This is a genomic window from Nostoc sp. KVJ20, assembly GCF_001712795.1.
Lineage (GTDB): Bacteria > Cyanobacteriota > Cyanobacteriia > Cyanobacteriales > Nostocaceae > Nostoc.
Genome location: NZ_KV757723.1, coordinates 1 through 46,227, shown reverse-complemented (window position 1 = coordinate 46,227; position 46,227 = coordinate 1). Strand labels below are relative to the sequence as shown.

At 40.8% G+C, this 46,227-nt stretch carries 43 protein-coding genes and 1 pseudogene; 15 read left to right on the top strand and 29 right to left on the bottom strand.

Translation table 11 applies throughout. The annotated features are described in order from the left end of the window. Nucleotides 1-38 precede the first annotated feature (38 nt). On the top strand, nt 39-365 hold the full coding sequence (locus tag A4S05_RS32135; protein ID WP_069073828.1) for a hypothetical protein: 327 nt from the start codon (nt 39-41) through the stop codon (nt 363-365). Between the two features lie 239 nt (nt 366-604). On the opposite strand, the gene A4S05_RS32130 is transcribed toward A4S05_RS32135, so the two are convergent. The 3 genes from A4S05_RS32130 to A4S05_RS32120 all read right to left on the bottom strand — a co-directional run bounded on the left by A4S05_RS32130 (nt 605) and on the right by A4S05_RS32120 (nt 2,479). Beyond that, nucleotides 605-1,168, bottom strand: coding sequence for a hypothetical protein (locus A4S05_RS32130; protein WP_069073827.1), 564 nt, complete (start codon nt 1,166-1,168; stop codon nt 605-607). Between the two features lie 290 nt (nt 1,169-1,458). Next, entirely contained in the window at nt 1,459-2,034 is a 576-nt protein-coding gene (locus A4S05_RS42255) for a hypothetical protein (protein WP_069073826.1), read from the bottom strand. Nucleotides 2,035-2,119: 85 nt separating this feature from the next. Continuing rightward, the gene (locus A4S05_RS32120) at nt 2,120-2,479 is read right to left on the bottom strand and encodes a hypothetical protein (RefSeq protein ID WP_069073825.1); all 360 of its coding nucleotides are present in this window, start codon (nt 2,477-2,479) and stop codon (nt 2,120-2,122) included. A 360-nt stretch (nt 2,480-2,839) separates the two neighbouring features. Between A4S05_RS32120 and A4S05_RS32115 the strand changes: the two genes are divergently transcribed. Further along, the gene (locus A4S05_RS32115; RefSeq protein WP_141699867.1) at nt 2,840-3,037 is read left to right on the top strand and encodes a hypothetical protein; all 198 of its coding nucleotides are present in this window, start codon (nt 2,840-2,842) and stop codon (nt 3,035-3,037) included. A gap of 256 nt (nt 3,038-3,293) precedes the next feature. Here A4S05_RS32115 and A4S05_RS32110 read toward each other — a convergent pair whose 3' ends face one another. Next, nucleotides 3,294-6,842, bottom strand: coding sequence for a WD40 domain-containing protein (locus A4S05_RS32110; protein WP_069073823.1), 3,549 nt, complete (start codon nt 6,840-6,842; stop codon nt 3,294-3,296). After that, nucleotides 6,839-8,080 (bottom strand): AAA-like domain-containing protein, encoded by a 1,242-nt coding sequence (locus A4S05_RS32105; RefSeq protein WP_176727173.1) that lies wholly within the window; start codon nt 8,078-8,080, stop codon nt 6,839-6,841. Before A4S05_RS32105 ends, A4S05_RS32110 begins: the two co-directional genes overlap by 4 nt. Nucleotides 8,081-8,635: 555 nt before the next feature. On the opposite strand from A4S05_RS32105, the gene A4S05_RS32100 reads away from it, so the two are divergent. From A4S05_RS32100 to A4S05_RS32090, 3 genes are all read left to right on the top strand, one after another. After that, nucleotides 8,636-9,751, top strand: coding sequence for a HesA/MoeB/ThiF family protein (locus tag A4S05_RS32100; protein ID WP_069073821.1), 1,116 nt, complete (start codon nt 8,636-8,638; stop codon nt 9,749-9,751). A gap of 26 nt (nt 9,752-9,777) precedes the next feature. Next, nucleotides 9,778-11,091, top strand: coding sequence for a hypothetical protein (locus tag A4S05_RS32095; protein ID WP_069073820.1), 1,314 nt, complete (start codon nt 9,778-9,780; stop codon nt 11,089-11,091). Nucleotides 11,092-11,471: 380 nt separating this feature from the next. Beyond that, complete coding sequence (locus A4S05_RS32090) at nt 11,472-12,059, top strand: hypothetical protein (protein ID WP_069073819.1); 588 nt, start codon at nt 11,472-11,474, stop codon at nt 12,057-12,059. Between the two features lie 150 nt (nt 12,060-12,209). On the opposite strand, the pseudogene A4S05_RS39620 reads toward A4S05_RS32090, so the two are convergent. The 8 genes and pseudogenes from A4S05_RS39620 to A4S05_RS32060 all read right to left on the bottom strand — a co-directional run. After that, a pseudogene (locus A4S05_RS39620) lies at nt 12,210-12,335 on the bottom strand (RNA-binding protein); the annotation flags it as partial. 85 nt (nt 12,336-12,420) lie between these two features. After that, nucleotides 12,421-12,798 (bottom strand): hypothetical protein, encoded by a 378-nt coding sequence (locus tag A4S05_RS32085; protein ID WP_069073818.1) that lies wholly within the window; start codon nt 12,796-12,798, stop codon nt 12,421-12,423. Between the two features lie 92 nt (nt 12,799-12,890). After that, nucleotides 12,891-13,547: a hypothetical protein gene (locus tag A4S05_RS32080; protein ID WP_069073817.1), complete on the bottom strand. Its 657-nt coding sequence runs from the start codon at nt 13,545-13,547 to the stop codon at nt 12,891-12,893. Then, nucleotides 13,544-14,146 carry a ParA family protein gene (locus tag A4S05_RS32075; protein WP_069073816.1) on the bottom strand — a complete coding sequence of 201 codons (603 nt, stop codon included), beginning with the start codon at nt 14,144-14,146 and terminating at the stop codon, nt 13,544-13,546. Before A4S05_RS32075 ends, A4S05_RS32080 begins: the two co-directional genes overlap by 4 nt. Before the next feature lie 169 nt (nt 14,147-14,315). Then, on the bottom strand, nt 14,316-14,462 hold the full coding sequence (locus A4S05_RS40875) for a PIN domain-containing protein (RefSeq protein ID WP_176727172.1): 147 nt from the start codon (nt 14,460-14,462) through the stop codon (nt 14,316-14,318). A gap of 37 nt (nt 14,463-14,499) precedes the next feature. Beyond that, entirely contained in the window at nt 14,500-14,790 is a 291-nt protein-coding gene (locus A4S05_RS32070; protein ID WP_069073815.1) for a hypothetical protein, read from the bottom strand. A 205-nt stretch (nt 14,791-14,995) separates the two neighbouring features. After that, nucleotides 14,996-15,307 (bottom strand): helix-turn-helix domain-containing protein, encoded by a 312-nt coding sequence (locus A4S05_RS32065; protein ID WP_069073814.1) that lies wholly within the window; start codon nt 15,305-15,307, stop codon nt 14,996-14,998. Next, entirely contained in the window at nt 15,294-15,692 is a 399-nt protein-coding gene (locus A4S05_RS32060; protein WP_069073813.1) for a type II toxin-antitoxin system RelE/ParE family toxin, read from the bottom strand. Before A4S05_RS32060 ends, A4S05_RS32065 begins: the two co-directional genes overlap by 14 nt. Before the next feature lie 229 nt (nt 15,693-15,921). Between A4S05_RS32060 and A4S05_RS32055 the strand changes: the two genes are divergently transcribed. Further along, a complete protein-coding gene (locus A4S05_RS32055; RefSeq protein WP_069073812.1) occupies nt 15,922-16,902 on the top strand; it encodes a GIY-YIG nuclease family protein in 981 nt (326 codons plus the stop codon). Beyond that, nucleotides 16,903-17,031 carry a type I restriction enzyme endonuclease domain-containing protein gene (locus tag A4S05_RS44380; RefSeq protein WP_370684508.1) on the top strand — a complete coding sequence of 43 codons (129 nt, stop codon included), beginning with the start codon at nt 16,903-16,905 and terminating at the stop codon, nt 17,029-17,031. Here the strand turns inward: A4S05_RS44380 and A4S05_RS32050 are convergent. The 4 genes from A4S05_RS32050 to A4S05_RS32035 form a co-directional block, all read right to left on the bottom strand. Beyond that, nucleotides 17,028-18,830, bottom strand: coding sequence for a hypothetical protein (locus A4S05_RS32050; protein ID WP_069073811.1), 1,803 nt, complete (start codon nt 18,828-18,830; stop codon nt 17,028-17,030). The genes A4S05_RS44380 and A4S05_RS32050 overlap by 4 nt on opposite strands. Nucleotides 18,831-18,833: 3 nt before the next feature. Then, nucleotides 18,834-19,412: a hypothetical protein gene (locus A4S05_RS32045; RefSeq protein WP_069073810.1), complete on the bottom strand. Its 579-nt coding sequence runs from the start codon at nt 19,410-19,412 to the stop codon at nt 18,834-18,836. A 326-nt stretch (nt 19,413-19,738) separates the two neighbouring features. Beyond that, a complete protein-coding gene (locus A4S05_RS32040; RefSeq protein WP_069073809.1) occupies nt 19,739-20,077 on the bottom strand; it encodes a hypothetical protein in 339 nt (112 codons plus the stop codon). A gap of 100 nt (nt 20,078-20,177) precedes the next feature. Further along, nucleotides 20,178-21,170: a tyrosine-type recombinase/integrase gene (locus A4S05_RS32035; protein ID WP_069073808.1), complete on the bottom strand. Its 993-nt coding sequence runs from the start codon at nt 21,168-21,170 to the stop codon at nt 20,178-20,180. A 557-nt stretch (nt 21,171-21,727) separates the two neighbouring features. Between A4S05_RS32035 and A4S05_RS32030 the strand changes: the two genes are divergently transcribed. Continuing rightward, entirely contained in the window at nt 21,728-23,449 is a 1,722-nt protein-coding gene (locus A4S05_RS32030) for a pentapeptide repeat-containing protein (protein ID WP_141699866.1), read from the top strand. A 41-nt stretch (nt 23,450-23,490) separates the two neighbouring features. Here the strand turns inward: A4S05_RS32030 and A4S05_RS32025 are convergent, their stop codons facing one another. From A4S05_RS32025 to A4S05_RS31980, 11 genes are all read right to left on the bottom strand, one after another. Next, the gene (locus A4S05_RS32025) at nt 23,491-29,613 is read right to left on the bottom strand and encodes a P-loop domain-containing protein (protein ID WP_069073807.1); all 6,123 of its coding nucleotides are present in this window, start codon (nt 29,611-29,613) and stop codon (nt 23,491-23,493) included. Nucleotides 29,614-29,817: 204 nt separating this feature from the next. Further along, nucleotides 29,818-30,000, bottom strand: coding sequence for a hypothetical protein (locus A4S05_RS40870; protein WP_141699865.1), 183 nt, complete (start codon nt 29,998-30,000; stop codon nt 29,818-29,820). An 18-nt stretch (nt 30,001-30,018) separates the two neighbouring features. Then, the gene (locus A4S05_RS39615) at nt 30,019-31,842 is read right to left on the bottom strand and encodes a P-loop NTPase family protein (RefSeq protein WP_084227341.1); all 1,824 of its coding nucleotides are present in this window, start codon (nt 31,840-31,842) and stop codon (nt 30,019-30,021) included. After that, nucleotides 31,839-32,417, bottom strand: a complete 579-nt coding sequence (locus A4S05_RS32015) for a hypothetical protein (RefSeq protein ID WP_256091316.1) — start codon at nt 32,415-32,417, stop codon at nt 31,839-31,841. Before A4S05_RS32015 ends, A4S05_RS39615 begins: the two co-directional genes overlap by 4 nt. 72 nt (nt 32,418-32,489) lie before the next feature. After that, nucleotides 32,490-33,161: a hypothetical protein gene (locus tag A4S05_RS32010; protein WP_069073805.1), complete on the bottom strand. Its 672-nt coding sequence runs from the start codon at nt 33,159-33,161 to the stop codon at nt 32,490-32,492. Between the two features lie 8 nt (nt 33,162-33,169). After that, nucleotides 33,170-33,586, bottom strand: coding sequence for a hypothetical protein (locus A4S05_RS32005; protein WP_069073804.1), 417 nt, complete (start codon nt 33,584-33,586; stop codon nt 33,170-33,172). A gap of 96 nt (nt 33,587-33,682) precedes the next feature. Further along, nucleotides 33,683-33,877, bottom strand: coding sequence for a hypothetical protein (locus tag A4S05_RS32000; protein WP_141699864.1), 195 nt, complete (start codon nt 33,875-33,877; stop codon nt 33,683-33,685). Further along, entirely contained in the window at nt 33,849-34,124 is a 276-nt protein-coding gene (locus tag A4S05_RS31995; RefSeq protein ID WP_069073802.1) for a hypothetical protein, read from the bottom strand. Before A4S05_RS31995 ends, A4S05_RS32000 begins: the two co-directional genes overlap by 29 nt. Next, the gene (locus A4S05_RS31990) at nt 34,121-34,336 is read right to left on the bottom strand and encodes a hypothetical protein (RefSeq protein WP_069073801.1); all 216 of its coding nucleotides are present in this window, start codon (nt 34,334-34,336) and stop codon (nt 34,121-34,123) included. Before A4S05_RS31990 ends, A4S05_RS31995 begins: the two co-directional genes overlap by 4 nt. 2 nt (nt 34,337-34,338) lie before the next feature. After that, nucleotides 34,339-34,566, bottom strand: coding sequence for a hypothetical protein (locus A4S05_RS31985; protein ID WP_069073800.1), 228 nt, complete (start codon nt 34,564-34,566; stop codon nt 34,339-34,341). Continuing rightward, the gene (locus A4S05_RS31980) at nt 34,553-35,737 is read right to left on the bottom strand and encodes a ParM/StbA family protein (RefSeq protein ID WP_069073799.1); all 1,185 of its coding nucleotides are present in this window, start codon (nt 35,735-35,737) and stop codon (nt 34,553-34,555) included. The genes A4S05_RS31985 and A4S05_RS31980 overlap by 14 nt, the downstream gene beginning before the upstream one ends. 130 nt (nt 35,738-35,867) lie before the next feature. On the opposite strand from A4S05_RS31980, the gene A4S05_RS39610 reads away from it, so the two are divergent. The 6 genes from A4S05_RS39610 (at nt 35,868) to A4S05_RS40860 (ending at nt 42,641) form a co-directional block, all read left to right on the top strand. Continuing rightward, complete coding sequence (locus tag A4S05_RS39610) at nt 35,868-36,038, top strand: plasmid partition protein ParG (protein WP_084227340.1); 171 nt, start codon at nt 35,868-35,870, stop codon at nt 36,036-36,038. A 153-nt stretch (nt 36,039-36,191) separates the two neighbouring features. After that, nucleotides 36,192-36,419 carry a hypothetical protein gene (locus tag A4S05_RS40865; RefSeq protein WP_141699863.1) on the top strand — a complete coding sequence of 76 codons (228 nt, stop codon included), beginning with the start codon at nt 36,192-36,194 and terminating at the stop codon, nt 36,417-36,419. Beyond that, nucleotides 36,419-39,649, top strand: coding sequence for a DNA primase family protein (locus A4S05_RS31975; RefSeq protein ID WP_069073798.1), 3,231 nt, complete (start codon nt 36,419-36,421; stop codon nt 39,647-39,649). Before A4S05_RS40865 ends, A4S05_RS31975 begins: the two co-directional genes overlap by 1 nt. Beyond that, complete coding sequence (locus A4S05_RS31970) at nt 39,642-39,896, top strand: hypothetical protein (RefSeq protein WP_069073797.1); 255 nt, start codon at nt 39,642-39,644, stop codon at nt 39,894-39,896. The genes A4S05_RS31975 and A4S05_RS31970 overlap by 8 nt, the downstream gene beginning before the upstream one ends. A gap of 243 nt (nt 39,897-40,139) precedes the next feature. Further along, nucleotides 40,140-42,035 (top strand): DEAD/DEAH box helicase, encoded by a 1,896-nt coding sequence (locus A4S05_RS31965; RefSeq protein ID WP_069073796.1) that lies wholly within the window; start codon nt 40,140-40,142, stop codon nt 42,033-42,035. A 261-nt stretch (nt 42,036-42,296) separates the two neighbouring features. Continuing rightward, nucleotides 42,297-42,641: a hypothetical protein gene (locus tag A4S05_RS40860; protein ID WP_141699862.1), complete on the top strand. Its 345-nt coding sequence runs from the start codon at nt 42,297-42,299 to the stop codon at nt 42,639-42,641. Here A4S05_RS40860 and mobV read toward each other — a convergent pair. Beyond that, nucleotides 42,562-44,370: a MobV family relaxase gene (gene mobV / locus A4S05_RS31960; protein ID WP_069073795.1), complete on the bottom strand. Its 1,809-nt coding sequence runs from the start codon at nt 44,368-44,370 to the stop codon at nt 42,562-42,564. The two genes, A4S05_RS40860 and mobV, sit on opposite strands and share 80 nt — an antisense overlap. A 408-nt stretch (nt 44,371-44,778) precedes the next feature. Between mobV and A4S05_RS31955 the strand changes: the two genes are divergently transcribed. After that, nucleotides 44,779-45,045, top strand: coding sequence for a hypothetical protein (locus A4S05_RS31955; protein ID WP_256091312.1), 267 nt, complete (start codon nt 44,779-44,781; stop codon nt 45,043-45,045). The last annotated feature ends 1,182 nt before the right edge of the window (nt 45,046-46,227 follow it).

Here is a 46,227-nt window from a genome sequence, read left to right as displayed (position 1 = left end):
AGCGGGAAAATGAAATTGATGATGAGCCAGGGTAAGCGATGGAAGCCAAAAGCGAAGTGACAATAAAATTTAGTGGCTCACTGCCAACAGCTACACCAGCCGAGAACAAGAAAGTTGCAATCGAGTTGACTGACCAGAACGGCATAGTCTTCACCGCTCAAGTTAATGCAAAAAGTTGGCGTAAGGCTGAAACTAGCGCCTCAGAATTTGCAGACTGGGCTGGGGCTGTATCGGGAAAGCTGGGTCAACGAACTCTTAACGGCTTTGAGATCATTGACGCAGGAATCCAACTTTTTGAAAAGAAAGCGAAGGAGGTAAAACCAGACGTGGGCGCTGCTGTAGCTGAGGCTGGTGCAGGTTCATAGATGTGTCTCAAGCATTCAACAGCAAATTTCTACCTCTGCAATGATAACTAAGCAGAGGTAGAAGCATTCTTAACTGCCGATTACACTTTTTTCTAGATTTGTGGAATCTTTATAACTTAAGAAAACTGAAGAGTCACAATCACAGTAACAAGCGTATGCTGAGATAAACCAACATCTTATGGCTTGCTTTTATTTCGTCAATAGTTCTACAGTTACCTACTGTAAACTTAGCCAGAGCCTTATCTTAATGATGAAAATTTACTTGGCTTAGTATAGTCAATTGACTTAGAATCACCAAAACTAGTAGTCAATCGAATGATAGAAGGTTGGAGGCTCTGAATGTCAAAGACTAAAGTTTCTGTAATTAATCGTTCGCAAGTATCTTTTTTCGCATCATGTACCAGTTTCATTCTGACCTGTGGTGGAAATGATTCTTGATAAGCTCCATTCCAATACAGATTGAAATCATGCTGCCTGCATCCACCACTATACGACACGTCAATTTCCAACTGTTTTCCTACAATTCTGCTGTTAGATAAAGAGAAACTATCACCCTTGGGAATCGAACCAGTTGTAATAATAATAATATTTTGCGTGGGTCGTTTTGATATATCTGGTTGGTGAGAACTATTTTGATAAGGGAAGGTAATTCCTCTAGCAGCTTGTAAATTTTCCCGAATAGTGTGTTCCTGTATAGATTGAGCATTACCAATTCTAGTAATTGCCCCTGCGTTTTGGCAAACAGTTAATACTGAAACTATAGTTGATATAGACAAAAGTCTAGCTAAAGAAAAGGACAACATATTTGTTTAATTGTGTAAGAGTAAAAGAGGCTTTAATACTACAAGTGAAAAAGTTGCTAGATAGAGTATTAAAGCTTAAGTTTGGTAAAGTTTTTAGCTGTTAAAGCCCGAAGAAAAAATGGTGGGATGAACACAACTTCCCTAGTCGCAACTATCCAGTAATACTTTTTAGGTATCATCCCACCAATCTATTGTCAATTGATACCGATAAGCTGAATGCTTTTTAGAGTAAATTCAACTAAAAGCCTACTTTTTAAAGGCTTCAGCGCAGTTTTAGTCCTCTTGACAAATTATGGCCATTCCTTATGACAACTTTTGCAATAGTTATAACCTGACTGAACAGCGCCATGAATACCCGCCGCCGCACCACCAGTCGCCGCGCCACCTACGACACCAGCACCTCCTAGTATACGTCCTCCAATGGCTGCACCTGCTGCCATTCCCCCTAGCATATTTCCAGTATCAATACCCTTGCTAACAGCATCCAGAACTTCTTTCGGAGAATGACCATGAGCCGCTTCCTTCTCAATGCTTGCCGCTTCTTTTGCATCAGGATCGTAGGCAAGTATTGAACTTTTTGGATTAGTTGTAGAACCTTGGAATGTTCTATAAAAGTCAGGACAGGTGCGTTTTATTGTTCTTGCAAACGGTGAGCTATCAGGGCAGTAAATTGGGGGACGATAAGTAGATTTAATGCTTTCTTCCCACGCTGGTGGTTGTGGGCAACCGCAGACTATTTGGTTTAATGGCTTATATGACAGCGATTGAGAGGTTGCAGCAATTCCAGCCTGACTCATTAAGCTAGTAGAAGCTGCACTGACAACCAGTAAACATAATGAGCCAAAACCAAACTTTTTAACAGACATGGCTATTCTCCTGTAATATTCTTGGTTAATCCCGTACACTGTTTGCAAAACTCTCGTCGTTACGAGATTGAGCGAACGCAAATCGCTATACGGCATCGGCACCTCTGCTAATATCGGCACCTCTGCCAATACCAGCACCGGGGCCACGGGTTTGATAGCGTCCTGCAACAAGATTGTTTTTATCGGTAGAAATTGGTGATAATTGATAGTTACCCAATGGTCGATTCAGACCCCCTTGATCGCTGTTGGTAATGGAATTTAACTCTTGTGGACAGCGAATTACCTGGCATATCTTTGGTGGAAAATATCGGCCCCCACACCAGCAGCCCTTAATTGGTGGAGTAGGTTGAGATATTGCCACTGCTGATGCAGAGCCTACAGCAGAGAGCAAGGACACTAATGTCATTGCAATCATGGGAACCGTCTTTCGCTCTAAAGTGTTCATAATCTTTTCTGTCAAAAACCAATCGCTTGTAGACGCGCTTGTAACAAGTGCTATCAGAAGCGATATTTCCATGAAATAGGATGGCTGACCGAGTTCAAGCTTGAGAACGACTGACTAAAGCTGACTTTTTAGCTATTGTGTAAAGCTGACTTTTCAGCTATTGTATCGATGTAGAATCTAACTAATTCAGATGTATCGAGATGCTGCGATCGCTCAAGCTTGAATATATGAATTTTCAATTCTGAGAAGGTAACTGCTGTAAAAAAATCAAAAAATCGCAAAAATTCCGTAAAGCTGCCAAATGAGTTTGAATACTTAATTTATGGACAAATCTCAGTTGATATGAAAAAGATGCTTGTCATGACAACGAAAACATTTGCCACATTGATGCTAGTTACAGGTCTAAGCTTTGCTACACAGGTATTGCCATCTGCACAGATGACTGGAGGTAGTGTACTGAGTAATTCCCAACAAGATGGTGATTTATACATGGCTAAGAATCATAAACCTGAAGACATGTGCCATCCCGTTCCTTGTGAGAAACCACCGACTGAGTGAGGTTGTCTCAGCTATAAATTTTCTGGAATGGCGTAGTTACGGCTGAGTTTACCAGATTTGTTACTCTCTAGTCTTCATTCCAATAGCTTAAATAACTTTAGGGGCTTCCAAATAAAAATGTAGCCACTTTTCTTGTAGGATGGGCCGGACAGCTCGTCTCCTATTCCGTGCAGGCTTTCCTACCCACCCCACAAAATGGATAATTTATAGTAATTTCAAAAAGATAACTGTTAGCTGTTACTCATAACTGAAAAGGTCAAAATCGAGATGTGTTCGTCTTCATGCCATCACAAAGATGATATTCACTTGTTTCTTTAAAACGAGTGTTAGTCTTCAAATAATTGTGTAGCAAACTACAACCTTTCACCAAAAGTCGATCCAAATTTAAAGGTCGCAACTCTAAACCATCAAGGTTCCAAACTTTGATAGTCTGATCAAAACTGGCACTAGCAATGGTCTTATTATCGGGGCTAAAACTCACACTGCTGACACCACGGCTGTGTCCCTTTAAGGTTTTAATTTCCTTGCCATCTAAGTTCCAAAGTTTGATAGTTTTATCATCGCTGGCAGTGGCAATAATCTTACCATTAGGGCTGAAACTAACGCTAAAGACTCTACCAGTATGCCCCTTTAAAGTTTTCAGTTCTCTACCATAAACAAGATTCCAGAGTTTGATTGTTGTGCCATTACTAGCACTAGCAAGAGTTTTACCGTCAGGACTAAAACTTACACTCTGAACTCCATCGCTATGACCATTGAGAGTTTTCAGTTCCTTGCCATCCAAACTCCAAAGTTTGATAGTTTTATCATTACTGCCACTAGCAAGGGTTTTACCATCAGGGCTAAAACTTACACTGTTGACTGTGGCGTTATGTCCCTTTAAAATATGAAGCTCTCTGCCATCCAGACTCCAAAGCTTGATAGTTTTATCATTACTGGCACTAGCAAGGATTTTGCTATTGAGGCTAAAACTTACGCTTTGAACTGCATCAGTATGACCCTTAAAGGTTTTAAGTTCCTTGCTATCCAAACTCCAAAGTTTAATTGTTTTGTCCTCGCCAGCACTAGCAATAAACTTGCCATCAGGGCTAAAATTTACCGTATAAACCTTATCAAAATGCTGACCTAGAGTTTTTAGCACACGTCCATTACTACCCCAAAGCTTGACAGTTTTATCAACACTGGCACTAGCAATAAACTTGCCATCGGGGCTGAAACTGACACTATAAACCCTACCATCATGACTTTTGATAGTGGTGAGCAAAGTATGATGAGTACCCCATAATTTAATAGTATTATCAGCACTAGCACTGGCAAGAGTTTTGCCATCGGGGCTGAAACTTACGCTGACAACCCCTCTACTATGTCCCTTAAAGATCGTAAGTTCGCTACCATTGTTACTCCACAGTTTGATGGTACTGTCACCGCTACCTGAAGCTAGGGTCTTGCCATCGGGGCTGAATTTGAGGCTATATACTCCAGAGCTAAGTTCTGGTAGGGTTGTGCTAGAGTAGTCATTGCTATTCCACAGCTTGATTGTTTTGTCTAAACTGCCACTAGCAATAGTCTTACCATCAGGACTAAAACTCACGCTTAAGACCCCATCGCCATGACCTGTGAGGGTTTTGATGAAATTGCCGTCTTTACTCCACAGATTGATTGTTTTGTCTAAACTGCCACTGGCAATAGTTTGCCCATCAGGACTAAAACTCACACTTGTAACCCTCTTTTGATGCCCTTTGAGGGTTTTGAGTACATGACGCTTTTCTACAGTCCAAAGTTTGATGGTATTGTCGTCACTAGCACTAGCAAGTAGTTGTCCATTGGGACTAAAACTGACGCTGTAAACTGGTTTGCTATGGCCCCTAAAAGTTGTGATTAAACTGCCGTCAATACTCCAAAGTTTGATTGTATTGTCGTCACTAGCACTAGCAAGTAGTTGTCCATTGGGACTAAAACTGACGCTGTAAACTGGTTTGCTATGACCCCTAAAAGTTGTGATTAAACTGCCGTCAATACTCCAAAGTTTGATTGTATTGTCGTCACTAGCACTAGCAAGTAGTTGTCCATTGGGGCTAAAATCTACACTGTAGACTACAGAGTTATCACTCTCTAAGCGATTGCGTTCTTGCACTTCGTCTATCACTTGCTTGAGTTGTTTTTCCACCTGATTTTTGACACTAATCGGTGCTTCTATTTCCAGTGTTTGACGACCTGCCTTTACACTATTTACTAATGCTCCAAGCTGATTGTTTGAGTTAAGATTAACTATTGATAAAGCATTTATTTCAGCAATTCCCGCTAATTTTCTTTGATACTCTGCTTTGCTTACGCGGATGTCTGCCCATCTCACTAACATGACCGATACAATAAATATAATTAACAATACGCCAAGTCCAGAGCGAATAATTTTTTTAGCTTTTTTTTGTGCTTTATTCAATGTATGATTGGCTTGATTTAATGTGAAATTCGCTTCAGTTAATATCTGACTTGCCTCTTTTTCTGCATCTAAAGCAATTTGAATATTTTGCTTATCTAACTCCAAACTTGCTGCTAAAAACTGATAATCTAAGTCACTTAAACTTTTCCCAACTGCCCATGCTTGAGCATTGCGTAATTGCTGCCCACGTAAAAGCTGTGAATTGTCTTGACATGAAGATTCTTCCCAAAGTGATATCGCTTCTCCATAAGGTCGCACAGAAGTTAGTTCTTTATCCACCCAATTTTTATTAAAAACAGATTCATAAATCCGGTTATAAACTCTTAAAAATCCGTTGTGTTTAACTACTAAACCAGATAGCCGCAATTCGATTTGTTCAGAGCTATCATCACTCTTAATTTTCTCTAAACGCAGAATTTTTTGATACAGTCCCAATAATCGAGAGACGCGCTTTTCATTACTAAGGATGCGATCGCGTATAGTCTGTAGATGCTGTTGTTTATCCTGCGCCCACCAATTCTCTATTATCCGTTCTTGTACAATTGCAGCTACCCATTGTGCCTCATTTTGAGAATGACGAGGCAAAGGATATATAGTAATTAGTTGACACAACCATTGCGTAAGAAACGGGTGCCCACCTGTCCATTTTAATACCTCTTGCAAGACTACCTTGGGATTACTAACTACCCCAACCAATCCTGACTCTAAGGGCTTAATTTGCTCTAGGTGAAATCCTGTTAATTCAACTGCACGAATATCAATATTAAAAGGTGTGTAATTATGATTAGCAATTAAATCACTAGGTGTTGCTACTCCCAGGAGCGCGAAAGTGAGACGCTTATATTTTAAATTGTCAGCCCGTTTGTTATAACAACTACGAATAAAAGCGAACAAATCGTCTTTGAATTTTAAATTTAAAACATTATCAATTTCATCAACGAAGATAACAATATTTTGATGAATATTTTCTAGCAAGTCTTCAGCAATAAACTTGCTCAATCGCATTGATGGAGGAACATACTGATATTTATACCACCAGTCTGCTATATCAACTTCCAAATTAAAACCGCTTACTAAAAGACTAGTAAAACCACCAAAAAATTCATCTGGCGTGACTTCATAACTACAAATATCTCTCATCTCAATTGCACAACAAGCGAATCCTTCTTCTTGCAAGGTTCGCATTGTTCTGACCCGCAAACTGGACTTCCCCATCTGCCTAGAGTTCAAAACGTAACAAAAAAAACCGCTTTTTAACCCTTCATACAGTTCGCAGTCTGCCTGGCGTACTACATAAGTAGAGGCGGACTCTGGCAAACTGCCCCCTACTTGATAAGAATTACTGTGGTTATGCGTGGCGCTCATAGGTTATTTTGAAAGTGATCGCGAAAATACTGGCGATATAACTCATAACGTGGCATGACACTATTACTTGATACCTTCACCAGCCCCAAATTATTTAATTTTATGGCAATACTTTGATTCAACTCGGAATTAAATTCTACCGGAGAGTTTGCTAAGACTATCTTTTTAAAAGCACAAGCCAATTCAGAATTAGATTGCAAATTTCTCCAATGTCGTTCTAAGTGGCGGCTATAAATTCCCCATGCAGTGTGAGATGTTTGTAGCACTTCCTCAACGGTTATGTCTTGTTGTCTCATCTGTTTGAGGGCTTCTGCTACCAAATAAGGATGTCCTCCTACTATAGCCATTAACTGTGTGACTTTGGCTATATCAAAACTCAATCCGTACCTCTGTGCTAAGGAAAGCACTTGCTCTTGGTTAAAGTCGGTTAATACTACCTCATATCCAGCATTAAATGGAGATTGATTAATATCAACTTCAGTATAGATTTCTGAATGTAACACAACCAACCGGAGTTGTTGCCAAACTGGACGAGTTTTAGCATCTTCATGCCATGTTCGCAGCATCCCTAAAAACTCACTAGCAATTTCTCGGTTTGGGAAAATTCTGTCAACTTCATCTAAAGCTAAAGCTAAAGGACTTTCACTTGGTAATAAATACTTTTCAAAGTAGCTACGACATTTTATTTTGCTATTTCCAATACTCTTACGCCAGTGTTCTTCAACGCTGGTAGTCAACGCAAATCTATCAGCAAGAATAGTACAAAACCATTGCAAAAATTTATCCAAATTAGTGAAATCTTCTTGAGTTGCATCCCGCAGGTTTAAAGCTGCTGTTCGGTATCCCTTTTTTTCGATGTAATGTATGAGTCTTGACATTAACTCTGTTTTTCCTGTCTGCCAAGGGGCTTTAATTCGCAGTAGACATCCAGGCTTCAAAATTTCCCAGTAACAGCGTTCTTCAATGGGAGGGCGTTCTACATAAAAGGTATCTATAACTTGGGCTTCCTTGGGTTTGTTTTGGCTGTCCTCAAAGGTTGATACGTCTTCCGCCTCCTCCCAGTCTGCATAATTATTGCTGGTTTCTCTTTGAGTCTCCTGAGTGGAAACTAATGCAGTTTCCCTGTCAAACTCAGCAATTTCCTGCCAGTTTAAAGATAATTTTTCACAGATATCGACAAATACTGCTCGATCTACTCGTTTCCCAGTCAAAAAATTGACCACTGTAGAACGAGCCATAAGTAGCTCCTCAGCTAGAGCTTGTTGACTTAGAAAGCCATTCCGTCTTACTGCTTGCTTAACTTTTTCTATACAGTCTTGTCGAACCTTGAGTGATCGCGGCATATCGATACATTTGAGCTAGTTCGATTCTACATGGATGCTACTGCTCACGGATGTGATGGATCAAAAGTCAGCTTTACTCAGTCATTCTCAGTCTTTAACTCGGTCAAAGGGGAGGTTTGATAGAAGTATGAAACTCACAAAAGTTTCATGAAAGATAAACCCATTTACAACAAGGAGATTAGAGCTATGAGTAACAACACAAAAGTCATGGACGACACCACAAAGGAAGCTAAAAAGCAGTTCCAGATTCAAATTCGTAAACTAGAAAAACTAGAGACAACTGCTCACCGTTCCAACGACAGGTAACTAAGCATGGCAGTTTAGGATAGCTTAACACTAAATGAGTGTGGCTTTTCCAGACAGGGGGAAGCGAAATGCTTTCCCTAAATTATTCAAATAATTTTTCACAACTGCTTCTTTCAAATTAGAAAATCAGGAGATTTAATGCACATGAAACTTCCTAGAATTAAGCAAGTACATAACCCTGAACTTCTCTCTGGAAATCGCATCCGTATCGGTTCAATACATTATGGCGTAGGTTCAGAGATATGTGATGATAAAGATGGTACTATTTGGCAACTTCTTCAACTTATAGATGGTACACGAAGCATTGATGAAATTATTGAAAATTTACAGAAAATCCGACCTGAACTTGATAGACAGAGTATTCATCAGGCAATAAATATAATCATTTCAGCAGGCTTTGCAGAAGATGATAGTTCAGTCCCACCTGATGAACTAACCCCTGTAGAGCTAGAGCGTTATAGCCGTAGCGCCAACTATTTTGCATGGATAGATACACAGCCCCGAAGTTCCCGATATGAGATTCAGAGCCGGCTAAAAAATACCCGTGTTACTATCTTAGGTTTAGGTGGTATTGGCTCAACAATAGCCATGAGTTTAGCAGCAGTTGGTGTTGGCTCAATCCACTGCGTAGACTTTGACAAAATCGAGATGTCCAATTTGAATAGGCAATTGCTCTATACAGAAGACGATATTGGTGTGTCCAAAGTGAAGCAAGCTATTGAACGTCTTCGGCGGATAAATCCTCACATTGAAATTACTGGAGAGGAATTGGAAGTTCAGTCAAGCTATGCTGTTGCCGCGTTAATGAAGAAGTGCGATTTATTTATTCTCTGTGCAGATAAACCTGCCGAGCTTATTGACTTTTGGACAAATGAAGCAGCACTAAGCACAGGTACACCTTGGCTCTCAAGCCACTATGCAGGACCCATGAGTGTTGTTGGTATATATGTACCTTATCAAACTCCTTGCTATCAATGCGTTAAACAGGATGAGAAGCAAAGACGGCATCAAATAGATAGAGGAGAAGGAAAAACTTTATTAATGAACGCAGAAGTAAATGCAGTGATAGCGCCTACCGCTAATCTAGCAGGACATTTAGCCGCATTAGAAGCTATTTATTTCCTTGCTGATTTAGAGCCGCAAACAGTAGGACGAATTTTTCACCAAAACCTAATTCGTTACGACCATTGTTATTATATCCAGCCATCGTTTTGGTCTGAGTGTCCTGCTTGCAGAATTAATAAAGTGCATCACCAATAAATTAGTTATTTTTATAAAGGAATTTTATGAAAAAATCAATCAAACCGCAGATAGAAACTACCGAAGTAGTAAGTAAACTAAAGCCGACATCAAGAATAACATTTTACCCATTGATTAGACGTTGTGAAGATGGCATCTATATTGTTGGGCGTGTAGAAACTGGTGAATTTATTTCGCTTCCCGAAGTAGGCATTCAGGTAATTGATAATCTACAGGATAAGTATAATTTACAAGAATCTACATCGCTAGTGATGGATAATTTTGGAATTGAGATTGATATTAGCACTTTTATTGAGGAGTTAGCCAACTTAGGATTTATCAAGGAAATTGATGGTTTTAGTATCTACGTATCTCAACCAAAATTATTTAACTTTAACTGGCTAAAACCTCAATATATCTACTTTCTATTTGGTCGAACAGCTACAATATGTTACATGATTCTGGTGACTATAGCCTTTATCACCTTAATTAAAAATCCACAATTAGTGCCAAGCTATCAGGATTTTTTTTGGGCATCAAGTACAAGCTTAGTTCTTGCGGGCAATACGGCTATCACAATTGGGAATATAGCTCTACATGAGTTAGCGCATTTAGCAGCAGCACGCTCACTAGATTTACCGGTACGAATTAGTTTATCTACTCGACTACATAACTTAGTAGTACAAACTGATGTTAGCAGCCTTTGGTCAGTACCACGTAGATATCGCTATCGAGTTTATTTAGCTGGCATTGTATGGGAACTAATATTTTGCTCTACTGCATTAATTGTGCTGGCTTATATACCTTTAATATCCTTAGTTAAAGGACTTATAAAAGCTCTAATTTTGACTCAATTTTTTGGAATAACTTGGCAGTTTTATTTTTATATGCGTACTGATATCTATTTTGTGATACAAGACCTACTACGGTGCCATAATCTTTTTACAGATTCACTTAATTACCTGAAATTTTGTGTTCAAAAAACAAATCGTCTGGTCTTTAAAAAAAGGTTTGAAAAATCTATCGTAAATCCGCTAATTAATGTGCCAATTCAAGAAAAAAAGAAGATTATAGCCTATTCATGGTTAGTTTTAATTGGCTCGCTCATATCATTGTGTGTTTTTTTTACATATAACCTTCCAATACTTATCAAACTTTTGATTCAAGCTTGTATCTCAATCTGGAATGGCATAGTCCTCTGGAGACCAAAACAATTTTTAGATGGTTTGATCACACTATTAATTGAAGGTAGTATCCAATTGGTTTTTATAATCACGATTCTCAAAAGGTATAAAAACCATAGACTCAGTAGAGCAAAAAGGGTGTCCGCCGAGATACCTGCAAAAAGAGACACGTTGTAAATAAATATTTCAAACAATCCCTTGTTAATTTACTAACTTGCCCAAAGATGATGAAAGGCGAATCAAACTTTTGCACGGTAAAACCAAGCTTTCATCTCTTTTTGTCCCTTACACTTGCCCATAAATGACCCATTTAGGGAATGTCTTCATCTGAATAGTCAAGTTTCGGTTGAGGCTGAAACGACGGTAAATCAAAGTTTTTGACAATTTACTTTACAAAACTTTACAACGGGTCCCAATTTGCACGTATCTCGGCGGATACCCACGTATGACGAAATTTGTGGAATCCATAGAATCTAAGAAAAATTAAGGTTTACTGGGAAGCGATCGCTTCTGAGCAAGCCTCTATACTTGAAGGGTGAATGTGCTGAAATCGATCGATGCTAAAGGTTAATCCAGAACGAGGCATTGCATATACTTGGGGGTCTACACCACAAGAGCGGCTGATGTCCTTCCCTTGTGATCGCTACATGTCGAATGCTGACGAAGCATATTTTCGAGCTATTGATGTGCTTGCACCAGCGCCGGTATTATTTCGGTGGTTATGCCAATTGAAAGTAGGTTCTTACAGTTATGACTGGCTTGACCACCTCGAACGAATATTTTTTCATGGTGCTGAGTCAATTCCCACTTATCCCAGTCCAAAGCAACTGCTTTCGGGTGTGGAAAATTTAGCTGTCGGTCAAACAATCATGGGCATTTTTAAATTAGTTGAGTTTGAACCAAATCAACATTTGACGATAGTAACTGATGATGAGCAAGCCATTTCTATTTTTGGTGATATCGCTGCAAGCTATATCGTAATCCCAAGAACGGCAAATGCTTGTCGCCTTATTCTCAAGGGGAATATTCGCTATCCCAGAAATCGCTTTTGGTCATGGATACGCTATTTTTTGCCGTGGGCAGACTTATTAATGATGCGTCAGCAATTTTTGAGATTAAAAAATTTAGCTGAGAACCAAGTTTGATAAGTGGCTATTTATATATCAGGTCAAGTCATTGAAGTCGATGGTGGCTGGTCAGCAACCTGACATGAAGTTGGACAATATACAAATTGCTTGACTGCGCCTGTATTTCGTTGTCCGGCGGAGAAGGGATTTAACAAAAGCTTTCAAAGCTTAGTAGCGGTTACGTCCACCGCCCCCATCGTATCCCCCCCGATTACCACCAGACGAACCTCTGTCTTCCTTGGGTTTAGCCTTATTTACTTTCAGATCGCGACCCATCCACTCAGCACCAGAAACTCATCTGTTAGATGTACTAAGGGCGATCGCTGATGCCCTGGTGACTGTTTCCCAACAATATATAACGTTATGTATGAGGAAATAGCTAATCCCACCAAGCATATAACTGTTGAGAATTAATCTCTAATTCATCATAACCCCAGACGAATTTTACAAATTCACCTGCAAAGTCTAAGTCTTTCACCCCTTTAACTGTAATTGCATCAATCACCAAATTCGGGACGTCTGTATCATTGATGACTACACCATCAAAAATCGCTGTCAATTCTAATCTTTTGCAACGTTGCCCAAATTCAATAAATGAACCGACTGATGGAGCGGCATTAAAATTCGCATTTAGTGTAGTGTAGCCGGATTGAAGAACTTGCTCCAATGATTCTAAAGATAATCCCTGAAATTTGATTGCGTTGGGAGTATATTCTGTAATTGAGTTACCTAAAATTTCTTCAATACGTTGAACCATATATTTATATCCAGATTCAATGAATGCTTAATTCAACTAAAATATAATTTTTTTGTTGTGGAAGCGATGGGTTGTCCATGTTCCACCTGCGGCTACTCATCCATCTGGGTACCCAGATTTTTGATTTGTTCTAGTGCTTCAACTACACCAACTTCATCAGCTAGTCGGATAAAAGCATTGGCTAATTCCTCCAGTAAGTCACTGCGATCTACTTCTACCCCCTCATCAGCTAAATCCATCAACACACGGTTAATCTGCCTACTCAGCTTTTTAGGAATGCGAAAGGTGGTTTGTGTATAGTCGGGATTCTCACGCTTGGCTAATTTATCTTTATCCTTATCTTTATCCTTTAACTTGCTAGCTGTCTGGGTAGTTGATTTTTCGGGTTGCTGAATGTCTGGGTATCCAGGTGGCTGAATATCTGGTTTTTTGGATGGCTGGGTTTTTGACTGTTTAGATTTCTGGGTTTTAGTAGAAGCGGATTTTTGGGGTGATAAATCTTTAGATGGTTGAGTATCTGGCTCTGGGGATGGCTGAATGTCTGGGTATCCAGGTGGCTGAGTATCTGAATTTTTGGATGGCTGGCTTTTTAGCTGTTCAGAATCCTGGGTATTTATCGATGCGGATTGTTGGCTTAATGATTCTTCGATTAGTTGAGTATCTAGCTGTTCAGATGGCTGATTTTCTGGGTATCCAGGTAGTTGGGTATTTTCTTGTGCTGCCCCTAAGACCTCACTAAATCGGCTCACCCTTTTATTGCTTGAATTACTTCGTTTTTTATTTCCGTCCAATCCCGCCATGCTACTTTGCCCCCTCGAACCTTATAAACAGGAACTCCACTAGTCACCGCATCCTTATAAGCTTTGTAAAATCGAATCCCACGACTGAAAACAGGATAACCTTGTGTTTTAAGTGCTGACATCGCTTCCTCACCATCCCTTTGAGGTGGCGGCGGAATCATTGTAAGTAAGACTTTCCAGTTTGTATCTGGTGGCAAGGATTTAGCCATGAGTGCCATTGCGTCCATGCCCAAGAGGTCAGGTGGAGTCGGAACGATAAGTAGATCACAACCCCTTGCTAGATCCTCAACTTCCACATCATTAGGGCGGGCGGGAGTGTCAAAAATTATAAATTCAAACTTCTGCGTTCGCATTAGTTTTGCTGCTTCCTTTTCTCCGCAGACCTGAAATGGTAGTCCCCCAGGTCTGGCCCAAGTGGTTGCTGAACGGTTCGGATCGGCATCAATAACTAAGGTTGCCCCATCATCACAAAACAGTGAGGCGAGGCAGATAGCTGAAGTTGTTTTCGACACTCCGCCCTTAAATGAGCTAAGAGAGATGATTGGCATAATCTCCCCTTATAAAAGATGGAAAAATCATATCGCACTTACACATATAAAATGTGGATGTATGAATATTTGGGTATCCAGGTATTTATGCAGCCTCAAATGAGAATCTGTGACTCAAGTACAGTGTTGATGCATTGTGAAACTTATTTTTCGGAAATGACAACCTGACTTATGGAGTCTCCCCAATTGAAGGCGTTTCTTCATCGGCAACGACCAAATCCACGCCACACCTCGTAGCCGCCAGAGCTAACCTTTGATCAATCGTTGCTAAAGGTAATCCCAACCGCAACGCTAATTCGTGGAGGAGCTGCGTCATAAGCTGCTAAACCTTCCTGTCTCCAAAACAAACTGCATTAAAATCTTCGCCCCTCTTCTATCATGGAGCGGATTGACGTTCTATCTAACGCCACTTCTTGCCGCAGCTGTTGCATTCTGGCAATTGCATTACTTATCGATTTTTTTGTCATAGGCTTTCCCCAAGCGTTATATTGCGCTTGGGCTTCTAAGGATGTTGCAACTTCTGGATCGGGTAACGGCTGTATAACCACCACTATCTCAACATTCGTATCTTTTAAATCAGTGGGTGTCTGGATTTGCAGTATACCATCTGCCCCAATATGCGATCGCAACTTCATTGTTTCCATATCGGCATTCCAGAACTCATACTTAATAAATTTGGGAAGTACCTTAATTATGCTGCTACTCCCCTCACAATAAATAGAAGCAGAATATTGCTACTTGAGTACCCAGCTAATTTGGCTGTATGAATATTTGGGTATCCAGGTATTCAAATCACCTAAATACTGAACACGCTTCCATTGCCTACTCATCCATTGCTACTAGAACACCCTATGCGCTTTGCTCGTGTTCTATTGGAGCAAGCTGAATCACTACCCGTTGATTGAGAGCGTGAGCGATTTTTTGGAGCATTGAAAGAGAGTGTCCTTCGTAATCAGCATCTTCAAGCCGTGCAATCACAGGCTGTTTTGTACCAACAAGTTCAGCAAGCTGTTTCTGTGTTAACCCCGATGAAGTTCTGGCAAAGTAAATAAGCTGTGCCACTTCTGCATTTATAGAGGCTGACTCCACTAATGCCTCAAGCTCAGGGTCGCTGCTGGTCATCTTGTTAATGATTTTTATTGCATCGCTAGTCTTCGCCATCCTCTTGTTCCTCTACGTAGGTGTGAACTTCTGGGTTTTCTTCAAATAAAAGCTTTCGCGCTATCGCCCGTTCAATATCAATTGGTGGTACAGCTGCTTCTTCCTTTGTAATGGCGTGTGCGAGAATCGCTACGTTTTGCCCATGAAAGAAGTACAAGATGCGGTATTGCACATGAATATGCTTTGCTCTAAGCTCATATATCCCGTCGCGCAAGTAATCAGCCGCCGGGCGACGGAGTTCGTATCCTGATGCCGCAAGTTGTTTGATTCGAGCAACACAGTTTGCATAACCTTTGCGGTCTTCTTTCAAAAGTCGCGTCAGCCATTCAAGGACAGGAGCTTCCCCTTCTTCTTCCTGGTAGAAAACAACACGGGTTTCAGGCACAGCATACCCTCTAAATATATCAATATTGTTATATTAGGGCAACAAAGGAAACGAGACGCGCGGGCTATATGACGTTTCTCCTTAATTGAAAATCTAACTTCGTTACAAAAATGCCAATTATTAAAGTTACGGATGACGAAGTTTTAGTTGCACTTTACACTAAGTAAGTTCTACTATCTACAAGTTTAAAAAATCAGAAGTAAATATTAAATAATAATTGGCACTATATATGAATGCTGACGAGTCAATTTTAAATTTAGAGAAGGTTGATTTAAAAAATAAACATTTGTTACCCGAATATTCAGGCATTTATTATGTATTAGATGAAAACAATATAGTATGGTACATAGGAAAAGCAAAAAATCTTAAAAAGAGATGGAATGGGAAAGCGCACCATAGGCTTTACCAATTATCATCACAAGGTAGAAAAAAGTTTTATATCCACTACAAGAAGTTAAGCGAAATCAACCTAGATGAAGAAGAAAAAAAATTAATAGCACAGTACAGACCGCATCTTAATAGCAGTCCAGTAAAGAAAAAAAAGGTTTTACCTGCTGAAAATCTATTAAGAGAAACAATACTCAAATTACCAGAATTTTTAGTAATTTTAGGTATAGAGCCACCCAGACAGATAAATAAAAATTCCATCACACCTGACTGGTGGTTAAAAAAGAAATTAGCAGGACTACAAATTATTCATCTTGTGCTTGATTGGGAAAAGCTAAGAGAGTTCGCCGAACAAGATATAGAAATATCTAGTGGTATATTAGGTTATGTATTTGGGACTAGAAAAGCTTATTCTAACCTTTGGGAAGCACCACACAAGGAATATGTAAGAAGATACGGTGTAGTCCAGTGCAGGATTTTGGTAAATGGGTATGTTATTGAAGTCAGTGTTTTAGATAAAGTTAGTCAGCTTTTAACTAAAACTAGAATGGGGACTTTAGCTGGTGAGCCAATAAAAATTGTAGAAGCAGATATATTAGATAAAATCAAAGCAGACCTAAAAATTCCCATTCCAAAAGATTTTGTCAATAAAATACAACCTTACTTGCAAGACCCCATAAATTTAGTTTTTAATGATTATATAGATAGAGAAACTCTAGGAAAGCAAATATACAGAATAAAAGAAGAATATAAGCAAGGTCTTAGAGGAGTTGGTAGTAGAATTGCCAAACGAATTTCTAAAGGTGAATCCAATGGCTCATAAATCGCCAGCAACGTCACCAATGACTGGACTGTGCAAGAGAGTGTCAAGGTTAATCTGCGAAGGTTAGTCAAGCGTCTGCTGCGGAAATATTTAAGGGTGCATTACTACAGTGAATTAGTTGCTTTCTAAAAGCAAATATCTTGTTTATCTAGTTTATCCTGTAATTTTATTATTACGTTAGATGTAAATTTTAAGTCAAATGCCATAGTATCTAAAGTTTTATATGGTTTGATAGCTCGAAGCTTGATGAGTCTATCAATAGTAGCCTGTTTAATACCAGTACCTTTAAAAGCAGCCGTCAATTCATGTTTAGTTGCAGTGTTAATATTGGTAGATTTTTTTAGATTATTTCCATTTATACTAGAATTACTAAAAATCCAGTTGGGTGTTTTAGCGTTATTTAAAACTTGTTCTATTATAGGGGTTGAGCCAATTATAGTATCATTATTAGTAGCGCTAACAACTGTCGATACAATTTTATCTGATTTGAGAAAATGAATATTTCTAAGGTCTAACTTTCTTTGCAAGAGAGGTGGACAAATAGGAGCAATCATAAAAGCTAAATCAGTTGGTGTTCCATCAGAATTAGATGGATTAAATTTGACATCATTTAACCATTGAGTAAATGTATTAAAGTGACTGCTCAACATCTCATAATTTTTAGCTTCGCCAAAGGCTCTAGCAACAGTATTGCCATTATGTAGTAATTCTACATAGCAATCAAAGGCATGACCCGCTATTACAGTAGTAGTTGAAACATTTGACAAAGTGTAAGCTGTTTTACTTAAAAAATTAGCCCACTGTTGTCTACATTCTGCCTCAACTAAATTACGCGCATCTCCTTCAAAAACCTGCTCAGGTGCTTCTTGAAAGTATTTTTCATGGATTTCTAGTATGGCATTACCATAGTTTCGGCAGAATTCCCTTAATGTATTGGTAGAACTTATCGATATATTTTTTATTTCTTGCCAGGCTTGATTAAAGTTTTTATAACCGCTATAAGCTCCTTGAATCCGATTCTCAATCTTTTCTCTAATTACTTCAAATTCATTGCTATACCCCTTGTTTAAATTTATAGCTGAATCACCAATAAGACTTTGAATGACAGAATCTTCTGCTATAAAACTTCCTACGTTATCAGAAGTGCCTACTAAATACATCAATAGACGAATTTTTGAACTAAATACTTGAAAAGCTCCTCTGATTAATTGCTTTAACACTAATCTAGTCTCTTGAATTTCCTTTGGGAATTCTGCTAAAGCATCTAACTCATCTGCAAGGTAGACAAAACTGAATCTAGGGTCTACTTGGGAGACTTCGGAAATGACATAAAAAAAGAATTGTTCAAATCCGTCTACACTTTCAGTAATATACTTTTTAAATTTGCTACGAAATGGCATTAATGCCTTGGCAGTTTTTAATTGAGAAACTTCATTACTTTCCAAGTAATCACCGAGAATATTTTCAGCTATAACTCTAACTGAATTAGATAAATTTTGATTGTGTAACAACTCCCAAAAGGTATCAGCCAGAATATGGCAATAAAATTTGACACCAAAATTAGGGCCAAGTGGTATGTCAGAAAGCTGAAATTGAACAACTATTGAATGATTTAAAAAAGTTGGTTTAGTTCTAGTTAATTCATTTAGATAAGTTAAAAGTGAAGTCTTACCACTACCAACTAAGGCAGCAACAAATCTAAAAGTAAAAAAACCATCATCGAATGTATGTCTGAGATCGTCTTCAAGTAGCTGAGTTATGTTAGCTATTTGCCGTCCAGATAAACTTCGAGCTGTTGAACCTTCTCCGTCACTTCCTGGTTGTCTAATAACACGTTCAATTCTAATATCTTCAATGAATCCAGTTCCTGACTTAACTTGTTGGAGAAAGCTTTTTATATATCTTTTTTTTCCTGCATCTTCTGGCATTGATTATTCAGCCCATTGGATTAATTCTTCATCCTTTTCGGTAACAGTGAAAACTTTACCGTTTGATTTTAGTTTCTCAAAATACTTATCTAACAAGGTTTGAGAGATTGGGTTATTTTCAGAAAATTTCTGACGAATGACTCGACTATAAATAGCTACAACTCCAAGCAATTCTTGACGTTTCCTTTCTTCAAAATAGAGTGCCTTAAATTTTTCTACATAAGTATCAAAGTCCATATCTTCGCTCTGGGAGGAGGAATTATGAGAATCATAAGATACTTGTTGAAGATACTCTAGAAGAATATTTATAACTTTAGGCCCTTTTACAGAGTCAAATCGATACTTAGTATTTTGAAGGTTTAAAGCTAATATTTTCTTACCTAAAGTAGTAAGTGAAAGCCGATTTTTTTTAGGCGATTCAATTAATTTCTGCTCAATTAGAGCTTCATAGCTCTGTTCTGCTTCTTGTTGTAGTTCTTTAGAAAGATAAGACTTAACAACACTTTTAGTTACTGTATCCCCATTTGAATAAGCGTGAGCGTAAAACAAATAAAGTAGTTGTACTGTTGAAAGCTGACTCATAAATACTTTGACCTTCTCAATTTAATTATGAGAAAAGATAATTAATTCTGCTTCAAAAATTGTTTTTTTAAAACAGAGCTATTTAATAACTCCCCGTATAATATATATAATTTTTAGTACTGTCGTCAGTACAATCACGACTAATAACCATAACACGACTCATAGACGAGGCGATCACCCTGTTACGGCTGATCGCCGAGATATGTGTAAATTGAGATACGTGTAAATAAATATTGCAGACTACGCTTGATTGATTTACTAACTTGCCCAAAAATGATATTGGACGAATCAGAATTTTGCAGGATAAAACCAAGTTTTCATCAGTTTTAGTCGGTTGCTAAAAGTTCTTCTTTTCTTTTTTCTAATTCAGATATTTTTCGGTTCAAACTTCGGATTTCTGTATTGATTTTTGATAATTCAGCTTTGCACTTTTGAGTTTTTAAATAATCCGACCCATATTTTTCAATGATAAAATCTTCTACCTCATTCCTTAAGAGTTTGAAGCAGGGATTTCCATATAAAGTATTGTGCCGATATTGCAATTTTCCTGATTTGATAGCCTCAAGAATTTCTGCTAGATCAAGGTTAAATTCTTTTTGGGCTGTTTTATCGCTCAGAGTAGCTCCCTTTTGCCCCCAAGGGGAATTGTCTTCTTCATGATTCATATTTGACTTAGTTTAAAGAACATTGAACGAGATGCTCCCATTCCAACAGGTACTAAATGTATTAAAACATCTCGAACTTACTTTTATCCGGCGAAAGGTTTTAAATCAATTCTGATATTGAGTCGCTCATCTGCTTTTGTAAACGCTGGCGGTTATCGTCGTACTTCAAAACAGTTTGCACTTGAGCGTGTCTGCTGAATCGCTGAGTAGCACGGTAGTTGCCATTGTTCAGATCCAATACTGTAGTAATCGCACTGTGGCGGACACGATGTGGTGACATCTTCTTAGTAATTCCGGCTTGCTTGCATAGCCCATCCACCAGTCGCCTGATTGCCTCCCCGGTTAATCTCGCTCCATTCTTGTGGTAAGCCAGCACAGTGAAAAGCGCTTCATTACTACGTTTCTTCTTACTGGCTTTGATCCAACCGGAGATTGCGTCGGTGGTTCTTTCCGATAGGTCAATAACTTCCTTCTGGCTACCCTTACCTTTACCCAAAATTTCAAGAGTTTTCTCTTTGGCGTTAAAGTCAAGCACATTCAAATTGACTATCTCCTGACGACGCAAGCCATTATCCCAAAGTAACCGCATAATGGCATAATCACGCTTGCCCTTAAGGGTGTTGTTGTCAACTAAGGCTATGACTAGGGCATAGTCCTCGGCTGGAATGCCCATTGTGTCACGGTAGGTTTCGACCTTTTCACCTTTGACATCATCTAAAGAGAAATTGCACACACCCAGCCGTCGCCCCATCTCAACCATTGACTTGATAGCACTCAAGCGACGATTCACCGTAGCTTCAGCCAGTTTTTTCTTAATCAGGTGCGCCTTGTACTTGAGAACCACAGCGACGGCGTGACGCTGTTCCAGGTGAAGAAACTCTAGAACTAAGTCCCGGCTGGGTTCTTTCTTAACAACGAACAGAAAAAAATCTTTCAGGTCTTTTTGGTACTCGCGCTTGGTGTTGAGCGATCGTTTATCGCCAATCAACTGCTGGATAACATCGGGGTCATTTTCTAGAGAAAAATCCTCACCGATCGCCAAGGAGAGTGAGTTTTCTAGAACACTAAGATTTTCGGGGTGGATCGGTGTCATTGGTTAGTCAGCAGCTGATTGGGCAGCGTCAGTTTAACGCTATTTCAACATCTTAGTTGTTAAGAGGGTGTTTATTACTCTAAGTGGTGCGAAAAATCCTATTGTCGCACTATTTGTCAAAGCAGCTGGAGAAGGGGGTTAGGGAGTTATTGTCAGTTGATTGACAATGTTCAGAGGGCGATGAAGAGAAATTAAATGACTTTCAAGTGTAAGCACGGACGATCTCTGTACGTGATTTGACGGTAAATGAACAGAGAGTTAACAAAGCGCGAACACCATCATCCATCTTTCGGGGTTAGGGTGTAAGAACGCGTGTTGATCAGAGGTAGGAATTCAAATTTTTGATATCAATATTGCTATCAAAAGGAAATTCACCGGAATGTCGATAGTCATAAGCAATAGCAGCTTGTATTCCAGTGGGGTCAAAGTTTTGCGGTAGTGAGCATTGACTGCTACTTTGGGCTTGATTCCGGGCAATATTTATATGTAGGGTTGCACAAAAACTACTGAGTGTTAACTCAGTAGTATCGATTACACAACTGTTGACGATAAATTTGATGAATATCTCTAGCTCAGAAATGGATTTAGCATCTTTAGCTGCACGGATAGAACAGTTGGAAGCGGAGCAAAATCTGCGAAGGAAAAATATTGTCTGGCTAAAAAACTATTTTGATGCTTTGAAACAGGAGTTCCAAGACAGACCTGAGTTACAGCAGATTCAATGTATGGAAGAGGCGATCTTGCAGTTAACTGCACAAGTTGCTGAATTGCAACAGCACTTCAATCATTCGCCTACACCTAGTTTGATCAACAGTTTGGATAATTTAAATAATAACGATGTTACGGGAACAACTACTGAGAAAGCAAATATTGATGATGACGAAATAGTAAAAAAGTTTTTTGAAAGGGTTGAGCAGCAAAAAGAAACACCAGTATTGACAGAGACAGCTACTATTATCGAAAATGCTAGCCTTACCGAAACAGAGCAAGATAATCTAATTAATATAGCTGAAGAACAGGCTCAAAATAGCAGAGCTTTTAACGAGCAAGACTTCAAGATTGAGAGAATGATGTGGCTAGCCAATAGAATTTATGCAGCCGAGGAGTCAGTCCAGGAAATACCTATTAACTCTGAAGAATTCTTCAGGTTATATGATGCTAGAGAACGTGATTTTAGTGAGAGGAATCTGAGGAGAATAAATTTGAATGGGAAAAATTTCAGCAGCCTGAATTTTAGTAAAGCAAATCTAGCTGAATCAAATCTTAGTGAGGTAAATTTATCTAGTACAAAGTTGAATGAAACCAACTTAGATGGTGCTAACCTTCAGAAAATAAAACTTAATTCTGTAAACCTAGAAAAAGCAACCCTAAAAAAAGCTAATCTCAGTGGAGCTTATATTTATGATATCAATCTAAGCGGAGCCAACTTAAGTGGAGCCAACTTAAGTGGAGCTAACTTGAGAAAAGCAAAGCTAAATGGTTCTGACTTGAGTAATGCTAATTTGAGTAATGCTAATCTTTTGGAAGCTAACCTTGAAGGTGCAAACCTAACTGGAGCTAATCTAGAACAAGCGATTTACAATGAAAATACTGTCTTTCCTAAAGATTTTGTTTCTGAAAAAAATGCCTATTTGATAGCTCCAGGTTCATCATTGACAAATGCTAATTTAGCTGGTGCTGATTTAAAACAAGTTAACTTAACTGGAGCAAACTTAAAATGGGCAAACATCAACTCAGCAAACCTGGAAAGTGCGGATTTAAGTGAAGCTAACTTAAGTGGTGCGAATCTAACTAGGGCAAATCTTTGCAATACAAAACTAATTCAAACGGATATGAGTGGAGCAAAATTGAGTGAGACAAAGCTAACTGGTGCTAACTTAACTGCTGCCAACCTCAATACAGCCAACCTGATACAAGCAGACTTACAATCCACTAATTTAACTGCTGCGGAATTGGGTGGTGCAAATCTGAAAAACTCAAAATTTAATGGTTCCACAAATCTTAGCGGTGCTAATCTCAGTGGTGTAAATTTAGTTGGTGTCAGCATTTACGGCAACCTGAGTGGAGCAAATTTGAGTAAAGCAAATCTCTGTGGCGCACATCTACATGCACTTAACCTGACTGCTGCTAACCTAATTGGAGCAGACTTGCGAGGGGCAAACTTGAATCATGCAAAGCTAGAAAAAGCCAATCTAAAAGATGCAAACTTAAGTGGAGCTACCTTGGAAAATGCAAAGCTCACTGGTGCGATCATGCCGGATGGAACAACTCATGAGTAGCTTTATCGTATACCTAATAGCATAAAAAAGTATTACAATTACTAAATATTAATATTACATCTATATACAATTATAGATTCCTGCTCTCTAGTAAACTCAATCTCATTTTCATTGGTTATAGATGATCCATAAGCAGAACGCCTCGACCAGCGCGTAACAATAAGGCACAGGTTATACTCCCGCATCAGCATTTCAAGAAAATCCTTGGATAAAAGAAGACGATTTCCATGTCCAACCTGTTTTCTTCTGCTATAACCAACTTCAAAACCATCGCACCAATAAATTAGTTTTTGAGCATAATTTCCCTTGAATACGAGATTTAAGTTATTGGAGTTATCCCATAACAACTCGTATCGTCGAATCCACTCACCCGTGATACTTGCAAGCATGGATCTTGTGAAATGCCACCAATGTCCCCAATGAATAGAAACTAACGGGAGCGTTTCAAATGGATCATGGCTGATACGAGTTCGACTTTGCTCAAGACAAGAGCGTGCTTCGTTAATTGTCAGTGAATAGTACGGTGGTTCTGGAGCGAGTTGTAGAATTGCCTCGCCTGATTCTACTGTCCAATCCCCCCTAAGAATCGTATCAGCAAGCGTATGTGAGGCAAGAAAAGATGTGGAAAGTCGCTTTTCAACTATTCGGCCAGCTTGCTGATAGTATTCATCCACCACAGCAATCCAAGAATCTTCTAGAAATTCCTCTTTCCGTACCTCTTCCTCTTCAAAATTTAGCCAAGCTTGAGTTTCTGCTGTTAGTTCTTGACCTTTGTCAACAAAAGGCACGGATACATCACTTGGTTTTGGATGTATTTCATTAAATGGAAACCAAGGCTCGTAGAGACGTATAAGCGCATCGATTGCCATTTCTGCGAATGGGTTAACTACATTCTCTCGAAGCTCTCGTTCAATAACCCGATTAAATGCGTGCCAAACATAATAGTCATCATAGGTTTCAAAAGGTATACAATCATTATTTATATTGCTGCAATAAGCTTGACCCCGCTCGTTAAACTCTTGTTTAGCTATCTCAGGATCATAGCCCATCACCTCTATTTCTTGCTCAATTTGCCAGTGCAGCTTGTCTAAATCAAAATCTAAACCTCGACAAATTTTGTTAATCGTTTCACGTATTGACCTTGCTGTTCTTGCTAGCGTTTGCGTTTGGAAATAAGGAGATGGTCTCAAGGTGTCAGGAAGCATTACGAGACCTGTACCTGTAATACGAGGACGTAGAGACTCCAATTTTTCAAGAATTATTGTGTTATCTTCAAAATGGTTAGCAATTGCTTCGAGAGTTTTTTTGAGATAGTAAACTCTTTCAGCATGAGGTGTATCTAGGGCAGCTATTAACGTATTAACATGATCAATCAGCATATCTGGTCTATCCAATGCTATAGACGCAATGACTAAAGCTGATTGTGTATTCAATGTATAATCTTCATGTTGGAGCAAACTAATCAGCCAGGTGATAGCTAAAGTAGGCTCAAATAGAGCAAAATCTTTTAACAGATGAACAAAATGTTGACGGCAATGAAGCAATGGTGCTGACCATGCGTGTTCAATAAGTCTTTGTGCAATCTCTTCAAAACTGCTGATTTGATAATTTGGTTCCCGCAACCATTCATAAGGACTGGGAGAAATTGTTGGAAGGTGATCAAATTGATTTTGAATGAATTCATGAAAAGCGTTATAGATATCAATCGCACTATGACGATAGTTTTCTCCAAGGGCTAAAGCTCCCTTCAGAAATAATAAGAAAGTGGTTTCTCCACCCCAAGAATAGTCTCTAAGATGACGCTCAATGAACTCAAATAATGTGTTAAATGCTTGAGCCGGATTAATTTCCGCAAGTTGCTTAAATTCATCCATCTGGGGATTCCATAACTCAAACTTGTTTTTAATCATGAAGGCTTCTTTATAGTATTGAGCAGCTCTATCAGGACGACCAAAGTTTAAGTATCCTCTTGCTAATAAACGATAGCCCTCCTTCGCTATTTCATCATTATTTTGTAGATAATTAGCAAGCCGATCCAGGTCAGAAATTCCTCTGGCTTGGTGAACTAATTGCTCAATCGCCTGTTGAAAGAGAGACCTAAAACGGTAAGCACTATATTTTTCAAAAAGCTGCTCAATACCTTGAGAAAAAGTTTCAAAAGATGCTGATAGTTTCTTAGCTAACGTGTAAATTGGAATTTCCTCTCCGTCCAATTCTACACAGGCAGGTATTTCAAAATCTGCATTAGATGTGTTTTTATCAGTTTTTGGATAAGTTGAGCAGGTTTGTATTGTAAGCAGGTTAGTTTCTAAAGCATATTTATTGAAACTTTCAACAAAAAAAAGACGTTCTGTAGGTGGAATTTCTGTAAGAAGGAATTGTCTAATACGCTTTGCTATCCAATGAACTATATTTTGATTGCCTTGCTCCACTGCGGCTTGCAAGAGGTGAAATCTTGCATAAAATTCGTCTTTATAGCTATCATCGCCAGATCCATCCTCATGAATCAGCTCGGATAAAGTATAGGCTAGTACGAGATTACTGCCATCATAGGAACGGAGAAAACTTGCTAGAACATCTGAAAATTTCCATTCATCTACATGGTTGTAGTATGTCAATAACAATTCTCTAGCAATTTCAGAATTGAAACGTAGAACTGTATTATAAAGATTTATCGGGAACCATCTTATTCCTTTGCCATCTTCTGTAACTTTTGGCATTAAGAGATTCCATTCAGCGATATCTGCAACACGTTGTTGAAGCAGTTCTGGCTGTAAACTGTTCACTTCTTCCAAAGCTTCGATTAATAGACCCACTGTAGAATCTTTTCGATAACCGTACCCCCTCAGTGCCAGAACTGCTTCTTGCAGCCAAGAACGACCAAGGTTGAAGTGACCACACTGACAGGCAAGTTCTGCGAGCGAAAGTAGCTCTTTTGTTCGATGTTCAGTTATGAATTCAGTATTAAAGACATGATTATGAATTTCTATTAGCAGACTTTGTAAATATCCTCGCACCTCGGAGAAAGCTGACAGTACTTGCAAGCCTAAGATTTTGGGAATACAGAAAGTTTTCCCTTCAAAAGCATAGAGGAAACGCTGAAGTAGAAGATTGATTTCACCTCTGCCGATTAAATATCGATTGACTAATTCTTTAAGGAATGAAGGTAAATCTCCTTTAATCACATCTTGAATCTCGAATATACGCTCTCCCTGGCGACGCTCATGTTCAGCAAAATAAGTTAACGCAGAAAGGATGTTTTCTGGCTGGTTCTTGCTTGTAGAAACTGCATAGCAAACTCGATAATAAGCAGCAATTGAAGAGTCGCTAGTTCTGAGAAAATTGTCTAAAACTTGTAACTCGTTGTATCGACCTAGATATTCAAGCCCTGCTACGTAGGCTCGAAATACTTCAAATTCTTGGGATTTTAGTGAAAAACTACTCTCTCGCTCAAGTTGAGGATGTAGAATGATGCTTTCAAGAAGTTCCTCTACAGTATCCGCACCAAGATCATACTGTGCCACATGACCAGCCAATAGTATACGTTCGTCCTGTTTTTGAATATGACGGACAGCTTTACGAATATGATAGGCAACTGTATCCGGTCTGAACTCTGTCTCTAATTTAATGGTTTCGAGCAACCACCTATCCATACGCGCTTCCCATCCTGGTTGTAGTGGAAGAAGCTTTCTTAATGTGCGTAGAACATCCCAACGCTTAAAAGTGTAGAGATTTTTGAGTGCTTTCGGTAAAAAAGCAGTGCCTAAATCTACACGACCATAAGGCAAGCTGGTATCCGGTTCAGGTTCTTCCCCAATCCACTGGGCGAGTGTTACAGCAGCATGGGGAACATAAATTGAAATTAGCTCACCAACAGCAACAGTATAATCTCCTCTTTCAATCTGTCTAGGTAGTTTTTCTAGAAAATCTTGTGCAAGCACACGACCAAATTCATATTCACCCCGTTCAGCAAGATGCACAATGATTCGGGCTGTCTCAGTTGAAAGATCATAAACCTCACGCTCTTGTGCAAATGCAGCTAACGCATCGTTAATCTCCCCCATTGAAAGTAAAGTTCGCCATAATTGTGACCGATCTAGATAATGTTCAAGTCTTTCCTGAGTATGTGATAGGAGAGCAGCAGTACGAGCAGTTACTACTAAGTTACGTTCACTAATAGCAGCACGAGCAGTAGCTTGCAAAGCTTCAATAATTTCAGCACGGGGACGACCACGACGAATAGCGTCTGAAATATAACTTTGTCCATAGTTTTCCATTAAATAACTGTAAACTTTAGCAGCTTCAGCATAACGATGAGCATACATGAACCATAAAAGCTGGTTTCGCTGCTTATCAAGGTAAGAAAAAAGAATGCTTTCATCTAACTGTTGCAACTGCCCAGGTGTTAATTTTGTGCGAATAAAATCGCGAAAACTATTATGAAAAACTCGGCAGCCCGCATCAGAAACTTGCATGAGGTGTTTCATACGATTGAAGAGAGGTTCACCTTCAAAGGCATCATTGACCTCAGCCATACTAAGAAGGTCTGAAATTTGCACACGAAAATGTAACCTTGCTGCTAAACCACATAGTTTTTTCAACTCAGGCTGTCTACTAAATTCACTCCAGAGAGCAATGTAGTAAGAATTAATATCACCTTCGTAAGGGGGCAACTTCTCGACTAGATTGTCGTATTCTTCAACCGGAACCTGCTTAAGTCTCTCAGCGATAAAATATAAATAGAGAGGTAATCCCTCACTACGTTTATGAATTACATCAATAGTATTTTGCCTTGGGCGAGACGATGTATCAAAGTAACGATTCAAAAAATAGCCAGTTTGCTGAATCTCAAATAATGGGATACTAACTAATGCTTCTCGGCATTGCTCCTCAATAACTGAAGGTAAATATTCTGTAGATTGAGTTCCAATTAAACAAATTACTCCTGCTGGCAACCGTACAGGTAAAACATTTAGCAGTTTTTGCGTTTTCTCAATTTCTGCTCGCCCCACATGATCAATTCCGTCAACAATCATCAGCAGTTGCTGTCCCCGGAGCTTGAAGTGACTACCAAGCAATGTCAGTAACTCATTAAAGCGTGATTCACTATAGTCATACTGTCTCTCTTCAGGAATCAGATCGCGAAACTCCTGACAAAGTTGTTCAATCATGGATTTAAGAAAGGCTTGTGCAGTGACACGCTCACGCTCAAAAGGATCATTTACCTTTGCAAAGGCGTAGTACCGTATAATTGGTTGACCTCTGCGTCGCAATTCATCAGTAAATCGTGTAATGAATGTAGATTTACCACTTCCAGGAGTACCTACAATAGCTGTATAAGTGGATTCGTCACGAAATAAAACTTTCAGAACTTCCTGTTCAAAACCTGGTCGTGCGACATACGTTTTAAGATCAATAGGAAATCTTTGTGGAAGGGTGCTGTTATCAATTTGTAGAGCTTCAAGAATCTCGTCTCGGTAAATTGGTCGTGATCTTCTTTCCAAATACCATCGTTCAGCATGAGCTAAAAACCTACCATATACTCCAGAAGAAGTCAGACCAAATCGCCTCTGTAGCCAGTCGAAGCGGATAACTTCATCCAACTCCTCTTCATTAGGTTGGCGCAAATCGTATCTAAGAGAACTGAGAAAAGAAACCAATTCATCATCAGACAGCTGGATTTCTTCCTGTATTTTTTTCTGTAGTTGTTTCCTTTTCTGTTTCTGCCAAGTATTTACAACAAATTCATCTTTGAAGCGGCCACCTTCTAAGAACAAAGCGAGTTCTGCACCAGCCGCTCGATTGGTGAAGATGCGAATAATAATTGTCTTTCCAGCGTTCTGAAGTGAGTGCCAAACTTTGGCTAATTTAGCCAAACTAATATGTAAATCTGCATATTGATCTACAAGTTCCGCAGCAGGAAAATCAATTTCAAGCAAAGCATGTGGATTCATTGCGTGCTTTGCTTGGAAACACTCAATTCTATCCCTGTACTCAATAATAACATCATCAGCAGGAGCAAATGAGCTATCTTCATGTCTTACGTGTTCTATGCTTGAATCTGACAGCATCTTCAAGCAGGAGAGTGCAAATAATCGCAACTCGTAGGCATTACCAATACGGGCAGGCGCACTGATTTTTCGTGGTAATAAATCTTTGGTCATGTTCGGGATCATCAAAAGGCACGTTGACATTGAGCCGAGATAGAAGCAAGTTCAGCAAGATAGGTTAAAAAAACTTGCTATATGATGTATGGACTGTAAAAATGTTTATCCTGTCATAGCCTAAATTGCACTGTGAGCGCACCATCACCTTTTTCTAGAAGTAATGGTTATAACCCAATAGTTACAATTTTCAGCGTTTTTTTTCTAATCTTTTAATGATAACTGGCTATTTATCGGCTGAAAAATTATTGGTGCTTCTGCCGTGGTTGTCCGTGCTGCCGTAGCAGTGCCGTAGGTTACGACCTTTGCAGGGTATGGATTGCCGTGATTGTGCCGTATGCCGTAGACACCCATTACAGCCCGTAAAACAGACCTGATTCTCACCACGGCATTACGGCATTACCTTCACCAATCAGGCAGGGAGTAGCTATCATTCCCATCAGGATTTACCTTCTCAGTCTTAACTAATTCAGCTAAACCATCAATTAATTCTGATTCTGAATAGCCGGATAACCTATCTGCCTTCTTCAAATCACGTAATGTTTTTGGTGTTTTAGACTTCACATTCTGGAAGTATTCATAAATCTTTTTCGCTACTTCAGATAATGGCTTTGAATGTCCATTGTGAGCAGCAGTTAAATTAAATTCCAAGTCAAATACTCTATCTAGATATTCCTGCTCCGAAGCAATCGAGTTGACTTTATTAGATAAGAGAGGCATTAATGCCACAACAAAACCACCAACGGAAGCAATCATAACTGGGCGGAGGTTTTGATAAGAGACTGCTTTAATATCCAAGTATTTAGATTTAATTTGCTCCCGCTCTTGCTTACCTGGAATAATGTCACCTCTATTTAAAATCAACTCCAGTACCCCATAAGATTCTTGTTCCCTTCCGTTCTTGATATACCTGTTACCTAACAACAATAGATTGAGACAAAGACGAGTTTGGGCATCCATCTTTTCAATGCCCAATGCTGCCAGATTAAAAGACTGTAGGGAAGCAATAAACTTAGTATTAAACTCTCTACCAATCAGTAAAACATCAAGTAATTTACCGCCATAATTCCAGTCGGAGTAATGCTTACTTAATTGGTCAGCAATCACTAACCAATCATCCAGAATTAGAATCAATGGCGGTAAGGATTCGCGTTTTGATTCTGGTAGCTGTTTTCTTAGTTTGTAGTTAAGATAAAAGCGGTCAATGACTTCTTTAGCTAGGTCTGGGTTTTCCCCGTCAAAGACAATTACCCTTTCTTTCTCCCGTAACCCGCAGAAACTATCATTCTTAGCACTAATTACCCAAATATCCGCGTTGGGGGAATCTGCAAGGATTTTCTCAATCAAATAATTGAGGGTGACTGATTTACCGCTTCCTGGTGCAGCGACTAAAGCAGTAGAGCTATCGGCTCTGGCTAGGGCTTGCAAAGTATTCAGGGCAAGAGCTTCTGATGGGTGAAGACTTTGGGCAGTATTTTGTTGTAATGTCTGCTGTTGAGAGCCGGTCACTTTATCGTCACCCCTGGCGATATCCTGCATTGACTGCCCCGGTAATGCTGCGGCGGGTTGTCCAGTTGCCTGTTGCAGTTGCACCCGTGCTTCGGCTTCTGCCTTTAACCTGACTTGCTCTTGAAATATGGCTAATTCTTCCGGTGTCATCTTTGATAATTGTGCTGCTCTTAGCCGTCGATTCTCTGACCATTGGTGAAACTCGTAGTCTAGCTGTGCGGTGTAACTTTCCTTGTGGAGTCTTAAACCTTCACGAAGCTTGCTGATTAACCAGTTGGCTTTTAGCTCATTCCTCAGTTCGGGTAACATCTGCATCAATCGCCATTCCCTAGCTTTAGACAATGCGAAAGCACCACCTGTGGCCACTACTGCGGCTAGACCCCAAAGCGGCTTATCTGGGTTACTTGGGGGAATAATTCTTAGACGGGTTGCCTTAGTTGGCAGAAAGCTATCACGTTGAAACTCCGGGTTAGCTGGGGCGTAAACAGGGGCATTAAACTCGTGAAGGGGCATAATGTACCGCAAGTCTTGTGTGCAGTACCGCAAACGGTTCACTGGGTTTTTTAGAGTTTGGGGGATAAAGCAATATTCAACCAAACTAGTTTGAGCGCCAGTAAATGACTTTGCCCCACAAATCAACCCGATGGCCGCCAGCACCCCTACAGTGATATTGTTCGCTCTTCCTGAACGCAAGTATGACTCGAATTGCTTACGTTTCATTGGTTTGTCCCCCTGACGATTGCTGCAATCACCAACAACACAAAAGCACCTACCCCAATCCACAGCCAAGGTATTTCACTCTTGGGAGTTGGCTTAACTTCGTAGGTTTTAACCTCCTGATAAAACCGTGTCTTACCTGTATTAGTTGCTTCTGACACTGCCCTATATTCATCAAAGGCAATCCACAACGAAGCTCCTACACTTGCGGTTTGGGCGGTCGCTACCAAAAAATCTTTGTCAATGTGGATTTGTCCGTCGTAGTGAAGCTTGGTCAGGGTATTGGCGAAGAATAGCCCCAGTACAATGCTGCCCAATGTGCCAGAAGCCATTGCCCCAATTCCAAGAGTTGTGAGTAGGCTGACTCCAGCATTGGCGGTGAACACTCCCAAGAATGTAGCCAGTGCTTTGTTTAGCAGTTGCTTGTTACTGAAGACATCACGGATGGACTGTTCTAGCCGTTCGCCGTCTTCATTCTCTGGGGTCGGTTTTTCTGAAGTAGTTTCACCCCAGAGCATTGGTGTGGACTGTTCACTGGTGTTTTGGAACTGTGATAATAAGGAATCAATTTCATTCATGTTTACCTCGCGTGGGTGAAACAGAAAAAGCCAGAGTTTTGGCTCACTACTGGCTTTCGACTTACCTATGGGTTAAATGCCCATGAAGTTGCGGAACCACTGCCCTACTCGGCTAATCCCAGCAGTGCGCGAGTAATTGGGCTTGGGTATGCGGTCAGTCTTGGCTTCACTACCGTTTGTCCACAGTGCGGTAGTTACGGCGTTTTCGTAAGCGCGATCTGCTGCATCTTGTGTTTCAGGCAGTTTGTTAGAAGCTTTGATTAAATCAACTTCATACTTAGCCAATGCCATAAGGTCTGCTGTGGCCCCAGATATCTGAATCAAGGATGAGCGTTGGGCGTGACGGGTAGCCTCGGCAGTGGTGGCGTTGACGTGTTCCGCCTGCATTTCGGTCATCTCATTTTTGAAACGCTGCTCTCCTGTCTTACTAGTGTTGATAGCTTTCAGGGTTTGCGTTCCGTGCTTCTGGGTCAGTTGCACCAGTTCGGCATAGGCTTGGTTTACATCCCCAGTTGTTTCGATAATCTTTCGGTATGCCTCCAAAGCTTTAGGCAGATTAGCCTTAGCGGTGTCAGACAGTCGCGCCATGTCTGCAATTTTGGTGATTACCGTTTGGTCGCCAAGGAGGGCTTTGTTGAAGTCCGATTCTGAGACATCAAACAGTCTGCCCATTGCTCCTAACGTACCGGGGGCATTGTTGTGAATATGGTTTTTGAGTTTTGCTGCTCCAAAATTACGCGCCATTTTACCTCCTAATAAGGGATGTAGTCATAGTCGATATTGCTGGATGATTGGGGCAACTTATCCCAGTAACCCATCTCTGAAAATCGGCTATAAATTCTCGTTGCTAGTTGCCGTATTGGATCATCAAAATCATCAGAGATTAAATCAAATCGCTTAGAGCCAAACGCTAAGATATTTGCAATATCCGGGTCAATACCGTTGCCCAAGAATTGACCAAATGCAGCAGAGTATGGATGGTCATCAATGGTTTCATGAGTTGCTAAGAATTCGGTTCCGGTGAGGGGTAAGTAAAGGCTGCAAAGAAAAATATTTATTTCGCGCTTCGTAGCTGTTGGGTTAAGAGCCTTAAATTGCTGGAGTTTCAAAGCATTATCAGTGAAAGAACAGCGCCCCCAATCATTGGGATTTCTATAATCTAGTGCCATTTGTTAGAATCCTTTTGTACTTTTCGTTTGCGGCGAGAGATACATACCAGAGTGGGGCGATTGCAATGATTGGTCGTCGGTGCAATCGCACCAGAGTCAGTTCTCACAAAACTCAACAAGTTCAAAAACCTCCCTCTGCACTTGGTTTTGGCTTAATTCTTTGCGTCTGCCTTTGGAGTCATTGAAAACGAAAGGGGCATTGACTCCACAATTAGAACGATGGCTGTAGCGCAGTTGTTGACCACGGAATTGGTACAGATGATTACGCTGTAAGGCTGTCATTGAAAGCATAAGCTTGTCCCTCAACTTGAGAGTAAAACTCGATATTTAGGATTGCTTCGTGAATCTCCATCAAGGCTTGAACGGCATCGCCCAGACGCAGGTCATTCGATGTACTGAACCGCTCGGAGGCTTCGATTTGCTTGTAATTGGGAGATGCTTGCACAAACCTTAGAGTCTGTTCACAACCGAGGATGATGGTCATTATTTCGGTAGTTGTTAGCGATGGTTGTGTGTTTTGGGTGTCTTGGTGGCTCATGACTTCTTCCCTTTCCTTTGAGCTTTTATCGGTGCGGTTGGCGCTTCTGGTTGACTCGGTTTCTGAAGTACATAGCTGATGGCCCCTGCACCTCCCACGGCTGCGGCGATGGTGAACATATTGTTACGACCGAAGTACTGCACTCCGAAATAGCCGAGGGCTAGAAAGCCAAGGGCAGCAACAGAGAATCCAAGTGTTTTGTTGATTTTCATGGCTAGAACATTGCAGCGAGATTGTTAACTAAATTTTTTTCGTCTTGTTGTTGGAGCTTAGAATCAGTCGGTTGTTCAGCTTGGAAGTTGTACCCATTTCGCTGGAATTCTAAAAGTAGGAAGTTAATCACCTCCCCGTAATCGTCTAAGTTCATTTGTTGTGCAAGCTTTTTTAGTAATGGGTGGTAGGGCTTACGAATCACTACCCGAATGCTTTCATTGCTGTTCATTCACACTCCTTAAATGAATCATCTTTGCTAATTGTTCAAGCCCAATCGCGTTTGCCCACACTGGGTTATCTGCTACCACGAACCCTTTAGCCTGAAGTGCTTCACTCACTGATGACAGTCGTGAGCCTCCCCCAGTAATTAAGCAGACATCTGCATTAATCTTCCAAGGGTGGATAAACTTGAATACTGGCGCTAGGGACTTTTGTACCCAAGGCGCTAACTCTTTTTGGTAGACATCTTGAAAACTGAACTGTTTGCCGTACCAAAAGGGCTTGTCAGTGCTTTCTAGTCCCTGGCGGATAAGGTGCGGCATTGCAATCTCGCCTACCAAGCGATTCTTAAAGTCTGGGTTGACCGAAATCATTCGGATCAACTCTTCCACACCGTTATCAAAAGTCTTTCGGTTAGCTAGATGTCCTTTGGAACCTATCAAAGTGGCAATAACTGTCCGATTCCCTATGTCAACAATTACGTTTTGTTTACTGGTGTTCAAGTTCTGGGCAAAGGCGGCGATCGCTGCGTGCCCTTCGTCGTAAACCTTCAAAACATGGATCTTGACCTCGGTGGGGCAAATCTTACCGCCAAACTTGACGACATGGCGGCCAGTGAGTGCTTCAATCAGCTGATCTTCTAAATCGCCTCTTTCGTGCAAAGATGCACAGATTACTAACTCAATCGAAGCTTTGTAAGGGTAGTAGGAAAGCACTGCTAGCAAATGTTTCAGCGATTGACTCACCTTTGCAGTAGCATCATCAGTAACCCGAAGATGGTTTTTCGGATTGGCATCGTAAGCTGCATAACCCGATAACCATTGCTTGTAGTCCAGTTTAGTTAGTGCATCACCCTCTAGGTACTCAACGTAACCTTCTGTGGGAGTCTCTGTAGGACGGTAGTAGCAATTCTCTAAATAACTGGGAAATCTTATCTGGCGGTCTGATGATACAAATTTAATACTGGAATTACCGAGGTCGTAACCAGCAACGATAGTGAGTGTACCTTTTTGCCCAGTGTTGGCATTTTCGGTATGAACTGCCAAATCTGTCATCGGAAAAATCCTCAAAATATTTAATTGACAAAGTTCTGAAATAGGCTTGCTGCTTTGGTTTTGACTATCTATGCAATGATGCGGTGGCACACTGGCACTTATCCCATCTAATGCAGGTTTGGTCATTCCGTGGCGTTTTTACCTTAATAGCACTATAGCACAAAAATTATAGTGCTATTAATTCATTTAATTGGATATGCTAATTATTTTGTGAAAATAGTAAAGTATTGCTAATTTGCTATAAAAATATTTTGCTATGAGTGATTCAAACAAGCAGGTTTTTGTACGATTTCGAGTAGAGGAAGAAAAGCGCGATCGCTTCAAAATAGCCTGTATACAGTTAAAAACAACTATGGATGAAGTGCTAAAAGGTCTTCTTGATAAATGGCTGGAAGAAAACAGTCCTGAGTCAACTAAAAATAAATAGCACTCTGACCATAGTGCTATAATCCTGACAACATTAGCAAAAAGCCCCCGGCTATAACCGAGAGCTTTTAGTTCTTAACAACGCCCTATCTTGGCGGATTCAGCGTTGTTTGTTCACTCATACCGGGAAGACCCGGATTTAATAAAATTTAATATGCTTAGACTACAAGTTTACAACGAACGTTACCGCAATTGCATCGGTAACATCGTCAGGGCGCATTGTATCTATATTACAGCATCAAAACAGTTGCTGTCAGAAATAAGTAATCACACGCTAACTAACTGCCTTCAATTCCTCGAAGACACTTGCTACACAGACAATACAGCGATTTTTGTACTAGCTAATTTTCAACAATTGAATCAAATCGGAGGTATTCGCTAATGTTGACCACACAACAAGCACTCGCCTCCTTTGATATTCGCAATTTTGTAGACCAGCTAGAACCAGCCAAAGAGAAAAATAAATACATCTGCCCAGCTTGCGGTGGGCATAACTTAGGCATCAACCCTAGTAATGGGAAATACCAGTGTTTTAATAACTGCCAATGCCCTGATATTAGAGAAGCAATCAAACCTTGGAGTGAGGTAGTAGAAGAGAACAAACTTGGTTACACGCAACAATTGGGACTCAAACCACTAAAAGCGAAAAAACCAGCAGCATTACCCAAGGTTTTAAACCTAGATCCATCAGAGTTAAGAATATGCAGGTTGAGGAGTGAAATCACCACACCACAACCCATAACACCCGATTTCGTCCCCAAGTCCGTCAGCTTCAAGCTATCAGATGATGGAGCCACACCGAAAGAATTAAAACAAATTACCGTTATTGAATACGACTATGGCAACGGGCGCAAATCGCACAGATTTGAATGCCCCTGTGCAGCCTTAGACAAAGGCAGAGTCAAAACCTTCTCAGTCAGCAGAATTGACCCCACAACCAATAAAGCTACATGGAAGAAAGAAGGTTATTGGCCTGCTTATAAACAGGACGAAGCGATCGAAATTATCAAATCCACAGATGGCATCCCGGTACTACTAGCCCATGAGGGGGAAAAGTGCGTAGAAGCTACCAGATTGTCAGGTTTAGCCAGCATTACTTGGGTAGGTAACTGCTCTGACGGTGACATCGGAAAATCATTGACCCAAATCAAGCATTCTACGGGTAAAGATTTTTTACTAGCTTATTGCGCGGATCATGATGAAACCGGATGGAAGAAGCAAGAGCGAATTAAAGAGGTTTGCGCCCAAGCCGGAGTAGCTTTTGTTGCCATCGACTTGCTTTTAATCAAACCGGATCTGCAAAATAAAGGAGATGTAGCAGATATTTTTGAATCGGGCATGACAGGCGATGAATTAGCGAATTTACTGTTAAAGCAGATAGAAGAAATTACAGCAGATGCTCAATCATCATCAGAAAATGTAGACTCAGTAGATGTTGCTACTTTCGACGACGATGAGCCGGACAGCACATTCCTGCAAAAAGGTTTTAACACCCTTTACCGCGATCGCAAATGGATTTGTGCAGATGGACTGCTGTATTGCTGGGATGGCTTGCACTACAAACACTCGCCTGATTCAGTTGAGCGTCCACGCATTACGAGTTATTGCAATTCGTATCAAGTTATTAAGAAAACTGGCAAGAACTTTGTCATTACCCACCCTTATGCCAAACCTAGCAAAGTTAAAGAGTTGCTGGAGTGGGTGAAGCTGCGAGTAGAAATTGACCCGCAATTACTTAATCCACCAGGGGTTAACTGTACTAATGGCGTGTTAGGTGTTGATTGGGCAGCCCCCAAACCAGAGCCAGTTTTAGAAGAACACGACCCAGATAAACACTTTTTTACATATCCGCCATTAGTCAAGTATGACCCCCAAGCAGACCCCAGACATTGCGATCGCTTACTGTCATGTTTAGACTCCCCTCAACAACAAGTTTTATTAAGAAACCTGGGGGCGAGTCTTGATCTAAAGGAAGTCCGCAAGCGTCGAGGACGGGAAACAAAGCTATTACTGGCCTGTGGATTGGGTTCAAATGGTAAAGATTCCATCCGGGAGGTAGTATCTATCATCTACGGTGAGCAAGGCATGACCAGCTGTTCCTTAGCTGACTTTGCTGCTTATGATGAAGGACGGAAATTTTCACTCTTTCCCCTGGTCAACAGTCGGGTAAATTGGGCTTCAGAGAATCCACAGACAGCACGACTAGATAAAATTCAATCGCTCAAACTCTTTGCCACTGGTAACGTCTTACACTCAGAGCGCAAGGGGAAAGACCATATCGAATTTAGCCCCGAAGGGATCGGTATCTTCAACTTGAATGAAACCCCGGCACTGCACGGCACAATTCAAGCAATTACTGACCGCATCGCAGCCCTAGTTTTTAGCAAAACATTTAAGTCAAATCCTGACCCAAACAACCCAAACGAGTTACTAGCAGATCCCAGATTCTCTTATGACTTGGATTTTGTGCGTGAGTGTGTGGCCCCAGCATTTTTAAATAAGATGATTGCTGGGCTACAGGCATTGATAGAAGAGGGGATTGACTATAGCTGTACTCAGCAAGCATTAGAGGATATTCAAGCCGAAAACTCTCACTTATTCCAATTTTCTAAAGATACAGGGCTGGGTTACAAGTCGGATGCCATCGTCACAGCATTTGACCTGTGGTCACGCCTAGAAAATTGGTACATCGACAACGGTACTTTGTCCTTTGATGAATCCAGCACTGGCAAGGTAAAAGCGATTTGGCAGGAACAGTCAAAGCCTAGTGATAAAACAGTTAAGGCCATCAACCAAGTCATAGCCAGATTTAAAACACTATTCCCCAAAGCCAAGTTAGTAACCGTCCCCCACCCATCCGGGAAACGGAAGTTACAGGCACTGCAAGGAATTAGTTTTAATGATGTGCCAATGTCAATAACTGACACACCCATAGCAATAAGCTCTAATTCCACAGCAGATCCACCCCAACTGCCACACCAAGAAATCCTTATAAATCAAGACTTCCACACCAACCACACCAGTTTAGGAGATTTAGAAAAAAAATCAACTACGGAATTAAACACCTCATCAAACATTGACTTAAACATTGAATTAAACACTGACTCGTCAGACCAAAATCAAATCACTCACACCAATGTTTCACCTGCTAATAAGGAGAATGACTCTAAATTGGTGTGGGTGGTGTGCGATAACGTGGCACCAAGCACTACAGCAGATTTAGGTGGTGTGTCAACTGCTGTGCCAGATGAGCTTATTGCTATGCCAAATAGCTTATTGACAATGGAAGTGGCAGAGGAGCAAGCGATCGATGATTTAGCAGGAGTCTGTCCACAAGGTGATGTGGCGGTGTTACAGCAAGAAACCAATATTCAACAGGAACAAGAGCCGAATGGTGACACCTGTGACACCCCCCTCAATGCAGGTGGAACGGATGAAGTTATCGCTAATGCTGAACTGATTAGGGAGAGCATTGAAGATCAGTCGTGGGAGATGATTGATGAACTGTTAGAAGAGTGGACTGATGAATTTAAATCTGCTGTTTGGAAAGAGTTGACACCAGAAGAACGCAAGACAGTTAAACAACTAAAGCGAGGTAACACCAATGAATGAGCCTGTTAATTCTCCACGAGTCTTAAAAATGCACCCGGAGATGGGATATTTGGCTGATGAACAGATGGATGCGGATCGTGAATGGTTTTTTCATCATCCCTTCGCTACCAAGTATTACCGCAAGCCTTTTGAATCGGAAGTAATAGAGTTTTGTGAACTTGAACCAGGACGAAAACTCAAAAAAATACTGGTAACAAAGGTGAGTGAAGGCGCAAGAGCTAGAACACCGATTTTTGAGAATACTTGATTAGATGGAAAACCATGAATATAGGGCTGCTAACAGCAATACCTGTCTCCATTAAAATCAATTTCGATTTGATGCCATTAAGAGAAATTTTCCTTATGCGTCAATAATCTCAACGTTCAGCTTGAGGATGATGTTAATAGTGCCCCATCATTCAAGGTTGGCTTACGCGTTGCGTCTGAAAATTTCCCTTTTTTGGGAAGTATAAAGTAGATAAGGAGAGCATTAAAGCACTCAGTTGAGCTTATGAAGCTGCGAGACTATCAGGAGATTTGTAAAGCGAAAATTGAAGCCAACTGGCGCAAAGGTAGTCATAAGCAATTAGCTGTGATGCCAACAGGCGCAGGCAAGACAGTTTTATTTGCTGCACTGGCTAGCGAATTCACTCGTAAAAACCAAGGAGTGTTAGTCGTAGCCCACCGAGAAGAACTAATTATCCAAGCTGCTGAGAAGCTGGCAGCAGCAACCGGCATTATTCCAGGAATCATCAAAGCTGGATATAAACCGAATGTTGATGCACCAATTCAAGTTGGCAGTATTCAAACTTTGGCACGTCGGAAAAAATATCCCGAAGCTAATTTAATCATCATAGATGAAGCACACCACGCGGCATCAAACAGCTATCGTCAATTGATTGCTCAGTATCCAGATGCCCAAATTTTAGGAGTGACCGCAACACCCCAAAGAATTGATGGTTATGGCTTTGAAGACTTGTTTGAAAAACTGGTTGTTGGTGCTACAACTGGGCAGTTGATAGCAGAGGGACACTTGTGTAAATTCAAAATGATTGGGGGTTTTGCCAAACTGGGATTGTTCACCCCAAAGGGTAGAGATTTTACAATCAAAGAATTAGAACGGGCTGCAACCAAGATAAAAGCTGAAGATGTAGTGAGGTGCTGGCAAGATTATTGTTTTGGGAAAAAAACCGTTGTCTTTGCAGTTAACGTGTCTCATAGTCAGGCGATAGCCGAACAGTTTCAAAAAAACGGCATAGCTGCGGAGCATCTCGATGGAGAAACACCCACGGGTGAACGTAAAGCGATTTTAGAAAGATTTAGAACAGGTTCAACGCAGATCATAAGCAACTGTGGGATATTAACCGAGGGCTTTGATTGCCCAGACATTGATGTGGTGCAATGTGCTAGACCTACAACTTCAATTAGCTTGTGGCTACAAATGCTTGGGCGTGCGCTGCGACCAGCGCCAGGTAAGGAGTATGCCATCTTAGTTGACCAGACTGACAATTGGTATAGGCTGGGTACACCTGACCAACATCGGCATTGGAGCCTCAAGCCAGAATCAGTAGATAAGAATTCGCCAGGAGTACGCAATTGTGGGTACTGCCATCACGTTTTCAAGCCGATGTCGGCAAGAATCACTAGCAAAATGGTCTGGAATCCTCAAAGCGAAACTTTTGAAACCCTCTTAACTACACCGTGCCCCAATTGCAGTAAACCTGTAACTTGGCAACTAATTTCTAGCAGTGATATTACCCCGAATCAGGAGAAGAAAGAGGAATTTGATCTAGAGGTGGAGTACCGCGAAATTCCTTCAGAATGTCGGTTCGAGATCCTTGAGCAGATAGTGAAAATTCGCAAATTAGGCAGTAGATTCAAGAATCTCCCAAACCGGGAAAAAAAGTTTATCCATTCGTTAACTGAACTGATCCATCAACAATCCGATATTCAGCTAGCAGAAATTAGAGTAGCACTAGATATTCTAGAAATTGGTTTTTCACTAAGAGAAATTTTGGCTCATGCGCTTTTAGTTCCCTTGTGCCAATTAGCGGCATATAACAATTGGTATCAGATAGAGAGGCTGATGAAGGGTAGGACGGAAGATATTAAAAAGCTGATCTGGGATATGTTACCTAAGCACTACCAGAAGAAAATACACCAGCTAAAAAAGGATCTTGCTGAAAAACCAACGCCATCAGCGATCTTATCCCAGGTAACTTTCAAAGTAGGTGATCTGGTAGCCGCCGCCGCGACTGATGATTTGAAATACTTGTGGCACGGTGTAGTCGAGGAGGTTTCGGACGACGGCTCAGAGGTGTTTGTCGAATGGCAGTCAAGCCAAGGAACAGCCACAAGTTCTTATGAGATACATGAGGCATCTTACTTGCGTCGGCTTTTTATCTAGAAGATTGTTGACCACTATCGTATTGAGGTGCGCGGTAGAGAGTTCGTCGAAAAAAAACTTCGTATACGAACTAAAAACTTACTCCAATGGCTCAATTTTGGCTTCTTTATGTATTATCAAAAATTGGCTCCCATTATGGCAAATTTATGGCACGCCAATGGCATCTCAATGGCAAATGAATGGAAGGAGTGAAAATTCATTTCTCAACTAATTATCACTATTGAGAATTAGGGTTAAAACTGGCAGAATTATGGCATACCAATGGCATGGGTATGGCACAGTAATGGCAAATCAATGGAAAATGCCAGAATTTCTGCATTTTCAAATGTCATAGTGATATTATGCTCCAGCCAAAAATTAATGTCATTTTCTGACGCACAGTACGCCATCTTTGGCGGAAAGTTTTTTGGAGCGAAAAATGATGATTTAAGTAAATTTCAAATCACTTTCATCAAAAAGAAGTACCAACCAGCTACATTAATACTACAAAAGGGGACTGTACAGTTCACTACTAGAACACTGACTATTAAAGACTCAATTCATCATCCTGCTCCTGCTCTTGCTGTTGCTGATGCTGTTGCCTTAACTGCTGCCTATAATCAATAAGCTGCTGATTCCAATCGTCAGCTTTGCACTTGAGCCGCTTGGACTGTGGCAGCAGTTCCTTAACAACTCGTGCAGCTGCATTGCCAGCATCGTCTGGATCAAAAGCCAACTGCACATTAGGAATATGCTGCAATTGCTCTACTGGTAAGCTTTTGGGATTATCTACCGCCATGTACAAAGTTCTATTGGGTGGCACGTCACCTCTAAGCTGATACTCCAGCATTCCAAAAGATATGGCATCGATGGGCGACTTGCACAGCACTAACCTTTCTGCTGGCGAAGTTGACTGTCCGCCTAAGTGAAAGTAAAACCAGCCCTCACGCCGCTTAGTCCCTTTCTCGTAACCCTTGAAAGTGTTGTTCTCGCCCCGTGTTCCCCGCAGGAATGCTCCTATTGCCTGGGGTTCTTCGCCAAGATTCCGCATGACGAACACAGCGTTTTGCTGATCATCAGCGTAAACTAATCCCCTTTTATGCAGAAGTTCCACAAAATTTTCAGGTATCCCCCGTTTCTGGGTGAGGTAGTTGGAGACAGAAGACCACTTGCTTTTTTCCTCAACAGGTAGCTGAAACGGGGTTCGTGGTTCTAACTGGATAATTTCAGCAGCCACTTCACGAGTTTTTGCGATCGCTGCTCGTTCTGCCCCAGCTTCGCCAAATCGCTCATGCAACCAGACGACCGCCTGCCGTAGATTGCACTGGTTGACGTGCATCACCAAGTCAATCGCACCGCCTGATCCCTTTTGTTGATCGGGGGCAAAGTCGTAGAATTTGGGCCCATCTATATTAATGATGTGTCCGTGACCCTTCCATTTTCCTTCCTCGTGGTGTAGCCCCAACTCCCAGGCGACATCCTTAACGGCCAAGTCGCGCAGTTGTTGGGTTTTCAATTCCAGCTCGCGCACAATTTCTTCTAGCCGTTGTCGTTCCTTCTCGCTGGCTCTTGCCCGTTGCTCTGCCCTTTCTAATCGCTCTTGCATGAAAGCCCGGTCAGCGAGTTGGTGGTTAATCGCTTGGAACTGGTCATCAGACTGAATCCTGGTTACATAACTACTAGCTGATTCAAAAGGCGTTGGCGCTAATTGGTTATTTGTAATCACTGCGGTGAGTGGTTCACTGTTAACCGCTTGGTAATATTCCTTTACTTTGGTGTGGGTTGCCTTACTGCCCTTGACCCCCCGTTCAATGCCCAAAGGAGCGAGTGCAGCAGCATAACTATCTTGGAGTTTGGATAACTTAATTCTTCCCTGTCCACCTCTGCCGCCGAACATCGCGTCATGACTGACTCTCCCGGTTTTTTCATTCAGTGGCACGATGTAGGCGTGAATGTGTGGGGTACTTTCATCTAAGTGGAGTTCTGCCCTGACGCACTTTGACCCATAGTTTTCCACTAGCCAGTCACGAGATGCTAAAGCCCATTGCTGCATCAGTGAATCAGACCACTGCCCAGAAAGAGATGGATTTAAGGGACGGAAATATTCAGGCGATGCCGAGAGAAACATTTCGGTGCATAACACCGCATCATGCCGAGGGCGATGCTTGAGGGTGGCAATCTTTTCTTTAACTATCTCTTCGAGTGCGCGTTCGTCTTCTCCCCCAATCAACCGGACATTCTCTTTAGTTGGATCTGCGTTGGGTGTTTCTCTATTCCTGGTAACATGGTCATCACTTCCGGCAACGTTGCCGAATGTTTTTAGTTTCTCAATTCTGAGAATTGTTAGTGGCGACATAAAAGATTTATGCTACAAATGCAGTACTTTGTAGTACGAAAAAGTCCCGCAGGGCGAACGACGGTTTCATGTCATGAGCGCAGCGAGAGATGGCGCAGCCACCCGCAGGGCATGAAACCATAGTGAGTATGGTATCACTTATACAAAACCCTGAAATCCACTTTTGGGGGAGAAATCGCGCTTACTGCCTGGTGCGAAAATACGCCCAAAAGCACCTTTAGGGGGTATAACGACAGTCGTTTGACAGTCATCGAGGTTTTGGACAATGACTGTCAAACGACTGTCATTTGGTACAGTAGAGGGATACTAGGGGTAGTTTACGGCGCATTTTGACAGTCATTGAAATTTGGTATCAATCAACACGATGCCTTACTCATAATCCCCTTTAATTCGGTAGGAATGCAGGACATGGAGCAACCTAATTTGGAAGTGCTTTCGATTAAGCGTAGTCACGACAGTAGCGATGGTCAGTTACTGCAATTTTTACGAGAGCGAGAGCGTAAAATGTCGGGCAGAGGTTTGACTAAAATTGTTTTGAGTACTTTAAGGATGTGCTGGGGGCCTTTTGTCCTGAAGCGTATTGGCACTGACAGCACCACTCTCAAGACTGCTGTGATTTACTCTATCTCACAGTTGGAATTACAGATTCACTTGCTCAAGCAGTTACTTGAGTAGACACTTGCTTTGATGGTGAGAGCGATTTGCAGTCTATCTCGAATGCTGGGTTGGCAAGTTGAAGTTAGGGAGAGGGATTTTTGAAGTATAAGTGCAGCACAGCCGTAATATAGAAAACCCGCCCGAAATTGGGCGAAAAAGTAGCTCCAAGCTAGTGGCAACAAGGATTATAGGCTTTTTGATGAGAAATAGCAGATGCTTTTGGCTTAGTGCAGACTAAGCCCAGGCTTAGTCTGCAACAACTTTTTTGAATGACTTACTGAAATTACTCAAACCCTAGAATTAGTCTAGGCTTAGTCTACGACTATCCTGGACTAAGCCTAGACTAAGCCAAAAGAAATTGTGATTGGATATACAATTTGGTGATTTCAAGACCACTAATTGCATAGACTTAGTGGTGATTATAAATGTGTAGCTAGTGTCCACTGCGCGCTTTTTGAGCGAAGAACTAGAGAAGAATCGCCGCATTTTTCAGAGGGGTGAATTCATCGGTGGCTTTTGTCGTGACTGTGTATTTGTTTTGTAGTTTTTTTTTGATGGCTGTTGCTTCGGCTTCTGCTTTTCATTTTTGGCTGTCAAAAACTTTCCGCCAAATATGGCGTACTGTGCGTCATCAAAAGATGGATTAGCAAGCTTTTAAGCTTTTAAGCGATTTTCAGGGTAATTGACCAATTATTGGGAGCAAATGGGAGACTTCTAACAAGTCTTGGGAACTGTTCGGATTTATTGGGAATTTTTGAGCTAATGAGAATTTTGTGAGTGGATGATGTAAAAGGTGTAAAAAGGTAAGAAAAAAATTGGAGATTTGAGAGATATTGGATAGATATTGGGAGATGTTGAATGTAGTTGGTGAGAATTGGGAAAATGGATGTTTTGTCGAGGTTTTCTCTCAGATGCACGAATTTAGTCAAATAAATCAAATAGTACCAAAACTGTAATATTTCTTGATAAATATATCAATAATCACGGTTTGGGCAGTTTGTCTTGAGAGTAATTATCAATTAGATAGACGAAAAAAGGGTCAAAAACAGGGGTAAATTTTTTTTGTGGATTTTGTTTCTTTAATGTAGAGTCTTGGTTCTGTTTCAAGTCGAATGCTCAACGTTCAATTTGTTTGTGATCAACTACGATAGTCAAGCGATCGCGTATCTTGTGGTCAACCTAATCCAAGATAAAATCAGG

Bases quoted from the DNA above. Each gene is read 5' to 3' on its own strand.
- A4S05_RS32135 (WP_069073828.1), top strand. From the start codon at position 39: ATGGAAGCCAAAAGCGAAGTGACAATAAAATTTAGTGGCTCACTGCCA.
- A4S05_RS32130 (WP_069073827.1), bottom strand. From the start codon at position 1,168: ATGTTGTCCTTTTCTTTAGCTAGACTTTTGTCTATATCAACTATAGTT.
- A4S05_RS42255 (WP_069073826.1), bottom strand. From the start codon at position 2,034: ATGTCTGTTAAAAAGTTTGGTTTTGGCTCATTATGTTTACTGGTTGTC.
- A4S05_RS32120 (WP_069073825.1), bottom strand. From the start codon at position 2,479: ATGAACACTTTAGAGCGAAAGACGGTTCCCATGATTGCAATGACATTA.
- A4S05_RS32115 (WP_141699867.1), top strand. From the start codon at position 2,840: ATGACAACGAAAACATTTGCCACATTGATGCTAGTTACAGGTCTAAGC.
- A4S05_RS32110 (WP_069073823.1), bottom strand. From the start codon at position 6,842: ATGAGCGCCACGCATAACCACAGTAATTCTTATCAAGTAGGGGGCAGT.
- A4S05_RS32105 (WP_176727173.1), bottom strand. From the start codon at position 8,080: ATGGCTCGTTCTACAGTGGTCAATTTTTTGACTGGGAAACGAGTAGAT.
- A4S05_RS32100 (WP_069073821.1), top strand. From the start codon at position 8,636: ATGAAACTTCCTAGAATTAAGCAAGTACATAACCCTGAACTTCTCTCT.
- A4S05_RS32095 (WP_069073820.1), top strand. From the start codon at position 9,778: ATGAAAAAATCAATCAAACCGCAGATAGAAACTACCGAAGTAGTAAGT.
- A4S05_RS32090 (WP_069073819.1), top strand. From the start codon at position 11,472: ATGCTAAAGGTTAATCCAGAACGAGGCATTGCATATACTTGGGGGTCT.
- A4S05_RS32085 (WP_069073818.1), bottom strand. From the start codon at position 12,798: ATGGTTCAACGTATTGAAGAAATTTTAGGTAACTCAATTACAGAATAT.
- A4S05_RS32075 (WP_069073816.1), bottom strand. From the start codon at position 14,146: ATGCCAATCATCTCTCTTAGCTCATTTAAGGGCGGAGTGTCGAAAACA.
- A4S05_RS40875 (WP_176727172.1), bottom strand. From the start codon at position 14,462: ATGACGCAGCTCCTCCACGAATTAGCGTTGCGGTTGGGATTACCTTTA.
- A4S05_RS32070 (WP_069073815.1), bottom strand. From the start codon at position 14,790: ATGGAAACAATGAAGTTGCGATCGCATATTGGGGCAGATGGTATACTG.
- A4S05_RS32065 (WP_069073814.1), bottom strand. From the start codon at position 15,307: ATGGCGAAGACTAGCGATGCAATAAAAATCATTAACAAGATGACCAGC.
- A4S05_RS32055 (WP_069073812.1), top strand. From the start codon at position 15,922: ATGAATGCTGACGAGTCAATTTTAAATTTAGAGAAGGTTGATTTAAAA.
- A4S05_RS32050 (WP_069073811.1), bottom strand. From the start codon at position 18,830: ATGCCAGAAGATGCAGGAAAAAAAAGATATATAAAAAGCTTTCTCCAA.
- A4S05_RS32045 (WP_069073810.1), bottom strand. From the start codon at position 19,412: ATGAGTCAGCTTTCAACAGTACAACTACTTTATTTGTTTTACGCTCAC.
- A4S05_RS32040 (WP_069073809.1), bottom strand. From the start codon at position 20,077: ATGAATCATGAAGAAGACAATTCCCCTTGGGGGCAAAAGGGAGCTACT.
- A4S05_RS32035 (WP_069073808.1), bottom strand. From the start codon at position 21,170: ATGACACCGATCCACCCCGAAAATCTTAGTGTTCTAGAAAACTCACTC.
- A4S05_RS32030 (WP_141699866.1), top strand. From the start codon at position 21,728: ATGAATATCTCTAGCTCAGAAATGGATTTAGCATCTTTAGCTGCACGG.
- A4S05_RS32025 (WP_069073807.1), bottom strand. From the start codon at position 29,613: ATGACCAAAGATTTATTACCACGAAAAATCAGTGCGCCTGCCCGTATT.
- A4S05_RS39615 (WP_084227341.1), bottom strand. From the start codon at position 31,842: ATGAAACGTAAGCAATTCGAGTCATACTTGCGTTCAGGAAGAGCGAAC.
- A4S05_RS32015 (WP_256091316.1), bottom strand. From the start codon at position 32,417: ATGAATGAAATTGATTCCTTATTATCACAGTTCCAAAACACCAGTGAA.
- A4S05_RS32010 (WP_069073805.1), bottom strand. From the start codon at position 33,161: ATGGCGCGTAATTTTGGAGCAGCAAAACTCAAAAACCATATTCACAAC.
- A4S05_RS32005 (WP_069073804.1), bottom strand. From the start codon at position 33,586: ATGGCACTAGATTATAGAAATCCCAATGATTGGGGGCGCTGTTCTTTC.
- A4S05_RS32000 (WP_141699864.1), bottom strand. From the start codon at position 33,877: ATGCTTTCAATGACAGCCTTACAGCGTAATCATCTGTACCAATTCCGT.
- A4S05_RS31995 (WP_069073802.1), bottom strand. From the start codon at position 34,124: ATGAGCCACCAAGACACCCAAAACACACAACCATCGCTAACAACTACC.
- A4S05_RS31990 (WP_069073801.1), bottom strand. From the start codon at position 34,336: ATGAAAATCAACAAAACACTTGGATTCTCTGTTGCTGCCCTTGGCTTT.
- A4S05_RS31985 (WP_069073800.1), bottom strand. From the start codon at position 34,566: ATGAACAGCAATGAAAGCATTCGGGTAGTGATTCGTAAGCCCTACCAC.
- A4S05_RS31980 (WP_069073799.1), bottom strand. From the start codon at position 35,737: ATGACCAAACCTGCATTAGATGGGATAAGTGCCAGTGTGCCACCGCAT.
- A4S05_RS39610 (WP_084227340.1), top strand. From the start codon at position 35,868: ATGAGTGATTCAAACAAGCAGGTTTTTGTACGATTTCGAGTAGAGGAA.
- A4S05_RS40865 (WP_141699863.1), top strand. From the start codon at position 36,192: ATGCTTAGACTACAAGTTTACAACGAACGTTACCGCAATTGCATCGGT.
- A4S05_RS31975 (WP_069073798.1), top strand. From the start codon at position 36,419: ATGTTGACCACACAACAAGCACTCGCCTCCTTTGATATTCGCAATTTT.
- A4S05_RS31970 (WP_069073797.1), top strand. From the start codon at position 39,642: ATGAATGAGCCTGTTAATTCTCCACGAGTCTTAAAAATGCACCCGGAG.
- A4S05_RS31965 (WP_069073796.1), top strand. From the start codon at position 40,140: ATGAAGCTGCGAGACTATCAGGAGATTTGTAAAGCGAAAATTGAAGCC.
- A4S05_RS40860 (WP_141699862.1), top strand. From the start codon at position 42,297: ATGGCATGGGTATGGCACAGTAATGGCAAATCAATGGAAAATGCCAGA.
- mobV (WP_069073795.1), bottom strand. From the start codon at position 44,370: ATGTCGCCACTAACAATTCTCAGAATTGAGAAACTAAAAACATTCGGC.
- A4S05_RS31955 (WP_256091312.1), top strand. From the start codon at position 44,779: ATGGAGCAACCTAATTTGGAAGTGCTTTCGATTAAGCGTAGTCACGAC.